General features: G+C 72.0%; 43 protein-coding genes and 1 riboswitch. Of the genes, 8 read left to right on the top strand and 35 right to left on the bottom strand.

Going from position 1 to position 51,615, the window contains the following annotated elements; translation table 11 throughout:
• Positions 1–184: 184 nt before the first annotated feature.
• From AB0G15_RS35835 to mraZ, 18 genes are all read right to left on the bottom strand, one after another.
• A complete protein-coding gene (locus AB0G15_RS35835; protein WP_362848766.1) occupies positions 185–2,089 on the bottom strand; it encodes a hypothetical protein in 1,905 nt (634 codons plus the stop codon).
• Positions 2,090–2,131: 42 nt separating this feature from the next.
• Positions 2,132–2,989, bottom strand: a complete 858-nt coding sequence (locus AB0G15_RS35830; RefSeq protein WP_350973933.1) for a DivIVA domain-containing protein — start codon at positions 2,987–2,989, stop codon at positions 2,132–2,134.
• 49 nt (positions 2,990–3,038) lie between these two features.
• Positions 3,039–3,305, bottom strand: a complete 267-nt coding sequence (locus tag AB0G15_RS35825) for a YggT family protein (protein ID WP_362848763.1) — start codon at positions 3,303–3,305, stop codon at positions 3,039–3,041.
• Positions 3,306–3,408: 103 nt separating this feature from the next.
• Positions 3,409–3,912 carry a cell division protein SepF gene (gene sepF / locus AB0G15_RS35820; protein ID WP_329093101.1) on the bottom strand — a complete coding sequence of 168 codons (504 nt, stop codon included), beginning with the start codon at positions 3,910–3,912 and terminating at the stop codon, positions 3,409–3,411.
• A gap of 120 nt (positions 3,913–4,032) precedes the next feature.
• Complete coding sequence (locus AB0G15_RS35815; RefSeq protein WP_362848761.1) at positions 4,033–4,737, bottom strand: YggS family pyridoxal phosphate-dependent enzyme; 705 nt, start codon at positions 4,735–4,737, stop codon at positions 4,033–4,035.
• A gap of 90 nt (positions 4,738–4,827) precedes the next feature.
• Positions 4,828–6,234 (bottom strand): cell division protein FtsZ, encoded by a 1,407-nt coding sequence (gene ftsZ, locus AB0G15_RS35810; protein ID WP_362676378.1) that lies wholly within the window; start codon positions 6,232–6,234, stop codon positions 4,828–4,830.
• A 235-nt stretch (positions 6,235–6,469) separates the two neighbouring features.
• On the bottom strand, positions 6,470–7,138 hold the full coding sequence (locus AB0G15_RS35805) for an FtsQ-type POTRA domain-containing protein (RefSeq protein WP_362848757.1): 669 nt from the start codon (positions 7,136–7,138) through the stop codon (positions 6,470–6,472).
• A gap of 40 nt (positions 7,139–7,178) precedes the next feature.
• Positions 7,179–8,585, bottom strand: a complete 1,407-nt coding sequence (gene murC / locus AB0G15_RS35800; protein WP_362848755.1) for a UDP-N-acetylmuramate--L-alanine ligase — start codon at positions 8,583–8,585, stop codon at positions 7,179–7,181.
• Between the two features lie 121 nt (positions 8,586–8,706).
• Positions 8,707–9,795, bottom strand: a complete 1,089-nt coding sequence (gene murG / locus AB0G15_RS35795; RefSeq protein WP_362848752.1) for an undecaprenyldiphospho-muramoylpentapeptide beta-N-acetylglucosaminyltransferase — start codon at positions 9,793–9,795, stop codon at positions 8,707–8,709.
• Between the two features lie 14 nt (positions 9,796–9,809).
• A complete protein-coding gene (ftsW, locus tag AB0G15_RS35790; protein ID WP_362848749.1) occupies positions 9,810–11,126 on the bottom strand; it encodes a putative lipid II flippase FtsW in 1,317 nt (438 codons plus the stop codon).
• A complete protein-coding gene (murD, locus tag AB0G15_RS35785) occupies positions 11,123–12,514 on the bottom strand; it encodes a UDP-N-acetylmuramoyl-L-alanine--D-glutamate ligase (protein ID WP_362848746.1) in 1,392 nt (463 codons plus the stop codon). Before murD ends, ftsW begins: the two co-directional genes overlap by 4 nt.
• Before the next feature lie 40 nt (positions 12,515–12,554).
• On the bottom strand, positions 12,555–13,613 hold the full coding sequence (gene mraY / locus AB0G15_RS35780; protein WP_362676390.1) for a phospho-N-acetylmuramoyl-pentapeptide-transferase: 1,059 nt from the start codon (positions 13,611–13,613) through the stop codon (positions 12,555–12,557).
• Entirely contained in the window at positions 13,610–15,253 is a 1,644-nt protein-coding gene (gene murF / locus AB0G15_RS35775) for a UDP-N-acetylmuramoyl-tripeptide--D-alanyl-D-alanine ligase (protein ID WP_362848742.1), read from the bottom strand. The genes mraY and murF overlap by 4 nt, the downstream gene beginning before the upstream one ends.
• Positions 15,254–15,265: 12 nt before the next feature.
• The gene (locus tag AB0G15_RS35770) at positions 15,266–16,810 is read right to left on the bottom strand and encodes a UDP-N-acetylmuramoyl-L-alanyl-D-glutamate--2,6-diaminopimelate ligase (protein ID WP_362848739.1); all 1,545 of its coding nucleotides are present in this window, start codon (positions 16,808–16,810) and stop codon (positions 15,266–15,268) included.
• Positions 16,811–16,850: 40 nt separating this feature from the next.
• Positions 16,851–18,683 (bottom strand): penicillin-binding protein 2, encoded by a 1,833-nt coding sequence (locus tag AB0G15_RS35765; protein WP_362848736.1) that lies wholly within the window; start codon positions 18,681–18,683, stop codon positions 16,851–16,853.
• A gap of 1,004 nt (positions 18,684–19,687) precedes the next feature.
• On the bottom strand, positions 19,688–20,158 hold the full coding sequence (locus AB0G15_RS35760) for a hypothetical protein (protein ID WP_362848733.1): 471 nt from the start codon (positions 20,156–20,158) through the stop codon (positions 19,688–19,690).
• A 43-nt stretch (positions 20,159–20,201) separates the two neighbouring features.
• Positions 20,202–21,194: a 16S rRNA (cytosine(1402)-N(4))-methyltransferase RsmH gene (gene rsmH, locus AB0G15_RS35755; protein ID WP_362848776.1), complete on the bottom strand. Its 993-nt coding sequence runs from the start codon at positions 21,192–21,194 to the stop codon at positions 20,202–20,204.
• A gap of 226 nt (positions 21,195–21,420) precedes the next feature.
• The gene (mraZ, locus tag AB0G15_RS35750) at positions 21,421–21,852 is read right to left on the bottom strand and encodes a division/cell wall cluster transcriptional repressor MraZ (RefSeq protein WP_362848730.1); all 432 of its coding nucleotides are present in this window, start codon (positions 21,850–21,852) and stop codon (positions 21,421–21,423) included.
• Positions 21,853–22,342: 490 nt separating this feature from the next.
• Here mraZ and AB0G15_RS35745 point away from each other — a divergent pair, with 490 nt between their 5' ends.
• The 3 genes from AB0G15_RS35745 to AB0G15_RS35735 are packed head-to-tail and all read left to right on the top strand — an operon-like array spanning position 22,343 to position 27,011.
• Positions 22,343–23,320 carry a MoxR family ATPase gene (locus AB0G15_RS35745; RefSeq protein WP_362676400.1) on the top strand — a complete coding sequence of 326 codons (978 nt, stop codon included), beginning with the start codon at positions 22,343–22,345 and terminating at the stop codon, positions 23,318–23,320.
• Complete coding sequence (locus AB0G15_RS35740) at positions 23,317–24,573, top strand: DUF58 domain-containing protein (protein WP_362676402.1); 1,257 nt, start codon at positions 23,317–23,319, stop codon at positions 24,571–24,573. Before AB0G15_RS35745 ends, AB0G15_RS35740 begins: the two co-directional genes overlap by 4 nt.
• Positions 24,570–27,011, top strand: coding sequence for a DUF3488 and transglutaminase-like domain-containing protein (locus AB0G15_RS35735; protein ID WP_362848727.1), 2,442 nt, complete (start codon positions 24,570–24,572; stop codon positions 27,009–27,011). Before AB0G15_RS35740 ends, AB0G15_RS35735 begins: the two co-directional genes overlap by 4 nt.
• Positions 27,012–27,334: 323 nt before the next feature.
• Here AB0G15_RS35735 and AB0G15_RS35730 read toward each other — a convergent pair whose 3' ends face one another.
• The 7 genes from AB0G15_RS35730 to AB0G15_RS35700 form a co-directional block, all read right to left on the bottom strand.
• Positions 27,335–27,748: a DUF3040 domain-containing protein gene (locus AB0G15_RS35730; RefSeq protein WP_344747391.1), complete on the bottom strand. Its 414-nt coding sequence runs from the start codon at positions 27,746–27,748 to the stop codon at positions 27,335–27,337.
• Between the two features lie 147 nt (positions 27,749–27,895).
• Positions 27,896–29,134, bottom strand: coding sequence for a DNA polymerase IV (locus AB0G15_RS35725; RefSeq protein WP_362848724.1), 1,239 nt, complete (start codon positions 29,132–29,134; stop codon positions 27,896–27,898).
• Between the two features lie 37 nt (positions 29,135–29,171).
• Positions 29,172–29,930, bottom strand: a complete 759-nt coding sequence (locus AB0G15_RS35720) for a methyltransferase domain-containing protein (protein ID WP_362848721.1) — start codon at positions 29,928–29,930, stop codon at positions 29,172–29,174.
• 458 nt (positions 29,931–30,388) lie between these two features.
• Positions 30,389–30,799, bottom strand: a complete 411-nt coding sequence (gene nusB, locus AB0G15_RS35715) for a transcription antitermination factor NusB (RefSeq protein WP_362848718.1) — start codon at positions 30,797–30,799, stop codon at positions 30,389–30,391.
• Positions 30,799–31,359, bottom strand: a complete 561-nt coding sequence (efp, locus tag AB0G15_RS35710) for an elongation factor P (protein WP_362848715.1) — start codon at positions 31,357–31,359, stop codon at positions 30,799–30,801. The genes nusB and efp overlap by 1 nt, the downstream gene beginning before the upstream one ends.
• 25 nt (positions 31,360–31,384) lie before the next feature.
• Positions 31,385–32,533, bottom strand: a complete 1,149-nt coding sequence (locus AB0G15_RS35705) for an aminopeptidase P family protein (RefSeq protein WP_362848713.1) — start codon at positions 32,531–32,533, stop codon at positions 31,385–31,387.
• A gap of 219 nt (positions 32,534–32,752) precedes the next feature.
• The gene (locus tag AB0G15_RS35700) at positions 32,753–33,793 is read right to left on the bottom strand and encodes an LLM class F420-dependent oxidoreductase (RefSeq protein ID WP_362848710.1); all 1,041 of its coding nucleotides are present in this window, start codon (positions 33,791–33,793) and stop codon (positions 32,753–32,755) included.
• A gap of 202 nt (positions 33,794–33,995) precedes the next feature.
• On the opposite strand from AB0G15_RS35700, the gene AB0G15_RS35695 reads away from it, so the two are divergent.
• The gene (locus AB0G15_RS35695) at positions 33,996–34,889 is read left to right on the top strand and encodes an endonuclease/exonuclease/phosphatase family protein (RefSeq protein WP_362676419.1); all 894 of its coding nucleotides are present in this window, start codon (positions 33,996–33,998) and stop codon (positions 34,887–34,889) included.
• On the opposite strand, the gene AB0G15_RS35690 is transcribed toward AB0G15_RS35695, so the two are convergent.
• From AB0G15_RS35690 to AB0G15_RS35675, 4 genes are all read right to left on the bottom strand, one after another.
• Positions 34,869–35,519, bottom strand: coding sequence for a nucleotidyltransferase family protein (locus AB0G15_RS35690; protein ID WP_362848773.1), 651 nt, complete (start codon positions 35,517–35,519; stop codon positions 34,869–34,871). The two genes, AB0G15_RS35695 and AB0G15_RS35690, sit on opposite strands and share 21 nt — an antisense overlap.
• 62 nt (positions 35,520–35,581) lie before the next feature.
• The gene (locus AB0G15_RS35685) at positions 35,582–36,688 is read right to left on the bottom strand and encodes an XdhC family protein (protein WP_362848707.1); all 1,107 of its coding nucleotides are present in this window, start codon (positions 36,686–36,688) and stop codon (positions 35,582–35,584) included.
• Positions 36,681–37,751, bottom strand: a complete 1,071-nt coding sequence (locus tag AB0G15_RS35680; RefSeq protein ID WP_362848771.1) for a VWA domain-containing protein — start codon at positions 37,749–37,751, stop codon at positions 36,681–36,683. Before AB0G15_RS35680 ends, AB0G15_RS35685 begins: the two co-directional genes overlap by 8 nt.
• Positions 37,752–37,917: 166 nt before the next feature.
• The gene (locus tag AB0G15_RS35675) at positions 37,918–38,814 is read right to left on the bottom strand and encodes a MoxR family ATPase (protein WP_362848703.1); all 897 of its coding nucleotides are present in this window, start codon (positions 38,812–38,814) and stop codon (positions 37,918–37,920) included.
• A gap of 205 nt (positions 38,815–39,019) precedes the next feature.
• Between AB0G15_RS35675 and AB0G15_RS35670 the strand changes: the two genes are divergently transcribed.
• Both AB0G15_RS35670 and AB0G15_RS35665 read left to right on the top strand, forming a co-directional pair.
• Complete coding sequence (locus tag AB0G15_RS35670; protein WP_362848700.1) at positions 39,020–40,360, top strand: potassium transporter TrkG; 1,341 nt, start codon at positions 39,020–39,022, stop codon at positions 40,358–40,360.
• Entirely contained in the window at positions 40,353–41,021 is a 669-nt protein-coding gene (locus tag AB0G15_RS35665) for a TrkA family potassium uptake protein (RefSeq protein ID WP_362848697.1), read from the top strand. The genes AB0G15_RS35670 and AB0G15_RS35665 overlap by 8 nt, the downstream gene beginning before the upstream one ends.
• A gap of 102 nt (positions 41,022–41,123) precedes the next feature.
• Here the strand turns inward: AB0G15_RS35665 and AB0G15_RS35660 are convergent, their stop codons facing one another.
• The 6 genes from AB0G15_RS35660 to AB0G15_RS35635 form a co-directional block, all read right to left on the bottom strand.
• Positions 41,124–43,358: a glycoside hydrolase family 9 protein gene (locus AB0G15_RS35660; protein WP_362848694.1), complete on the bottom strand. Its 2,235-nt coding sequence runs from the start codon at positions 43,356–43,358 to the stop codon at positions 41,124–41,126.
• 316 nt (positions 43,359–43,674) lie between these two features.
• Complete coding sequence (locus tag AB0G15_RS35655) at positions 43,675–44,133, bottom strand: PH domain-containing protein (RefSeq protein WP_362848691.1); 459 nt, start codon at positions 44,131–44,133, stop codon at positions 43,675–43,677.
• 130 nt (positions 44,134–44,263) lie between these two features.
• Complete coding sequence (ribH, locus tag AB0G15_RS35650; protein WP_362676433.1) at positions 44,264–44,734, bottom strand: 6,7-dimethyl-8-ribityllumazine synthase; 471 nt, start codon at positions 44,732–44,734, stop codon at positions 44,264–44,266.
• A gap of 58 nt (positions 44,735–44,792) precedes the next feature.
• Positions 44,793–46,010 carry a bifunctional 3,4-dihydroxy-2-butanone-4-phosphate synthase/GTP cyclohydrolase II gene (locus AB0G15_RS35645; RefSeq protein WP_362848688.1) on the bottom strand — a complete coding sequence of 406 codons (1,218 nt, stop codon included), beginning with the start codon at positions 46,008–46,010 and terminating at the stop codon, positions 44,793–44,795.
• Positions 46,011–46,153: 143 nt separating this feature from the next.
• A complete protein-coding gene (locus AB0G15_RS35640; RefSeq protein WP_362848685.1) occupies positions 46,154–46,798 on the bottom strand; it encodes a riboflavin synthase in 645 nt (214 codons plus the stop codon).
• A gap of 466 nt (positions 46,799–47,264) precedes the next feature.
• Positions 47,265–47,395, bottom strand: a riboswitch (FMN riboswitch).
• 130 nt (positions 47,396–47,525) lie between these two features.
• Positions 47,526–48,341 carry an oxygenase MpaB family protein gene (locus AB0G15_RS35635; RefSeq protein ID WP_362848683.1) on the bottom strand — a complete coding sequence of 272 codons (816 nt, stop codon included), beginning with the start codon at positions 48,339–48,341 and terminating at the stop codon, positions 47,526–47,528.
• A 343-nt stretch (positions 48,342–48,684) separates the two neighbouring features.
• On the opposite strand from AB0G15_RS35635, the gene AB0G15_RS35630 reads away from it, so the two are divergent.
• A complete protein-coding gene (locus AB0G15_RS35630; protein ID WP_362848680.1) occupies positions 48,685–49,686 on the top strand; it encodes an ABC transporter permease in 1,002 nt (333 codons plus the stop codon).
• Positions 49,687–49,704: 18 nt separating this feature from the next.
• A complete protein-coding gene (locus AB0G15_RS35625) occupies positions 49,705–51,498 on the top strand; it encodes an ABC transporter substrate-binding protein (protein WP_362848677.1) in 1,794 nt (597 codons plus the stop codon).
• Positions 51,499–51,615 lie beyond the last annotated feature (117 nt).

Genomic DNA, 51,615 nt, shown 5'->3' with positions numbered 1-51,615 from the left:
TTTTCTTGGGGGGGGGGCGCCGGGCGGGGCGGCGCCGCGCGGCGCGGGGGGCACCGCGGTGGGGCCCCCACGCGGGCGGGGGGGGGGGCCAGCCCCCCCCCCCCCCCCGGCCGTCCTGGTTCATCACGACGACGGGCCCGGTGCCCGGGTGGCTCGGAGGTGAGCGGCCCGCGGCCCGGTCAGCTCACGTCCGGCGGTCCTGCCGGCAGATCGGGCAGTTGCTCAGGCCGGCCTTCTCGGCCTCGGCCCGGGACATGGTCTCGATGCCGCTGCCGCCGATGCTGGCGCCCTTGACGAGGGGGCAGTCGGAATCGTGGAAGCGGCGGGTGCCGACGATGACCGTGACCGTCTCGCCGTCCGCCTCCCGCTCCTGGGGCGCGGGACGCGGCCGGTCCTCGACGGCCGGGACACCTCCGGGGGAGGTGTCGTCGCCCCGGTCGTGGGAGGCGTCACGGTCGTGGGAGGCGTCACGGACGGGGACGTCACGGTCGTCGCGGGAGGAGCCGGTGGCGGGCACCTCGGCCGCGGTGGCCTCGGGCGTCGCGCCGGCCGGGGCCGACCCGGGGGCCGGAGCGTGTTCCGCGGAGGTGGAGTCGGCCGCTACCTGCCGCCCGGCGCGCCCGGGTGCGGTCTCGGCCGGCTCCACCGGTTCGGGGGCGCCGCCCTCGGCGGTCGTCTCTCTCCCGGAACCCGAGGGCTCCGGGGAGGCGTCCCGCCCGGCGGCGGTCGTGGTCTCCGATTCCGCCTCCGTGGAGACCTCACCGCCGGAGACGGCCCCGGCGCGGGCCTTCCCGCCGGCGGGCTCGGTCTTCGCGGAGTCGGTCTTCGCGGAGGTCTCCGTGCTCTCCTGCCCGGAGGCCTGCGCGACCACGTCGCGGCTGAACCAGCTGGTGGCCTCGGACGCGGCGTGCGGGATCTCGGGGACCCTCGGCAGCTGGATCGCCGGGCGGGCCGGCGGCTCCGCCGGGCGGGCCGGGGAGCTCGCGGCCTCCTGAGGCCGCTCCTGCGGCTCGGGCGACCGGACGTAGGGCCGGGCGACCGGGACGACGGGCTCCTGCGGGGAGCGCTGGGTCTCCTGGCGGGACGCGGTGCTCTCGTACCCGGTCGCGGAGGTTGCCGGCCCGGCGGGTGCGGCGTCGCGTCCGGCGGCCGGAGACGTCGAGGGCGCCGGGGAGATCCGGGACGCCGGAGCCACCGGAGCCGCAGGAGACTCGGCCCTGGTCTGCGAAGCCTCGAAGCGGGCCTGCGTGGCCTCGCCTCCGGGCCGCTGCGACTCGGACCGCTGGGATTCGGGCCGCTGGGACTCGGGCCGCGCTCCGGGGGCCTGCTGCCCGCCGGACGGGGCCGCGGACTGCACGGGGGGTTGCACGGGACGGTACGGGGAGGTGAAGCGGGCCGTGGCCTCCTGAGGGCCCGGCTCGCGAGCCTCGCCGAGGGAGCCGGACTCGTGGGAGACGCTCAGCGGCGCTTCGGGCTTGCTCGGCCCGGGCGAGGTCTCCCGCGACTGGGACCCGGAGCCGGCGTCGGCGGGCAGGCACGTGGTGCAGGGCGTGAAGCCCTCCTCCCGCGCCTCCTCGTGGGTGAGCTCCTCATGATCCCTGCCGGCCAGCTGGCGGCATCCCGCGACGTGGTAGCGCTTGCGGCCGGGGATGACCAGCACGATCGCCTCGGGGTCCAGGGCGCCCCGCCTCGCCGCGGCGGCGGTGGCCGGCCCGGCCACCGGACCGCGTCGCGGCTGGGTCGGGACGGCGGGCACCTGCGGCATCCCGTGCCGCACCATCATCTGCTGCGGCGCGGAGGGCTGGTTCGGCAGCTGGGCCTGCATGCCGTGCGGCTGGACCGGCATACCGTGCGGCGCGGGGAGTGGCCCGGCCGGCATCGGTCCCTTCGGAGGAAGGGGCTGGGAGGCCCCGGCGTCCCCGCCGGGGAACAACTCGTGGCGGCGCAACAACGCCCCGATCACCAGGAAGACTGCGGACAGCATGCTGACCGCGATCGACCAAATGACCAGGAACGGCTTGGCCAGCACGAACCCCGCGATGAGCAGGACGATGGCCGTGAGTACCAAACCGGCGCTGATGAGGATCACAGAGAGACTCCCGGATGCGGGCCAAAGGGATGACCCGACACCTTAGCGGCGGTCGTTGTGAGGACCGTCAACGCCCTGGAAGGCGCCAGAATGCTGCGAGGGGTCGCCGCCGAACGGGTTGGGCGCGCTCTGGAGGGTCGGCTGACCGCCCTGAGCCACCGCGTGGGACATGGCCGGAGGCCCGCTCACGATCGGGAACCCGCCGCTGCCCTCGGCAGCCACGTTCAGCTCGGCAAGCTGGTTCTCCAGGTACAGCTTCAGACGGCTGCGATACTCGCGCTCGAAGCTGCGAAGCTCCTCGACCTTGCGCTCGAGCTCGTCGCGGGTCTGCACCAGGGAGCCCATGGCCTGACGGTGCCGCTCCTGCGCGTCGCGCTCCAGCGTCTCCGCTCGGGCACGCGCGTCACCGATGACCTGCTCGGCCTGGCGACGTGCCTTGCCGAGGATGTCGTCGGCCTCGCGGCGCGCCCGGGTCACCGTCTCGTCCGCCTCCCGGCGGGCGTCGGCGATGGCCTGGTCGGCGGTCTGCTGCGCGAGGGCGAGCACCCGGGCCGCGGTGTCCATGTTGTCCTCGGCCGGAGGCATTCCCATTCCGACGGGAACGGGCTGCTGATGCTGCACCGGCTCGGGGGCGCGCATCGGCTCCGGCTGCTGCATCATCATCTCGGGCTTGGGCTCGGCGATGGGGGCGGGCGCCATGGCCATGCCCATACCGCCGGGGACCTTGCCCCGCAGGCACTCCGCCAGCTTGGCGCGGAGCTCCTCGTTCTCCTGAATGAGACGGTCCAACTCGGACTCGACCTCATCGAGGAAGGCGTCAACCTCTTCCTCGTCGTAACCCGGCCGAAGTCGGGTCGTACTGAATTGCTTGTTCCGCACGTCGGCGGGCGTCAGCGGCATTTCGGTCTCCTTGGCGCGCTTGGAGTCTGTCCGGGGGGACGGTACCCGATCAACGAAGCGCGGACACGAGTTGGATCAAGACCAAGACCACAATGAACAGCACTGTGAAGCTTAGGTCAAAGGCCACCGTACCCAACCGGAGTGGTGGAATGAAACGGCGGAGGAACTTGAGAGGTGGATCGGTCACCGTGTACACGGCTTCCGCCAGCACCAGGACGATGCCGGTGGGGCGCCACTGACGTGCGAACGCCTGCACCGTCTCGAAGATCATTCTGCCGATCAGCAGGATGAGATAGATGGACAGGATGAAGACCAAGGTCCCGCTAACGATCCCCACGGTCCGTACCCGCCTCCACTCCGCTCTGCCGTCCTCTGTCCCGTCGGGACCTGTCGGGCCGGTCACTGTTCATGGTGGAACTCTAGCTCTGGTTGAAGAATCCGCGTTCCGCGATTCGGGCCTTGTCCTCGGCGGTCACCTCGACATTGGCTGGGGACAACAGGAACACCTTGTTGGTAACACGTTCGATGCTGCCGTGTAGGCCAAAGACCAGACCTGCCGCGAAATCGACGAGCCGCTTGGCGTCGCTGTCAACCATCTCGGTCAGGTTCATGATGACGGGGGTGCCGTCACGGAAGTGCTCACCGATGGTCCGCGCCTCGTTGTACGTGCGAGGGTGAAGCGTGGTGATGCGCGCCAGATCGGTCGTACGGCGCTCCAGGAGGGCCGTCGCGGGCCTCGGAGCGGGCACGCCGGGATCGGTGTCGTCCTGGAGGTCGTGGACCGTGCCAGGGCGTTCGTCACCCTCGCGGCGCGCGTCGTCGAACTCCTCGTACTCGTCGTCGGGGTAGCTGTCGTATCTCTCGTAGCGGTCGTCCTCAACAAGACCGAGGTAGACCGCCATCTTGCGCATCGCGCCGGCCATCGCTACTTCTTCCTCCGTCTTACTTCAGATGTGCCCGAGGGGCCAGCCCGACCGCCTTGAGCTCACCACCGTTCGACCGCTGTCCGGATACGCGGACGCCAAGGCCCACTTGAAGGGACATTACCTGACGAAGGGCTTCCTGCGACCGAGCAACGCCGTACCAACACGCAGGTGTGTCGCGCCGTTGGCGATAGCCTGGGATATGTCCCCGCTCATTCCCGCCGAGATGACACCGGCGCCCGGGTGGGTCTTCTGGACCGACCGCGCGATCTCCCTCAGCCTCGCGAACGCCGCGCCCGCCTCCTCGCCCAGCGGCGCGACCGCCATCACCCCGCCCAGCTCCAGCCCCTCCGCCGCGGCGACGGCGTCGGCCAGTGCCTCCACCTCCCCGGGCCTCGCCCCGCCCCGGCCGGGATCGCCGTCGAGCGCGACCTGCACCAGGCAGGTGACCGGGCGTCCCGCCGCGAGCGCCTCCCTGCTCAGCGCGGCGACCAGGCGCGGGCGGTCGACCGAGTGGACGACGTCCGCGTAACCGACCACCGAGCGGACCTTGTTGGTCTGCAACTGGCCGACGAAGTGCCAGCGGAGACCGAGCCCGGCGCATTCGCGCGCCTTGGCGGAGGCCTCCTGGTCGCGGTTCTCCCCGACGTCGGTGATCCCGAGTTCGGCCAGGAACCGCACGTCGGAGGCGGGGTAGGTCTTGCTCACCGCGATGAGGGTCAGTTCCTCACGGCGACGGCCGGCGGCCCGGCAGGCTTCGGCGATCTCCGCCTCGACCCGGGCCAGCCCGGCCGCGATCTCGTCACGTCGTGTTGTTTCCGTCACATCTCCGCCGCTCGGACACTGGCAAACCGGCGGAGCCCATTCTTCCCGGCACGGCCGGGCGGTCCGGCACCGCCCCCACCGTGAGAGATGTCACTTCAGGAAGTCGGGGACGTCCAGCTCCTCTTCCTGCTCCTCGAAGATCACCGGCCGGCGCCGGGCGGGGTCGGCGGCCCTGGCGGAGATCGGCGTCGGCTGCGAGGGCTCGGGAGCCGGGCGCGGGATCGACAACGGCGGAGAGTGCGGCTCCTCCACGCGGTGCGGCTCGGCGTGCTCCGCCGAGGACTGCGCCTGCTGGACCGGGTAGATCTGCTGCGGCTGGGGCGCCGGCTCGGCCGGGGCGGGCTGCGGGCTGGAGACCGGCCGCATCGGCGGGGGCGGCGCGTGCTCCACCCTGGGCTCGGGGCGCGGTTCGGGGCGGGGCTCCGGACGGGGCTCGGCCTTGACCGTGGGCGCCAGCGGGCGGACCGGAGGGGTCGCCGAGGGCGGCTGGGCCGGGCGCGAGACGGACTGCGGGCGCGCGGCCGGCTGCGCGAGCGGCTTGGGCTCGGGAGCGGGCTCGTCGAACCCGGCCGCGATCACGGTGACGCGCACCTCGTCGCCGAGGGCGTCGTCGATGACCGTACCGAAGATGATGTTGGCATCCGGCGCCGCGGCGGTGGAGACGAGCTGGGCCGCCTCGTTGATCTCGAACAGGCCGAGGTCGGAGCCGCCGGCGATCGACAGCAGCACGCCGTGCGCGCCGTCGATGCTGGCCTCCAGCAGCGGGCTGGAGACGGCCATCTCGGCCGCCGCGACCGAGCGGTCGTCGCCGCGGGCGTGACCGATGCCCATCAGGGCGGAGCCGGCCCCGGACATGACCGACTTCACGTCGGCGAAGTCGAGGTTGATCAGGCCGGGCGTGGTGATCAGGTCGGTGATGCCCTGGACACCGGAGAGCAGCACCTGGTCGGCCGCCTTGAAGGCGTCCAGCACGCTCACCTGCCGGTCGGAGATCGACAGCAGCCGGTCGTTCGGGATCACGATGAGGGTGTCGACCTCCTCGCGGAGGGTCTCGATGCCGGCGTCGGCCTGCATCGCCCTGCGCCGCCCCTCGAAGCTGAAGGGCCGGGTCACCACGCCGATGGTCAGCGCGCCCAGCGTGCGGGCGATGTTGGCCACCACCGGGGCACCGCCGGTGCCCGTGCCGCCGCCCTCACCGGCCGTGACGAAAACCATGTCGGCCCCCTTGAGGACCTCCTCGATCTCCTCGCGGTGGTCCTCGGCCGCCTTGCGCCCGACTTCGGGGTTGGCCCCCGCGCCGAGGCCGCGGGTGAGTTCGCGCCCGACGTCGAGCTTGACGTCGGCGTCACTCATCAGCAGCGCCTGGGCGTCGGTATTGATGGCGATGAACTCGACGCCCTTGAGTCCCTCCTCGATCATCCGGTTGACGGCGTTGACTCCGCCTCCGCCGATTCCTACAACCTTGATGACCGCGAGGTAGTTCTGCGGTGCTGCCACGACGAGGGGCCTTTCCGCTCGTTGACTTGCAATTTCATGCGGCACGGGGCCCGTGCCGTCGTTTCCAAAACCCTCACCCTCAAGTTGAGATTTAGCTTTATGTCAACCTGAGGAGTGATACGGACAGTAGGAGTTGCGCTCCTGGCGGGTCAACTAACCGCGCCGCAGCGCGTTCAGCGTGTCGCGGGCCGCCCTTTTCCGGGAACGCTCCGGGAACGCCCGCCATCCGATGAGATCACCTGACCGTCACGACGTCAGGCGAACTGACGTCATAGGTGTCGGCCGGGCGCTTGAGCAGCGTAACAAGGATCCGCGCCTTGTCGGCGGGACGGTCACCGCCGCCCCACACGATCGCGCGGCCGTCCTTGAGGCGCAGCGAGACCGTCTCCGCCGACGGCGCGAGCACCTCCGCGACCTTGCGGGCGAGATTCTCCGGCAGCGCGGTGATGACGGTGAGCGCCGCCGCGGTCGCCGGATCCGCCGGGCCGGGGCGCGACACCCGCAGCACCGGCAGCGCCGGGGGCGCGACGTCCTTGACCTCGGTGACCATCCCGTGGCGGTCCATCAGCGCGGACCTCTCACCGACCGGCACCACCGCGACCGGCTCGCGCTCCACGACCTCGACGCGCAGGGTGCCCGGCCAGCCGCGGCTGACCGTCACCGACTCGACCTGCGGGATCCTGCCGACCCTGCCCTCGACCTCGGCCACGTCGACGGTGGCCAGGGGCGTGTCCGCGGCCACCTGCGCCGCCCGCCGGATCTGCTCGGCGGACAGGCCCGCGTTGCCGACCACCTGGATGTCCCGCACCCCGAGCACCGGGGAGAAGAACACCAGCCACGCGGCGATGCCCACCACCCCCACGGTGAGCAGGGCCAGGAAGGCCGACCTCCAGACCCCGTTCATCGCCACTCCCCCTCCGGCGACCCGCGCCCGCCGACGTGGGTCACCGCGCGGCCAGCTCCGCCACGATCCTGGGGCCCAGCTCCGTCACGTCGCCCGCGCCCATGGTCAGGACGATGTCGCCGGGCCTGGCCCGGCCCGCCACCAGGGCCGGCACGCCGTCACGGTGGGGGGCGTAGGTCACCCGCTCGGCGGGCAGCGGCACCTTGCCCGCCACCAGCGCGCCCGACACGCCGGGCTCGGGGTCCTCGCGGGCTCCGTAGACGTCCAGGACGATGGCCTCGTCGGCCAGCCCGAGCGCGGCGCCGAACTCGTCGGCGAAGAACCTCGTGCGCGAGTACAGGTGCGGCTGGAAGACCGCGATGACCCTGCCGTCGCCGGAGAAGGACGCCACCACGTCCCGTGCCGCGCGCAGGTCGGCGGCGAGTTCGGTCGGGTGGTGGGCGTAGCTGTCGAAGACCGCCACCCCGCCCGCCTCCCCCTTCGCCTCGAAGCGGCGCTTGGCACCGGTGAAGGCCGCCAGGCCGTCGCGGATCTCGTCGAAGGAGACGCCCAGCTCCCCGGCCACGGCGATGGCGGAGGCGGCGTTGAGCGCGTTGTGGCGGCCGGGCACCGCGAGCCTGACCTCCCCGCGTCCCACGATCGTGAAGGTGATGCCCAGCCCTTCGGGGACGATCCCGCTCACCCGCAGGTCGGCGTCCTCCGCCTCACCGTACGTGATCACCTTCAGGCCGCGGGCGCGGGCGATCGGGATCAGCGCGGCGGAGCCGGGGTCGTCCGCGCAGAGGACCATGGTGCCGGTGACGCGCTCGACGAACCTGGCGAAGCTGTCGTGGACCGCGCGCGGGTCTCCGTAGTTGTCCAGGTGGTCGGGTTCGACGTTGGTCACCACGGCGATGTCGGGGGCGAGCATCAGGAAGGAGCCGTCGCTCTCGTCGGCCTCGGCGACGAACACCTCGCCCGAGCCCTCGTCGGCGCCCAGGCCCGTCGTCACCAGCTGCCCGCCCACGCAGTACGAGGGGTCGGTGCCGCACTTCTGCAGCGCCACGGTGAGCATCGAGGTCGTGGTGGTCTTGCCGTGGGTGCCGGCCAGCGCGACGCCGGTCTTGCCCGCCATCACGGAGGCGAGCGCCGCGGCCCTGGGGATGACCCGCAGGCCCTGGCGGAGCGCCTCGCCCAGCTCGGGGTTGGAGTCGCGGATCGCGGTGGACACCACGACGGTGTCGACGTGCTTGATGTGCGAGGCGGCGTGGCCGATGTGGACCCTCGCCCCCAGGTCACGCAGCTCCGTCACCATGTCCGAGCCTCGCGCGTCGCTGCCGGAGACCGGCACGCCCCGCTTGAGCAGGATGCGCGCGATCCCGGACATCCCGGAACCGCCGATCCCGATGAAATGGACCCGTCCCAGGTCACCGGCCGCGACCGGATCCACCAGCTTGACCAGGCTCATCGGCCGCTCACTTCTCCTCGTTCGCCGTACGGGCGCGTCCGCGCCGCGTCCGGCCGTCTTCCGTCTTCCCCGGCCTCGCGCTCGGCGCGCCGGACCCGCTCCGTGATCCCTCCGCGCCCACTCAGCCCCTCCCCCGCGCCGCGATCTGCAGCACCCTGCGCGCCAGCGTCACGTCGGCGTCCTTCCTGCCCATCCGGGAGGCCGCCTCCGACATGGTGCCCACGCGATCGGGATCGGACAGGATGGGCAGCACGTTCCGGACGATCCACTCCGCCGACAGCTCCGCGTCGTCGATCATCAGGCCGCCGCCGCCCTGCACGATCGGGGTGGCGTTGAGCCGCTGCTCGCCGTTGCCGTGCGGCAGCGGGATGTACGCGGCCGGCAGGCCCACGGCCGTCATCTCGGCGCAGGTCATCGCGCCGCCGCGGCACAGGGCGAAGTCGGCCGCCGCGTAGGCCAGGTCCATCCGGTCGACGTACTGCAGCACGACGTACTGCGGGTCACCCGGCGGCGGCTCCTCCTCCAGGGTGTTCTTCGGGCCGATGACGTGCAGCACCTGCACCCCGGCCCTGCGCAGCGCGGGGGCGGCGGCCAGGGCCGCCCGGTTGAGCGAGCGGGCCCCCTGGGAGCCGCCGGTGACCAGCAGCGTGGGCAGGTCGGCCTCCAGGCCGAACCAGGACCGGGCCTTGTCGCCCATGGACAGCCGGTCCAGGTTGACGATCTCCCTGCGGAGCGGGATCCCGATGTGCTCGGCGCGGTTCAGCGGGGTGTCGGGGTGGCCGGTGAACACGTGCTCGGTGAGGCGCGCGCCCAGCCGGTTGGCCAGGCCCGGGCGCGGGTTGGCCTCGTGCACCACGATCGGCACGTTGCGCCGGCGCGCCGCGAGGTAGGCGGGGGTCGCCACGTAGCCGCCGAAGCCGACCAGGACGTCGGCCCGGACCTGGTCCATGATGCCGGCGGCCGCGTTGATGGCGCCGGCCAGGCGGCCGGGCACGCTCAGCAGCTGGGGCGTCAGGGCGCGGGGCAGCGGCACCGCGGGCACCAGCTGCAGGTCGTATCCCCGGGCGGGCACCAGCCTGGTCTCCAGACCGCGCTCGGTGCCGAGGCAGGTGATCCCGATGTTCGGGTCGAGTTGGCGCAACGCGTCGGCCAGAGCCAGCGCCGGTTCGATATGACCGGCCGTCCCGCCACCGGCGAGGACCACCCTCATGTCGGTCCTTTCGCTTATCGTCTTCCGCGGCCCGGCCGTCGTTTTCCGGCCGGACCACCCAGGCCAAGCCAGCTTAGGCCCCGCGCCACCGGTCCGGGGCCATGGGCCGCGAGAGCCTCGCGGGCGCCGGGCTCGTGCTTGGCGAACGACAGGAGCATGCCGAGGGCGGCGAGGGTGGGCAGCAGGGCCGATCCACCGTAGGAGACCAGCGGCAACGGGATGCCGGTGATGGGCAGCACGCCGATGACCGCGCCGATGTTGACGATCGCCTGGCCCGCGATCCAGGCGACCGCGGCGGCGGAGGCGAGCCTGACGAACGGGTCCTTGACCCTGGTCGCCACCCGCAGCCCCGCGTAGCCCAGCAGCCCGAACAGGGCCACCACGACGAGCGTGCCCATCAGGCCGAGCTCCTCGCCGAGGATGGAGAAGATGAAGTCGCTCTCGGCGTGCGGGATCCAGCTCCACTTCTGCCTGCTGGAGCCCAGGCCCAGCCCGAACCAGCCGCCGCTGCCGATGGCGATCTGTCCCTGCACGGCCTGGAAGCCCGAGCCCTGGGCGTTGCCCCACGGGTCGAGCCACCCGGTGATCCGCTCCGAGCGGTACCCCTCCGTACTGATCATGACGATGGTCGCGAGCACGGCCACCGCGAGGATCCCGCCGAACAGCTTCAGCGGCGCCCCCACCACCCACAGCAGCGACAGGAAGATCATCATCAGCACCAGCGTGGTGCCGAGGTCACTGCCCAGCATGACCATGACGGCCAGGATGGCGGTGCCCGGCATCAGCGGGATGAACAGGCTGCGCCACTCGATCATGCCGTTGCGCGCCTTGCGGGCCAGCAGGTCGGCGCCCCAGAGCATCAGCCCGAGCTTGGCGGGCTCGGACGGCTGCAGGTAGATGGGCCCGAGGTCGATCCACCGCTGGGCGCCGAGCTGGGAGGTGCCGACGAACAGCACCAGCACCAGCCCGAGGATCGCCAGCGCCATCAGCGGGTATCCGGCGAGCCTGAAGAACCTCGGCGGCAGCTGCGCGCAGATCCACATCAGCGGGAGGCCGAGCGCGGCCGAGATCGACTGCTTGAAGAACCAGTAGAAGGGGTCGCCCATCTCCTGGAGCGCCTCGATGCTGGAGGCCGACAGCACCATCATCAGGCCGAGGGTGAGCAGCAGGGCGCTGCACCCCAGGATCAGGTAGTACGAGGTCAGCGGCCGGTTGAGCAGCTCGCGGAAGGCGAGCAGGTGCTCGCGGAACCCGTCGGGGCGCGCGGGCGCGCCCTCCCGGGCGGGCGCCCCCTTGTGGGCGGGCGCTCCCTCGTGGGTGGTCGCGCTCACGCCGCTCCCCCGTCGTGCCCCTCGGCGAGACGGTGCACGGCCCGGGCGAACGCCTCCCCTCGGGCGGGGTAACCGGCGAACATGTCCAGAGAGGCGCCGGCCGGGGCCAGCAGCACGGTGTCTCCGGGGGCGGCGAGCCTGGCGGCTTCGGTGACGACACGGTCCATGACCCCAGTGTCTTGCCCCGCGACCTCCACCACCGGAACATTCCCGGCGTGTCGCGCCAGAGCCTCGCGAATTCGCTCGCGGTCGGCGCCCAGGAGCACCGCGCCGCGCAGGCGGGGCGCGGCGCGGCGCACCAGCTCGCCGACGTCGGCGCCCTTGAGCTGCCCTCCGGCGACCCAGACGATCGACGGGTAGGCGGCCAGCGAGGCGGCGGCGGCGTGCGGGTTGGTGGCCTTGGAGTCGTCCACGTAGTCGACCTCGGCGACCCTGGCCACGTGCGCGATCCGGTGGGGGTCGGGCACGAAGTCCAGCAGCCCCCGGCGCACGGCGGCGGCGGGCACCCCGTAGGCCCTGGCCAGGGCGGCGGCGGCGAGCGCGTTGGCCACGTTGTGCGGGGCGAACGGGCGGACGTCGGCGAGCGAGGCGAGCTCCTCGGCGTTGCGCTCCGGCTCGGCCACGAACGCCCGGTCCACCAGCAGGTCCTCGACCACGCCCAGCTGGCCGGGCCGGGGCACCCCGAGGGTGAAGCCCACGCTCCGCACCGCACCGGTGCTCCCGTACGGCGCGGCCAGGCGGGACGCCCACTCGTCGTCGGCGTTGTGCACGACCGTCCCGGCCCTGGCGAAGATGTCGCCCTTGACGCGGGCGTACTCCTCCATGGAGCCGTGCCAGTCGAGATGGTCGGGCGCCACGTTGAGCACCGCGGCCGCGTACGGGGCGATGCCGGGCGCGCGGTGCAGCTGGAAGCTGGACAGCTCCACCGCCAGCACGTCCGAGGGCCCGGTGACGGCCTCCACCACCGGGGTGCCGACGTTGCCGACGGCGAGCGCCCGGTGGCCCGCGGCCAGCAGCATCGAGGTGAGCATGCGCACCGCGGTGGTCTTGCCGTTGGTGCCGGTCAGCGCCAGCCAGGGGGCGGCGCCCTCGGGGCGGAGCCGCCAGGCCAGCTCGACCTCGCCGATCACCTCGATCCCGGCCGCCGCGGCGGCGGCGAGCAGCGGGTGGTGCGGCGGCCAGCCCGTGGTGACGATCAGGGAGGTGCCCGCGGGGGGTTCGGCGGGCTCGCCGAAGCGGACCTCGACGCCGAGCGCGGCCAGCTCGGCGGCGACCGCCCTGGCCCGCTCGCCGTCCCGGCCCTCCAGGACGACGACCTTCTCGCCGCGCCCGGCCATCGTGCGGGCGACGGCGACGCCCGAGACCCCCAGCCCCGCGACGCAGATCACGCGCCCTCCCCCGCCGGGCTCGTCCGCCCCGTCGACCCGTTCACAGCCTGGGCATCCATTCCACGTAGAAGATCCCCAGCCCGCCGGCGGCGCACAGGGCGGCGATCAGCCAGAAGCGGACCACGATGGTCGTCTCGGCCCAGCCCTTCAGCTCGAAGTGGTGCTGGAGCGGGGCCATCCTGAAGACCCGTTTACCGGTCAGCTTGAAGGACCCGACCTGGATGATCACCGACATGGTGATCAGCACGCACATCCCGGCGAGGATGATCAGCAGGAGCTGGGTCCTGGTGGTGATGGCCAGCCCGGCGAGCACGCCGCCCAGGGCCAGCGAGCCGGTGTCGCCCATGAAGATCTTCGCGGGCGGGGCGTTCCACCACAGGAACCCGACCAGCGCGCCGAGCACCGCCGCGGCGACCACGGCCAGGTCCAGCGGGTCGCGGACCCAGTAGCAGTTGGGGCCGAGCTGGGTGGTGCAGCTGTTGCGCAGCTGCCAGTTGCCGATCAGCACGTACGAGGTCAGCACCACGCCGGTGGCGCCGCTGGCCAGGCCGTCGAGGCCGTCGGTGAGGTTCACCGCGTTGGAGAAGCCGACGATCATGATCAGCACCCAGATGATGAACCCGATGAGGCCGATGGAGGGGCCGAAGTCTCTCAGGAACGACAGGCGCGTCTCGGCCGGGGTGATCAGGTAGGCGTTGGGGAAACGGGTCACCAGGACCGCGAAGACCGCGCCGACGATGAGCTGGCCCAGCGCCTTGGCACCGCTCCGCAGACCGAGGCTGCGCTGCTTGTAGATCTTGATGAAGTCGTCGAGGAAGCCGACCGCGCCCAGTCCCGTCATCAGGAACAGCACGAGGACGGCGGAGACCGTGGGGGGCGTGAAGCTGTACAGGTGGGCACAGGCGAAGCCGACCAGCGCGGCGATCACGATCACGGTGCCGCCCATGGTGGGGGTGCCGCGCTTGTCGTGGTGGCCGGAGGGTCCCTCCTCCCGGATGCTCTGCCCGTAGCCGCGCCGGGAGAACAGGCGGATCGCCAGCGGCGTGCCCAGCATGGACAGCAGCAGGCTGACCACGGCCGCGACGAGGATCTCCCTCATCGGCGGTCACCTCCGAGCAGCGCCGCGGCCACGCGTTCGAGGCCCGCGGCGCGCGGTCCCTTGACCAGTACGACGTCTCCCGGTGCCAGCATCGCCGACAGCTCCGCGCCCGCCTGGGCCGCGTCGGCGGCGTGCAGGACCCGGGTGGCGACCGGAACCCCGCCGCCGGCCACAGCGTCCTCGGCGTCCTCGGCGTCCGCAGCGTCTTCGGTGGCCTCGCCGAACGCGGCCACGGGCGAGAGACGGCCGGCCGCGCCGTTGCCGGGCGGCTCGCCCGCGCCGCCCGGCGGCTCCCCCGCCCCGTAGGAGGCCCCGTGCGGGGCGACCGCGTGCGAGACCGCTCCGGCGTGCGCGAGAGGCGCGGCGGGGACACCGGCCGGTACGGGTCCCGCGGCCTCCCGCGCGGCCCGTACGGCGGCCCTGGCCCCGGCCAGGACCGGGTCGGCGTCGGGACCGACGACGAACAGGCCCGCCAGGCCCGCACCCCCTGCCAGGCGCCCCAGGCCCTCGTTGAGCGCGACGCTCTCGTCACCCAGCTCGCGCAGGGCGGCGACGACCGCGAAGCGGCGGCGGTCGCCCGCGAGCGCGTCCAGGGCGCCGAAGGCGGCCCGCATGGAGTCGGGGTTGGCGTTGTAGGCGTCGTTGATCACGGTCACGCCGTCCGCGCGGTCGGTGACCTCCATCCGCCAGCGGCTGCGGGGCTCGGCCTCCGACAGCTCCTCGGCGATGGTGGCGACCGGCAGGCCGAGCTCGTAGGCGGCCGCGGCGGCGGCCAGCGCGTTCTCCACCGCGTGCTCGCCGTACAGGCGCAAGGCCACCGGGGCGGCGCCCGAGGGAGTGCGCAGCGTGAAGGAGGCGCGTCCGCGCTCGTCGACGGTCACGTTCTCGGCCCGCACGGTCGCGCCCTCGGCCCGGCCGTACCAGGTGACGCGGGCGCCGGTGCGGCCGGCCATCGCGGCCACCAGCGGGTCGTCGGCGTTGAGCACGGCCACGCCCTCGGCGGGCAGCGCCTCGACCAGCTCGCCCTTGGCCCTGGCGATCTCGTCCTTGCCGCCGAAGACGCCCAGGTGGGCGGTGCCGACGTTGAGGACCACGCCGATCCTCGGCGGGGCGACGCGGGTCAGGTGGGTGATGTGCCCCGCGCTCCTCGCGCCGAGTTCCAGCACCAGGTAGCGGGTGTCCTCGCCGGACTTCAGCACGGTCAGCGGGTGGCCGATCTCGTTGTTGAACGAGCCGGACGTGGCGACCGTCGGGCCGATCCTGGCGGTGAGCCTGGCCAGCAGGTCCTTGGTGGTGGTCTTGCCCGCGGAACCGGTGAGGCCGATGACCGTGGTCGCCGGCAGGGCCGCGCAGACCGCGGTGGCCAGGGCCGTCATGGCGGCCACGGTGTCGCCGACGATGACCGCGGGGGCGTCGACGGGCCGGGAGGCCAGCACGGCGACCGCCCCGGCCGCGACGGCCTGGGCGGCGAAGTCGTGCCCGTCGACCCGTTCGCCCTTGATCGCGACGAACAGCGACCCCGGTTCGACGGCGCGGGAGTCGGTGACGACCGGGCCGCGCACCACCGCGCGTGGGTCGGCCATGCCCGCGAGGGCCCCCGAGGTGATCTCGGCGATCCTGGCCAGCGGCAACGGGATCATGATGCGTCTTCCCTACTCTCCATACGTGCTTCGGCGCCCGGTGCGGTTCCTGCGCCTGACGATCGCGTCGGCCACGACCTGCCTGTCGTCGAAAGGAAGCACCTGGTCGCCGACGTACTGGCCCTGCTCGTGGCCCTTGCCGGCCACGACGACGACGTCACCGAGACCCGCCCGGCCGATGGCCAGGTCGATGGCCGCGGCGCGGTCCGGCTCAATGATCACATGTGCGCGCCCGTCCTGGGACACGCCGAGAACTCCGTCCATCATCTCCGCGAGGATCCGCAGGGGGTCCTCAGAGCGGGGGTTGTCGCTGGTGAGAATAGCCACATCTGCCAACCTTGCGGCGGCTTCTCCCATCATTGGGCGTTTACCACGGTCACGGTCACCTCCGCAGCCGAGCACGACGATGAGCCTGCCCTCGGTGACCTCGCGCAGCGAGCGCAGGACCGACTCGACCGCGCCGGGCTTGTGCGAGTAGTCGACGATGGCCTGGAAGTCCTCGCCGCCGGGGACCCGCTCCATCCGGCCGGGAACCCCCGCCAGCGTACCGACGCCCGCCACCGCGGCCCGCAGCGGCACACCCGCCTCCACCAGCGCGACGATCGCGCCCAGGGCGTTGGCCACGTTGAAGGGCCCGGGCAGCGCGACCGACGCGGCCTCCTCGACGCCTCCGGGGCCCACGACCGTGAAGGTGCTGCCCTCGGGGCCCAGGCGCACGTCCACCGCCCGCCAGTCGGCCTCGAGGGCGCCCTCGGCGGAGAAGGTGGTCATCGGGATCTTCGCGATGCCCAGGAGCTCCCGCCCGTGGGCGTCGTCGATGTTGACGACCCCCACGCGGCTCATCTCGGGGGTGAACAGCCTGGCCTTCGTCGCGAAGTAGTCGTCGAGGTCACGGTGGAAGTCGAGGTGGTCCTGGGACAGGTTCGTGAACAGCGCCACGTCGTAGGACACCGCGTCGACCCGGCCGAGCGCCAGCGCGTGGCTGGAGACCTCCATGGCCGCGGCGGTGACGCCCCGCTCGCGCATCAGGGCGAACAGGGCCTGCAGGTCGCTGGCCTCGGGCGTGGTGAGCTTCGGGGTGAAGCGCAGGTCACCGACGTGGATCTCCACGCCCCCGACGAGCCCGGGGGTGTGCCCCGCGGCCCGCAGGCCCGCCTCCAGCAGGAAGGTGACGGTGGACTTGCCGCTGGTCCCGGTGACCCCGATGACCATCACGTCCGCCACCGGGTTGCCGTACACCCAGGCGGAGACCTGCCCGAGCAGGCCGCGCGGATTCGGCACGACGAGGACCGGCAGGCCGGTCGCGACCGCGGCCCGCCTGCCCGCCTCGTCGGTCAGGATCGCGCTGGCACCCGCGGCGAGGGCCTGGGCGGAGAAGTCGGCCCCGTGGGCCGTGGCCCCCGGCAGCGCGACGTAGAGATCTCCCCGGCACACCTGGCGCGAGTCGATGGTGATCCCGGACACCGCGGCCAGCGGAGCGCGCGACGTGCCCGAGGGCGCGCCGATGAGGCTCGCCAGCCCCGAGAGCGGACGGGGTGAACTGGTTGATGGTCGCATTGACGACGGGGGATGCACGGCGAGAGCGTACCTTCACTCGTCACTCTCCGGCGCGTATCCGCACCGGGGACGGCCTGGTTCCGGTCGGCGGGATCTTCCCGCTCTTCAACGCGAACGTCATCACCTTCTTGAAGACCGGGGCCGCGATCTCCCCACCGTAGTGGCCCTCCTGGGGGTCCTGGAGGACCGCCAGGACGACCAGCCGGGGCTTGTCCGCGGGGGCGAAACCAACAAATGTCGCGGTGTATCCGCAATAGCCCTGACATCTGGTGTCGTAGCGCATCGCGGTACCCGTCTTGCCCGCCACCCGGTAGCCGTCGATCGCGGCGAGGTTCCCGGTGCCCTCCTCGCTGACTGCGGCCTCCAGCATGGTGGCGACCTCCCGCGCCGTACGCTCGCCGACCACCCGGGTCTGCCTGCCCGGCGGGGACGGCGTGAACACGCCGTTCTCACCCGTGGTGCCGGCCACGATCTGCGGGGTGACGCGCACCCCGCCGTTGGCGATGGTCTGGTAGACGCTGGCCGTCTGGAGCGCCGTCACCGAGACCCCCTGGCCGTACGCGATCGTGCAGCGCTGGCTGCCCGACCAGTTCTTCCAGTCGGGCAGGAGCCCGGCCTCCTCCCCCGGCAGCCCGGTGCCGGGCTTCGTGCCGAACCCGAAGCGCTGGAGCATCGAGTGGAGCTTCTCGTCGCCGATCTTCTGGGTGGCGAGGATCGTGCCCACGTTGCTGGAGGTCGCCACGATGCCGGAGAAGGTCAGGCGCTCGGTGGGGTGCGGGTGGGAGTCCTTCAGCACCCGGTCGGCGCACCTGATCTCGTCGTCGACCGTGAACAGGCTGTCCGGCCGCACGGCTCCCGACTCCAGGGCCGCCGCGGCGGTGATGACCTTGTTGGTGCTGCCCGGCTCGAACACGTCCGTGACGGACCGGTTGACCCGGTCGGCGCCGGGAGAGTTCATCCAGTTCCTCAGGTCGAGCTCGGGCGCGTTGGCCATGGCGATCACCCGGCCGGTCCGGGTGTCCATCACGATGGCGCTGCCGGTGCGCGCCCCGGTCGCCTTGACCTGCTCGCTGATCGCCTTCTGCGCGGCCCACTGGACGTCGCGGTCGATGGTGAGCCGCACGTCCCTGCCCTCGACGGGCGCCCGCACGGTGCTGCGGGTCATCGGGATGCGCTGCCCCCTGGCGCCCGTCTCGATGATCTGCTCGCCGTCGCGGCCCGCGAGCAGCTTGTCGTAGGTGCTCTCCAGCCCGGCCAGCCCGGTGCCGTCGGTGCCGACGAAACCCAGCAGGGTGCCCGCCAGGTCGCCGCCCGGGTAGTCGCGCCGGTAGCGGTGCTTGCTGCCGACCCCCTTGAGGTCGTACGCCATGATCCGCTGCGCGAGCGCCGGGTCGACGGCCGCGGCGAGCTGCTGGTAGTGGCTGGTGCTCTGGGCCAGCTTGGCGGCGATCGGCTCCTTGGGCGTGCCCAGCTCCTTGGCCAGGATCGTGGCCACCCGGTCGCGCTGCGCGGCGGAGACCTCGGACGGGTCCACGAAGATCTCGCGGGCCTCCAGGGTCAGCGCGAGCTCGTGGCCGTTGACGTCGGTGATCGAGCCTCGCCTGGCGGGCAGCTTCTCACCCTGCACGCGCTGCTTGGCCGCCTCCGCCGTGTAGACCTTCGAGTCGAGGCCCTGGAGCTGGATGAGCCGCCCGGCGAAGATGGACAGCACGAAGGTCATCGCCATCAGGCCGATGCCGATGCGCCTGCGGGGGTTGCCCAGGCGCAGCACCGCGGACGGGCGCGCCGGGGGCCGCGGCGGCCTGCCGCCGCCGCGCGTCGTCGTGCGGGTGTGCTCGTGACCCCCGGGCCGCCCGGCCCCGCGCCTCGGCACGGACCGCACCCAGCCCAGCGGGTCCGGCGGCTCCTCCGACCGCGATGACCGCACCGGCCCGCGCGGCGCCTCGGGACCCTGCGGGCCGCCCGGCCGGGAGGCGGAGGGCCTGCCCGGCGCCTCGGGGCGGGCGGGCCTGCCGGAAGCCCCGGAAGGCCCGGGAACGCCGCCCCTGCCGTCCTGCCGTCCCGCCCTGCCCGGCCCGTCGGGAGCGGGCGGTCGCGCGCCGGAACCGGACCTGCCGGTGGGACCCGGCCTGCCCGGGGAACCGGGCCTGCCGGACGGGCCCGCGGCCGACGGCCTCGCCGGGGAGCCAGGTCTGCCCGACCTGGGCGATTTGTCGTATTTGTCTGATCTGTTGGATCTGCTGGAGCCTTCCGAGGCCGGCGGCCTGCCGGACGAGCCCGTCCTGCCGGACCCGCCGGATGCGGACGCCCGGCCGGATCCACCCGGGGCGGAGGGCCTGCCGGTTCCCCGCCCCTTGCCGGGGCCGTCGGCCGGGGACGGCCGCCCCCTGGAGGAGCCCGGCCTGCCCGGCCCGTCGGCCCCCTGCCCCCGGGCGGGCGAGCCTCCCCTGCCGGAACCCGCGGACGGCCTGCCCGGGGAGCCCGCCCCGCCGGAGGAACCCGCACGGCCGCCACCGGGCCTGCCCGGCGAACCGGACCTGCCCGGCCCCTCGGCCTCCCGCGCCCCGCCGGAGGAACCCGCGCGGCCGGAACCTCCGGCGGCTCCCGGACCGGGCGGCCTGCCGGGCGAACCGGGGGCGCCCGAGGCCGGAGACCTGCGCGGGGCGGGTCCCTGGGGGCCGCCGGGCACGCCGGGAGCCCCGGCGTCGCCGGAACCGGGCCTGCCGGGCTTACCGGGAACGTCGGGGGAACCGCCGGGCCTGGCCGTACGGCCGGGACCGCCGGGAGAACGGCGGCCCGAGCCCCCGGCCGGCCCTCCGGTGGAACCGCCGCGGCCCTGTCCGGGACCCGGGCCGCCGCTCTGGCCGCCGTTCTCCATCACCGGCCCGTGCCCGGCACTCGCTCCTGCCCCGCGGGCGTCTGGACGTCGCCGGCGACCCCGACGGCGGGCTTGTCGGGGTCGATGACGCGCGCGGTGTCCCAGTCGGGCCCCAGCCCCTGGAGCTCGTTGCTCCTCGCCACCGCGTCCGGCATCTCCCGCCGCATGTTGGCGCTCTTCTTGGTCTCCTTCTGGATGCGCAGGTCGCTGATCTCCTTGCGCAGCCCGTTGGCCCTGAAGGAGTCCTGGGCGAGCACGGCGTTCAGCAGCAGCAGGCTCACCAGGCCGCCGCAGAGCAGGCCGACCACGAGCAGCAGGAAAGGAGCCCTCGGCGGCCGGGCGCGACGGGCCGCGGGAGGCCCTGCGACCCCGGGTGCCGCGGCCCTGACCTGCGCGGCCGAAGCGGCGGCGGGCGCCGGCCTGGCCGGCCTGGTCCCGTATCCCTGCGGCACCGCGCGGGGGACGCGCACAGGGCGCGCGCCGCGGCTGGGCGCGGCGCGACGGACGTCTGTCTCACTCCTCGTCAACTGCCTCACGGATCCTCTCTGCCGCCCGACACCGGGCGGAGGCCGCCCGCGGGTTGCGGGCCACCTCCTCTTCGCTCGGAAGCTCGGCTCCCCTTGTCAGGAGCGCGAACCGCGGCTGGTGAGCCGGCAGCGGGACCGGCAGGCCGGGAGGGCCGGTGTCCCTGGTCCGCGCGGTGATGACCTGCTTCGTCAGCCGGTCCTCAAGGGAGTGGTAGGCGAGCACGACGACGCGCCCGCCCAGCGTCAATGCGTCGAGCGCGGCTGGGAGCGCGCGTTCCAGTGCCGTCAACTCCGCGTTCACCTCGATCCGCAACGCCTGAAAAGTCCTTTTGGCGGGGTTTCCCCCGGTTCTGCGGGTAGCGGCCGGGATCGCCGTCCTGACGATCTCCGCAAGCCGCTTGGTAGACGTTATGGCCTCTCTGGCCCTTTCCTTGATGATTAAGTGCGCGACACGCGGGGCGAATCGTTCTTCTCCGTAATCCCGCAGGATCCGGATCAGCTCGGCGGCCGGGTAGGTGTTGACCACGACCTCGGCCGTCAGCTCCTCGTCGCGGTCCATCCGCATGTCCAGCGGCGCGTCGTAGGAGTAGGCGAAACCCCGCTCGGCCTCGTCCAGCTGCGGGGAGGAGACGCCCAGGTCGAACAGCGCCGCGTCGACGCGGGGGTGACCCACCTCGGCCAGCACCTCGGGAAGCTCGTCGGAGACCGCGCGGACCAGCGTGATCCGGTCGGCGTACGGGGCGAGCCTGGCGGTGGAACGCTCGATGGCGGTGGGATCGCGGTCGATCCCGATCAGGTGGAGCGAGGGGTGCGCGGCGAGCAGCGCCTCGGCGTGACCGCCGAGGCCCAGGTTGGCGTCGACGAGGACGGGCGCGGGGCGGGCCAGCGCCGGAGCGAGCAACTCCAGCACCCGGTCGAGCATGACGGGGACGTGACCCCCAGGCGTTTGGAGATCATGGTTGTGGTTCTCGGCGCGCATGAAGCGCAACCCCCCTCTTTCCCGCCCCGTCCCGTGGACGCGCGGCGGACGCTCACCGGTGTCTTGAAAACTGGCCCCCACCCCCGGGGCCGTCCGGCCAGGTCCCCATCCGCACCCGCGTGTCCGCCCGTCACCTGACACCGGGGAAGGTGCATCAGCTGACGGGCAGGTGGTTGCGGGTGGAGACCTCGCCGAACGACGTTTTACCGATGAGTCGACCGTGGAGTCACAGAATCCCTGGCAGCACCTCCTCCGACAGATCGGCAAAAGCCTGCTCTTGGTCGGCCAGATAGGCGCTCCAGGCGTGCGCGTCCCAGATCTCCAGCCGGGTGTTGGCCCCGATGACGACGCAGTCGCGGCGCAGGCTGGCGTATTCGCGCAGAGCCTGTGGAACGGTGATCCGGCCCTGCTTGTCGGCGACCTCGTCGGACGCGCTGGCGAAGAGGACACGGCTGTAGTCACGGACCGCCTTGGCGGTGACCGGCGCGGTGCGCAGAGCCTCGGTTATGCGCTGGAACTCCTCTACGGGAAAGACGTAGAGGCAGCGCTCCTGGCCTTTGGTGATCACCAGACCCTCCGCCAGCTCCTCGCGGTACTTCGCCGGCAGGAACAGCCGTCCCTTGTCATCGAGACGCGGGTGGTGGGTGCCGAGGAACACCGGCCTCACCTCCCGTGCCCAGCGGAGCGCCAGGCGTCACAGCCCTGCCCTCCACTGCGCACCACCATACTCCACTTCTCTCCACCGTCAACTGATTCCACGCCTCTTCACGACGGGTTTCGCCGCCATTTCCCCAGTTCAAATGGGGTGGTGCGGAGTGGAGGGGGTAAGCGGCCCCTCGTACGCCCTGGGCGTGTCGGCTAAGGCCGCCGAATAGACTAAAGATCATGAAATAAACCGGAGCGCGGTGAAGAATGATGGAAGGCGGATCCCCGTCCCGTCACCGGATCGGCACGCCTTCCGTACAGGACCGCGACGGTGGTGGCACACACTATGGACGTTTACCCGGAATCAGCCCTGATGACCGCATAAAGTCGCCGAGGGAACGCACGGCGCCGTAGTGTCGGTAAGCAGAATGAGTTACGGGATCGCAAAGATTCCGCAACGGCAACCCCCCGGCGCGCAACCGCCGCACCCTCATGGAGGCCTGGTGGCAGTAACCCATGACGTCTCACCACAGCTCGATGATCTTGTTGTCACCGCGCACCGGATCCGCCAGTCGATCGAATCGGTGATCGAGGGCAAGAGCGACGTCGTCCGCCTGACCTTGACCGTACTGCTCGCCGAGGGACACCTCCTCATCGAGGACGTGCCCGGAGTCGGCAAGACCATGCTCGCCAAGGCGCTGGCGCGATCCATCGACTGCCCGGTGCGCCGCGTGCAGTTCACCCCCGACCTGCTGCCGAGCGACATCACCGGAGTGAGCGCCTACAACCAGCAGACCAGGGAGTTCGAGTTCAAGCCCGGCCCGGTCTTCGCCAACATCGTGGTGGGTGACGAGATCAACCGCGCGTCGCCGAAGACCCAGTCGGCGTTGCTGGAGTGCATGGAGGAGCATCAGGTCACCGTCGACGGCGCGACCTACCGGCTGGACTCCCCCTTCATGGTGATCGCGACGCAGAACCCGATCGAGATGGAGGGCACCTACCCCCTTCCCGAGGCACAGCGCGACCGGTTCACCGCACGGATCGCGATGGGCTACCCCGCGCCCTCCGCGGAGCTGGAGATGCTCGACGTGCACGGCGCCGCCTCCCCGCTGGACAAGCTGGAGCCGGTGGCCACCACCGAGCAGGTGAAGGCGCTGATCGAGGCGGTGCGCGGGGTCTACGTCTCCCAGCCGATCAAGAAGTACGCGATCGACCTGGTGACCGCCACCCGCCAGTCCCCCGACCTGCGGCTGGGCGCCTCCCCCCGTTCGACCCTGCAGCTGGTCAGGGCCGCGCGGGCGCACGCCGCGCTCGCGGGCCGCGACTACGTCATCCCCGACGACCTGCAGGAACTGTGCGTCCCCGTCCTGGCGCACCGGCTGCTGCCCAGCATCGAGGCCCAAGGGCAGCGCCGCCCGCCCGAGCAGGTGATCGCCGACCTGGTCCGCCGGGTGCCCGTGCCCGAGGCCCAGACCCGGTGACCTCCGGCCTCAAGGCGCTCACCGCCCGCGGCCGGTCCTTCCTCGCGTCCGGCGTCGCGGCGCTGCTGTGCGCCTTCATCCTCGGCGAGCACGACCTGCTCAGGATCGGCGTGCTGGTCATCTCGCTGCCGCTGCTGGCGGCCATGGTCGTCGCCCGCACCCGTTACCGGCTGAGCTGCGCCCGGCGCCTGGACCCGCCCAGGGCCGAGGTGGGCAGCGAGGCCACCGTGACGCTGCGGCTGGAGAACGTCACCCGGCTGCCGACCGGCCTGCTGATGATCGAGGACACCGTTCCCTACGCCCTCGGCGCCCGCCCCAGGTTCGTCCTGGACCGGGTGGAGGCGCAGGGCATCCGGGAGATCGACTACCGGGTCCGTTCCGACCTGCGCGGGCGTTTCGGCATCGGACCGCTCTCCATCCGGATCAGCGACCCCTTCGGCCTGGTCGAGCTGACCAGGTCGTTCACCATCAGCGACACGCTGATGGTGACGCCCCAGGTGGTGGCCCTGCCCCACGTCCGCCTGGCCGGCGAGTGGACGGGCGGCGGCGACAGCCGTACGAGAAGCGTGGCGGCGGCCGGGGACGACGACGTCGCGCCGCGCGAGTACCGCCAGGGCGACGACCTGCGGCGGGTGCACTGGCGCTCGACCGCCAGGCACGGCGAGCTGATGGTGCGGCGCGAGGAACAGCAGTGGCAGAGCAGGGGGGCGCTGCTGCTGGACACCCGGCGCTACGCCCACCGGGGCGAGGGCCCGCGCTCGTCCTTCGAGGCGGCGGTCTCGGCCGCGGCCTCCATCGGCGTGCACCTCGCCCACGAGGGTCTCGGCCTGCGCCTGGTCACCGACCAGGGAGCCGAGCACCTCACCGACAGCGGGCTGAGCCTGTCGCTGCTGGACACCCTGGCCGTCGTACGGGCCAGTACGGCGCGGTCGCTGGAGTACGGCGTCGGCGCGCTGCGGCAGGGCGGCGGCGACGGCCTGATCGTGGCCGTGCTCGGCAAGATGGACCTCGACCAGGCTCAGGAGCTGTCCAGGGCCAGGCACGGCAACGTGACCGGCGTGGCCGTGATGCTGGACGTGGAGGCATGGGAGCATCCCGAGCTGGGCGAGGACGAGGAGTTCCAGGCGGCGCGGTCGGTGCTCACCGGAACGGGCTGGCGCGTCGTGCGACTGCCCGCCGGAGCCTCCGTCGCGAGCGTGTGGCAGGACGTCGCGCAGCGCGGCCGATTCGCGGCGAGCAGGGGTGGCTCATGAGACTTTCCATCGCGTCGGGCGTGGCCACCGGAGCGGTCGCGATCGCGCTCTACCCGCTCTTCCAGGGCGGCGCCTGGTTCTGGTCGAGCCTGGGCGTCATCCTGGTCGTGGCCGGGATCGGCGTGCTGGCCGGCCACTACACGCTGCCCGGCTGGCTGGCGCCGCCCGCGCAGGTGCTGGGCGTGTGGATCTACCTGACGGCGGTGTTCGCCGGGGACGAGGCGTGGGCGAGGGTGGTCCCCACCTGGGACTCGGTCGCCAGGCTGGACAGGCTGCTGACGACGGGCTTCGCCGACATCCAGCGTTTCGCCGCCCCGGTGCCGGACAGCACCGGCATCGTCCTGCTCACCTGCGGCGGCGTCGGCCTGATCGCCGTCCTGGTGGACCTGCTGGCCGCGCGGCTGCGCAAGGCGGCCCTCACCGGGCTGCCGCTGCTGGCGCTGTTCGTGGTCCCGGCGGCGGTGATCGCCGAGCCGATCAGCTGGCCGGCGTTCATCATCGGGGCCCTGGGCTACCTGGGAATCCTCGTCGCCGACGGGCGGGAGCGGGTCAGCCACTGGGGCCGCGCGGTGCTGGTGCGCCGTACGTCGTCCTTCACCGTCACCCGGCCCGCGCCCTCCGACAGCGGGGCCCTGCGGCTCTCCGGCAAGCGCATCGGCTTCACCGCGATCGTGCTGGCCGTCCTGCTGCCCGCGCTGCTGCCCACCATGGAGCCCAACCCGCTGTTCGGCTTCGGCGTGGGCAACGGCAAGGGCGGCGGCAACTCGATCAGCATCCCGAACCCCATGGTCAACCTGCGCGGCCAGCTGTCGCTGCCGGCGAACTCCACCGTCCTGACCTACAAGGCCAGCGACAGCACGCCCCGCTACCTGAGGATGTACTCGCTCGACATCTTCGACGGCGAGCAGTGGACGATGTCGGAGCCCAGGGGCCGCCCCGAGGACCGGACGTCCGACGCGCCGATGCCGATGCCCCCCGGCCAGGGCGCGGGCGTGCCCGTCACCCCGGCGAACCTCACCGTCACGGTCAGCGACCAGGTCAGGAGGCTGAGCTTCCTCCCCCTGCCCTACCCGGTGTCCAAGGTCACGGTGGCGGGCGACTGGCGGCCCGACCGCGACACGCTCATGGTCTTCTCCACGCGGAACACCGCCGGGGGCCTGACGTACCAGGCCGTCACCGCCGAGCCCGAGCCCACGGCCGACCGGCTCAAGGCGGCGGCCCCGCCCGCGACGGCGATCAGGGAACGGTACCTGACGCTGCCGGAGGACCTGCCGAACGAGATCAGGCGGCTCGCCCTCCAGGAGACCGAGCGGGGGTCCAGCCCGTACGAGCAGGCGATCCAGCTGCAGGAGTTCTTCACCGAGAGCGGCGGGTTCACCTACAGCCTGGCCACCCAGGGGCACGACGACACGGCGCTGATGGACTTCCTGATCCGCAACAGGACCGGCTACTGCGAGCAGTTCGCCGCCTCCATGGCGGTGCTGGCGCGCGTCCTGGGCATCCCCTCCCGGGTCGCCATCGGCTACACCGGCGGCAGCGTCACCTCCGGAGGGTGGCAGGTTCGCACCCACGACTCGCACGCCTGGCCCGAGCTGTACTTCGAGGGGACCGGGTGGCTCCGCTTCGAGCCCACCCCTGCGGGCGGAGCGGGCCAGGGCAGCGCGACGGTGCCGTCCTACACCCGCCCCGAGGTGGCGCCGGACACCCCCGACGAGCCGAGCGCGGCACCGTCGTCGGATCCCACCGGCTCCGACTCGCCGGCCGGACCGGCGAACGACCGCCGCGACGAGATGCTCGACAGGGAGTTCGGCGGAGCGCTGACCCCGGTGGACGAGGGAATGCCGCCGGCCGGCCGGATCGGCATCGGGGTCGCGATCGCGCTGCTGGTCGCGCTGGTCCCCGCGCTGATCCGCTGGCAGCTGCGGGTTCGCCGCAGCAGGTCCTACTCACGGCGGGCCGGGAACCCGGCCGGCGGGGATCCGGCCGCTCAGGATCCCGGCGGCACCGTCTCCCCCACGGGGGTCAGGGCGGGGAGCCGGGAGCCGGCGGTGACGGTCGCGTGGACCGAGCTCGACGACGCCCTGTGCGACTACGGGATGTCCCGGCAGGCGAGCGAGAGCCCGCGCGCGCTGGCCGGGCGGCTGGCGGAGCAGTACGTGTTCGAGCCGGAGGCCGCCGCCGCGCTGGCGAGAATCGCCGCGGCGGTGGAGCGGACGCTCTACGCCAGGACCCCGGGCGAGATCGGTACCCTGCGCGAGGACATGCGGAGCGTGCGGCGGGCGCTGGCGGCGACCGCGACCCGCGGCAGGCGGATCAGAGCGGTGCTGCTGCCGCCCTCCACGCTCCTGCGGATGCGGGCGTTGGGCGGGCGGGTGCTGGACGGTTTCGACCGTCTGGAGAACATCCGGCTCCGCAGGCCCGCCAGGAAGGGCGCCTAGCGCTCTCGGTGATCGGGACGCACGACCGCGTCCCGATCACCGGGGGCGGCGGCCGGGGAACCGATCACCACGGGGAACCGATCACCGGGGACGACGATCGGGGCTCCGGGCCGGGATCCTCGACCGCCGGGAGGGTACGGAACAGTAACCCTCAGGACGGGGTGGCGAGCGGCGAATCCGGGTCACCGGGACACGCGGGGGTGGACCCGGTGAACGAGGGGCAGGTGGACGGCACGGGCCCCTCACACGCTGCGAGCGAACCTCGCGGGCACGGGGGGATCCGTCGGGGAGGGAGCCCGCCGCGGACGGCGGGCCCTGCCGGGCTAGCGCTCGTCGTGCCGACGGCGCCAGCGCTCCTCCATTCGCTCCATGAAGCTCTGGCGGGAGCCCGCACGGCGCCCTCCCTTGCCTCGCGGCTGATCGGCGGGCGTGGCCGCGTTGGCCTCGCCGAAACCGTTCATCCGCTTCCAGCTGGACAGGCCCCACAGACATGCGGCGAGCATGACCACGAAACCGCCGACGCCGAGCGGGATGCCGAGCGGGACGTTGTTGATCACGACGCCGACCATCAGCAGGACGACGCCCAGGATGAAGCCGATGAAGGCCTTTACCAGGCGGCGCCTGTAGTGGCTGCGAGGATCACTGATCCTGACGGTATTGGCCCACTTCGGGTCCTCGGCGTAGAGGGCCTGCTCGATCTGGTCGAGCAAGCGCTGCTCGTGCTCAGAGAGCGGCACGGCGCCTCCCAAGGACAGCCCCAGGACGGGGAAGACGGTGACGGACGACACGGGGTGTCCGAACCTCGCGGTCGGTTATCCCCAGAATACGAGGCTGTAGACGTAGACGAAAGAAAACGTCCAACGTAGTCCAAACCGGAGGCGGAATCATGGATCTATTCCATCAAACGGAGGGCGAACAAGGGAGGCCGGGAGGACGGCATCATGGCCGAATCTCCGGACCGCCCTGTCCATCGCCTGCTCGGCCTCCCGCCAGCCCGTCTCGCGCTCTCCGAGACCGAGTTGCCGGGTCGCCCCGGCGGCCGGGCTGAGGTTCTCCACCCGTACGCCGACCAGCCTCAGGCGGACGTTTTCCAGGCCGGAGGCGGCGTAGAGGGCGCAGGAGACGTCGTACAGGATCTTGGCGACGTCGGTGGGCTCGCGCAGGCTCCGCGACCGGGAGAGGGTGGTGAAGTCGGCGCGGCGGAGCTTGACGCTCACCGTGCGGCCGACGCTGCCGCCCTTCCTGAGCCGGGCGGCGACCCGCTCCGAGAGCCGGAGCAGCTCCCTGCGGATCTCCGCGGGGTCGGCGATGTCTGTGGCGAAAGTCTCTTCCGCGCCGATGCTCTTGTCGGGGACGTCGGGGGTCACCGGGCGCTCGTCGCGCCCCCAGGCGAGCGCCGACAGGTGCGCGCCCGCCGCCTGGCCCAGCTCCCGCTGGAGCGTGTCCACCGGGACCCGGGCGAGGTCGCCGACGGTCTTGATGCCGAGGCGGGCCAGTGACTGCTCGGTGCGCTCCCCGACGCCCCACAGCGCCGCCACGGGGAGCGGGTGCAGGAAGTCGACCACCCTGTCGGCGGGCACCACGAGCAGGCCGTCGGGCTTGCAGTGCTGGGAGGCGAGCTTCGCCACGAACTTGCTGTTGGCGACCCCGACGGAGCAGGTGATGCCCTGCTCGCGCTCGACCTGCTCACGGATCATCCGGGCGATCGCCGCCGGCGGCCCGAGACGCTTGCGGGCCCCGCCGACGTCGAGGAACGCCTCGTCGGAGGCGATCGGCTCGACCTCGGGGGTGAAGGTCTGGAAGATCTCCATGACGCGCCGGGAGACCTCCGCGTACTTGCCCCGGCTGGGCGGGATGATCACCGCCTGGGGGCAGAGCCGTCGGGCCCGGGTCATGGGCATGGCCGAGTGCACCCCGAACCTCCGGGCCTCGTAGGTGGCGCTGAGCACCACCCCGCGCGCCCCGGGCGCGCCGATGATGACGGGGGTGCCCCGGAGCTCGGGACGGTCGCGCAGCTCGACGCCCGCGTAGAAGGCGTCCATGTCGACGTGGAGGATCGGACAGCCGGTGTCGTCCGCCCCCAGGTCGGAACCCGGGCGCGGTATCTGCTGCTTTCTCGACACGGCGTCATCCTACGGGAACAGGCGTTCGACGCGGCGTTCACCGGTGGCCAAGCACGTGCAGTTGGGTCGCGATGTCGCGGAGCACCGGGTGCGCCGCCGCCGCCTGCTCCAGGGCGACCAGGGCGCGGGCGGCTCCGGGCTCGCCGTCGAGCAGCCTGCTGGGCACCAGATCGGCGAAGACCCGCACACCGTGGACCTCGCCGGGCGCGAAGCCCGTCACGGCGAGGAGCCTCTCCAGGGCCTCGCGGGTGAAACGCCTGGGCGTGGGGTCGCGGTCGCCCCACCGGCCCTCGGGGTCGTCCAGCACCTGGCGGGCCTCGTCGAACCTGCCGGCGATGGAGCGGTGGAGCGCGGCGGCCAGCGGGTTGGCGGCGAGGACGCTGATCACGCCGCCCTCGCGCAGCAGGCCGGCCATGGCCTTCACCGCGCCGGCCGGGTCCTCCACGTACTCCAGCACGCTGTGGCAGAGCACCAGGTCGGTGCCGCCGGTCGGGAGCAGCTCCTCCAGGTCCGCGGCGTCGCCCTGCAGGGCGCGGACCTCCACCCCCGCCTCGGCCGCGCGGCGCTCCAGCGCGGCGAGCGAGTCGGGACTGGGGTCGACGACCGTCACGGCGTGCCCGAGGTCGGCCAGGGGAACGGCGAAACCCCCCGTGCCACCTCCGGCGTCGACGATGTCGAGCCGCTCACGGCCTGTCGCGGCCACCCGCTCGGCCAGCACGGCACTCAGGACGTCCCACACGACCGCTGTGCGGACCGCGGGAGTGCCCGGCTGCCGTGAGATGCCTACGGCGTGCAACTTCAGATCGCCTCCTCGTACATTGACGCCCTCCACGGCCCGAGAGCCCCGGATTCCAGCACCCGACCGCCGGTCGGGTCTGTCGGTTCGCGGTTCGCCGGCCCGGGCAACCCCGAAGCCTCCCCGCGCAGACACGGCACGCCCTGCCGCGTTTGAGACCACAAGTCCCACCTGGCTGCCGCGGGACACCCCAACCCTAACGGGTTGAACCGACAGGGCGAGAAGGGTTTCCTTCTTGCCCGAAGGACAGGGCGTTCACCCCGAATGTCCAACGACAAGCCCAGCCTACGTCGCGCGCCCCCCGGCGCGGCCCAAGGACTTATCCATACTCGCGCTTGATCGAGTCTTTTTCCGGGCGCGGACCGCTCCCGCGGGCAAGCACGGAGGAAAGGGGACACCTCCGGCGGAGGTGGCGCCGGCGCGGGGAGACCGGGGCTCCGGGCTCCCCGTGGCGGCGGCTAGAGCGCCAGGGACGGCTTGAGCTGCTTGAAACGGGCCATCAGGCCGTTGACGAACTGCGGCGACTCGTCGGTCGACAGCTCGGAGGCCAGGCTGACCCACTCGCTGATGACGACGCCCTCGGGGACGTCGGGCATCCACAGCAGCTCGTAGGTGCCGCCGCGCAGGAGGTTGCGGTCGACCGCAGGCATGCGGTCGAGCGTCCAGCCCTCGGAGTAGGTGGTGATCAGTTCGTCGATGCGTGCCCGGTGCCGGCACACGCCCTCGACGATCGTCGTGGTGTACTCGTTCACGGGCGGCTCGGCCCGTTCGAGGCGCTCGGCGAGAACACCGAGCGGGTCCTCTCCGCGCGCCTCGGCCTCGAAGAGGATGTCCAGCGCGCGCCTGCGCGCCTTACCCCGTGCCGACATCAGGCGCGGCCGAGATAATCGCCGGTGCGGGTGTCGACCTTGACCTTCTCGCCGGTGGTGATGAAGAGCGGCACCTTGATCTCGGCGCCGGTCTCCAGCGTGGCGGGCTTGGTGCCGCCGGTGGAGCGGTCGCCCTGGAGGCCGGGCTCGGTCTCGGCGACGATCAGCTCGACGGCCGCGGGCAGGTCGACGTAGAGGACGTTGCCCTCGTTGATCGCCACGGTGGCCAGCATGTTCTCCAGCAGGTAGTTGGCCGCGTCGCCGACCGCCACCCTGGTGACGTGGAGCATGTCGTAGTTCTCGGTGTCCATGAAGACGTAGTCGTCGCCGTCCATGTAGGAGAACTGCATCTCGCGCTTGTCGACGTTGGCCACCTCGACCTTGACGCCCGCGTTGAAGGTCTTGTCGACGACCTTGCCCGATAGCACGTTCTTGAGCTTGGTGCGGACGAACGCGCCGCCCTTGCCGGGCTTGACGTGCTGGAACTCCACGACGGCCCAGAGCTCACCGCCGTCGAGCTTGAGCACCAGGCCGTTCTTGAGGTCGTTCGTCGTCGCCACTAGTCTCTCCTGCGTACGGCCGCTCTTAAAGGACGAGCAGCTCTTTGGTCGTCCGTGTGAGAAGTTCCGGCCCGCCGTCGCGCACCACGAGCGTGTCCTCGATGCGGACACCGCCCCTGCCGGGAAGGTAAACCCCGGGTTCAACGGTTACCGGAACTCGATCCTCAAGTCTAGCGTGCCCATGGTCGCGCTCCGGCTCCCGCGAAGATCGTTCCGGCTGCGGGGAGTCCGCCGGCTCCCCGGGGCGGTCCTCCGGCCTTCCCCGGCGGTCCTCCGGCTTTCTCGGGGACAGGAACGGCGCCTCGTGGATCTGCAGCCCGACGCCGTGGCCGAGGCCGTGCCTGAAGAACTCCCCGTACCCCGCCTCCCCGATCAGGTCCCGGGCGGCGGCGTCCACCTCGTGGAGCGCCGCGCCGGCCTTCGCGGCCAGGCGGCCGGCCCGCTGGGAGGCCTGGACCAGGTCGTACAGCTCGCGCTGCCACCCCGCGGGCTCGCCGATCGCCACGGTCCTGGTCATGTCGGCGTGGTAGCCCCGGTACAGCGCCCCGAAGTCCATGGTGACCAGGTCCCCGCGCTCCAGCGGCCGGTCCGCGGGCGAGTGGTGCGGGATCGCGCCGTTGGGCCCGCTCGCGACGATCGAGTCGAAGGCGAGCCCGTCCGCGCCCAGCTCGATCATGTGGCGCTCCAGCGCCCTGGCGACCTCCTTCTCGGTCAGCCCCGGGCGCAGCCCGGGCAGGACCTCGGCGAAGGCGCGGTCGGTGATCTCGCACGCGGTGCGGATCAGGTCGAGCTCGGCGTCGTCCTTGACCATGCGCACCGACTCCACCACCCCGGACAGGCGCGGGGACTCCCCGCCCAGCCGGAAGTAGCCGGCGACGGACATGTGGTCGGACTCGATGCCCGTACGGCCGCTCGCCGGCAGCAGGGCCCCGGCGACGTCGGACTCCTCGACCACCTCGATGTCGTCGCAGACGCGCCGGGCGGCCCCGATGTAGCGGGAGTCGGTGGCCAGCGTGGCGGTGGCGTCCGCCCGCACCAGGACGGCCGCGTTGGAGCTGGCCAGGCCGGTCAGGTAACGCACGTTCACGCCGCCGGTGACCAGGATCGCGTCCGCCTCGTGAGCGGGCAGCAGGGCCGCGAGGTTCGCGCGGCGACGGGCATGGGTGGCGGTCATGACACGCATGCTATTAACCGCTTTGACCGGATGTCGCCACCGTGGTCGCACCCGGTCCCGCCGCCCCCGCCTGGCGGCGCACCGGTTCTGGCCGCGCGCTCGCCCTGGCCCCGCGCCCAGGCCGGCCGCGCGCCCGCCTTGACCTCGCGCCCAGGCCGGCAGCGCCCACGTTGGCCGCGCGCCCGCCCTGGCCGCGTACCCGTCCGCCGGCGAGGCGGGTCAGGAGGCGAGTTCCCTGACCTTCTCGATGAGCCGGACGCGCTCCTCGTGCGTGCCGGCCAGCGGGGCGACGTTCACGGTCGTGACGCCCGACTCGCGCATGGCCTGCAGGCGCTCGCGGACGTGCCCCTCGGGTCCGATCAGGGACATCTTCTCCAGCAGCTCGTACGGCACGAGCGCGGCGGCCTCGTCCTTCTTGCCCTCCAGGTAGAGGTTCTGGATCTGCTCGGCCTCCTTCTCGTAGCCGTACCTGCGGGCGAGGTCGTTGTAGAAGTTCTTGCCCTTGGCGCCCATCCCGCCGATGTAGAGGGCCGCCATCGGGCGGCCCAGCTCCAGCCAGCCCGAGACGTCGTCGCCGATGGCCAGCGAGGCCTGCGCGACCACGTCCAGCTCGCCCAGCGCCGGGTCCCGCTTCGCCTTGCCCGCCGCCAGGGAGGCGCCCCACACGTCGGCGGCCTTCTCCGGCACGTAGAAGATCGGCTCCCAGCCCTCGGCCAGCTCGGCGGACAGCTCGACGTTCTTGGGCCCGATGGCGGCGATCACGACGGGGATGCGGTCGCGGACCGGGTGGTTGATGAGCTTCAGCGGCTTGCCCAGGCCGGTCCCCTGGCCGGCGGGGAGCGGGACGGTGTAGTGCCTGCCCTCGTAGGTCAGGCGCTCGCGCCGCCAGACCTGGCGGCAGATCTCGATGACCTCGCGGGTGCGGCCGAGCGGCGCGGTGTACGGGACGCCGTGGAAGCCCTCGATGACCTGCGGGCCCGAGGCGCCCAGGCCGAGGGTGAAGCGGCCGTCGGAGACGTAGTCCAGGCCCGCGGCGGTCATGGCCAGCAGGGCGGGGGTGCGGGAGTAGATCGGCAGGATGCCGGAGGCGATCTGCAGTCTCTCGGTCCTGGCGGCGATGTAGCCCAGCTGGCTGACCGCGTCGAAGCTGTATGCCTCGGCGACGAAGACGATGTCGAGACCGGCCTTCTCGTAGTCGGCCAGCTCGGCCACCGTCTCCTTGAAGCCCCCCGAGTAGTTCAGGGCCATACCGATGCGCATCGTGAGATCGTCCTTCCGCGGTGCCGACGAAACCGAATGTTGTTCCGTTGTCTCGGCAACAAAGGTTATCGACTCACCGCCGAAGCACCAAGCCCCGCGCCGCCGCCGCCGGGCCGGTAGCCTACGCATTCCGGGGTAGGGGACCCCGGAATGGCTGGCGTTCCGGGGGCAGGTGACCGCCGGAGGGTGGACGAGGAGCGATGTGCTGAGGCGGTCGATCATCGTGACGGCGGGAGCGCTCGCCCTGATCCTCGGGGGGCATCGGCTCCTGCCGGAGCTGGGCGGTTTCACACCCGTGCTGGAGAGCCTCCTGCCCTGGCTCGGGGTCGCCGTACCGGTCCTGCTGGTCTGCGCGCTGGCCACCCGCTCGTGGCAGGTGATCCTCGCCGCGATGGTCCCGGCGACCGTGTGGGGCCTGATGTTCGGCCCGACGCTGCTGCGCAGCCCGCCGGGCGGGCCCAGCGACCTGTCGGTCGCCACGCTCAACGTCGGCGCGACCAACGCCGACTCCGCCGACGCCATACGGTCCGTCTCCAGGGACCGCGACCTGGTCGCGGTGCAGGAGCTGACCGCCGGCGGCCCCGCGGCGAAGGTCCTCAACGATCGCTTCCCCCACCGCTACCGGATCGCCACGGTGGGCCTGTGGAGCCGGTTCCCGATCGCCGAGGCCCGCAAGGCCGACATCGGCCTCGACTGGGCGCGGGCGCTGCGCGCGGTGGTCGTCACCCCCAAGGGCAGGCTGACCGTGTACGTCATGCACCTCGCCTCCGCCCGGCCCGGCCAGACCGCCCAGCGCGACGAGACCCTCTCCTACGCCCGCAGGATGATCGACAGGGACGACAGCGAGCACCTGCTGCTGCTCGGCGACCTCAACACCGCCACCACCGACCGCAAGCGCTCCGGCCTGGTGCCGCCGCTGTCGGACGCCCAGCAGGAGGCCGGTACGGGATTCGGCTTCACCTGGCCCGCGTCCTTCCCCGTCACCCGGCCCGACCACATCCTCTACCGCGGCATGGTCGCCACCAGGGCGGGCGTCGAGCGGGCCGCGGGCAGCGACCACCGCGCGGCCGTCGCCTCACTGCGCCTGGCCGCCTAGCCTCCCGGCCGCCGGGCCGTCCGGAAACCCGGGAGCCCGGGCGGCCAGGAGCGCGGACAGGTCGGCCGGGGTGTCGATGTCGGCGGGGTCGGCGACGTCGTCGCAGGGGACCGCGACCACCAGTTCGGGATGGGCCCTCAGGAACGGGCGGGCGCCGGCGTCGCCGGTCGCGAGCCGGGCGACCTCCCCGAAGTGCTCCCTGGCGATCAGCACCGGATTGCGCCGCGCGCCGCCGTAGGTGGCGACGGCGACCGAGGCGCCCCCCGCCGCCGCGTCGATGAGCCGCCGCACCGCCCGCGGGCCGACGAACGGCTGGTCCACCAGGGCGATCACCACGTGCTCGGCGGTCTCGGGGATCGCGTCCAGGCCGGCTCTGAGCGAGGAGCCCATGCCCGAGTCCCACCTCGGGTTGTGGACGCTCACCGCTCCCCGCACCCGTACGGCGGCCGCGCCGAGCACCACGACCACGGGACGGCAGCCGCCGTCGTGGAGCGTCCTGATCCCCCGGTCCACCAGCCGCTCCCCGCGGAACTCCACCAGCGCCTTGGGAGTGCCGAGCCGCGAGCCCGACCCGGCGGCCAGCAGCAGCCCGGCGCTCGGCGGGCGCCCGCCCGCCGGTCCCGCGGGGATCTCCTCCGCGGGGCTCCCGGCGCCCTCTCCCCCGTCCCCGGCCGGTGTCTCCGCCTCCTCGCTCACGCGCCCGGCCCCTCGCCGTGGATCCTGCCGGAACCGTCGGTCAGCGGCCGGCCGGAGCCGCCCCAGCGCAGCTGGATCAGTTCGGCGGCGATGGAGATCGCCGTCTCCTCGGGCGTACGCGCGCCCAGGTCCAGCCCGATCGGCGAGCGGAGCCTCTTCAGCTCGGCCTCCCCCAGGCCCGCCTGGGCGAGCCTGGCCAGCCGGTCCTCGTGCGTGCGGCGCGAGCCCATCGCGCCGACGTAGCCCGCCGGGGTGCGCAGGGCGACCTCGAGCAGGGGGACGTCGAACTTGGGGTCGTGGGTGAGCACGCAGATCGCGGTCCGCTCGTCCACGACGGTCGAGGTGAGATAGTCGTGCGGCCACTTGACGATCACCTCGTCGGCCTCGGGGAAGCGCTTGGCCGTGGTGAAGACCGGCCGGGCGTCGCACACGACCACGTGGTAGCCGAGGAACTTGCCGACCCTGGCGACCGCGGCGGCGAAGTCGATCGCGCCGAAGACCAGCATCCGGGGCGGCGGCGCGAAGGACTGCACGAAGACCGGCAGCTCGTCGAGCCGCCGCTGTCCCCGCGCCCCGTACCTGCGCACGCCCGTCAGCCCCTGCGCCAGCATGCCCCGGACGTCGTCGTCCACCGCGTCGTCCAGCCGGGTCACGCCCAGCGAGCCGGAGGAGCGGTCCGGCCAGATGACCCGGCGGGTGCCGATCACGCCCGGCCCCGACAGGACGGTCGCCACCGCCACCGGCTCGCGCCGCAGCACCGAGGCGGCGACCGCCCCCAGTTCGGGGAAGGTCTCCTTCGAGACGGGCTCGACGAAGATGTCCAGGATGCCGCCGCAGGTCAGCCCGACGGAGTAGGCCTCGTCGTCGCTCACGCCGTACCGCTGCAGGACGGGCACTCCCGAGGAGACCACCTCCCGGGCCAGCTCGTAGACGGCGCCCTCGACGCAGCCTCCCGAGACGCTGCCCTCGGCCTCCTCGCCGAGCACCGCCATGGACGCCCCCGGCGGGCGGGGCGCGCTGCGGAAGGTGTCGACCACGGTGGCCAGGCCGAACGTCTCTCCCGCCTCCCACCACCTCAGGATCTGTGACAACACGTCACGCATGCGCGCCTCCCAGCAGCTTCGCCAGTTCCTCGAACGCGGCCAGGCTGTGGCCGGCCACGAAGTCGTCGATGTGGGGAAGGGCGGCCCGCATCCCGGCGGTGAGCGGCTCGTAGCCCTCCCGGCCCTTGTGCGGGTTCACCCAGATCACCCGGTGGGCCGTCCTGGACAGCCGGGCCATCTCCGCCCCCAGCAGCGAGACGTCGTCGCGCTCCCACCCGTCGGAGGCGATCACCACCACCGCTCCCGCCGCGTCGTTCAGCGCCAGGAACCGCCGGAGCTCCTCACCCAGGCGGGTGCCGCCGCTCCAGTCGGGGACGGCCCGGGAGACGGCGGCCATCGCGGCCGCCGGGTCGCGGTGGCGCAGCTCGGAGGTGAGCCGGGTGAGCCGGGTGCCCGCGCTGAACACCTCGGTGGCCCTCGGCTCCGACCTGACCAGCGCGTGGGCGAGCCGGAGCAGCGTGTCCGCGTACGGGGTCATGGAACCGCTGACGTCGATCAGCAGCACGACCCTGCGGGGCCTGGTCCGGTGCGCGCGGTGGCGCAGCCCGGCCGTCTCCCCGCCCCTGCGCAGGGTCTCGCGGATGGTCGCCCTGCCGTCCAGCCGCCCCCTGCGGGCGGGCCGGAAGCGCCGCGACGCGCGCCGTTCCCTGCCCGTCCGCAGCAGGGCGAGCAGCCGGTGCGCCTCGGCGAGCTCCGCCGCCGTCATCACGGCCACGTCCCTGGTGCGCAGCACCTCCGTCGCGCTCGCGGCCGCCGCGAGGGCCGGGGGCCCGCCGCTCTCCCCCCGGTCGGGGCGTACCTCCGGCGGCGCCGCGGTGTGCCGGGTGACGGTGACCGCCGCCGCTCTCGCGCGGCCCGCGCGCAGCCCCCCGAAGTAGGCCCGGAAGACCCGGTCGTAGCGGGGCAGGTCGTCGGCCGAGGCGCACAGCGTGACGCGGCCCGCCCAGTAGACGTCGTCGGGTCTGGAGGCGTCCAGGTGGGACAGCGCGCGCAGCAGGTTCTGGGTCCGCTCGTGGTCGGCGGGCACCCCCGCGGCCCGCAGGGTCCTGGCGAAACCGGTCATGACCGCCACCAGGTCCTCCCCTGCCCCGGCCCGGGCTTCCCGGGCCGGGGCAGGGGAGGTCGGGGAAGCCTGGGAGGCCGGGGCGGGAACCCCCGTGGCGGAGGGGACCCCCGTCGCGGGGGAACCCTCCGCGGCGGCGGAGGGCACTCCGGCGGGGGGAGGGCCGTCAGCGCCGGGACGCACCGAAGAATCCGTTCCCGAGCACCGTCTCGTGGTCCTCCCTGTGCTTGAGCAGGGCGCCCAGCGAGGCGGCCGCCACGTCGGGGTCGAGCTCGCGGGCGCCGAGGGCCAGGAGCGCCTCGGTCCAGTCGAGGGTCTCGGCGATCCCCGGCGGCTTGATCAGATCGGCCTCGCGGAGCCGTCCCGTCGCCGTGGCCACCTGCTCGGCCAGGCTGCCCGAGCACTCGGGGAGCCGCCTGCGCAGGATCGCCACCTCCCGCTCGAAGGTGGGGTGCTCCAGCCAGTGGTAGAGGCAGCGCCGCTTCAGCGCGTCGTGCACCTCGCGGGTGCGGTTGGAGGTCAGCACGACCACCGGCGGCCGCGCGGCGCGGATCGTGCCGAGTTCGGGGACGGAGATCGCGAAGTCCGAGAGCACCTCCAGCAGGATCGCCTCGAACTCCACGTCGGCCCGGTCGACCTCGTCGATGAGCAGCACCGCGGGCTGGGTCTCGATCGCCCTCAGCAGCGGCCTTGCGATCAGGAACCGCCGGTCGTAGACCTCGCCCTCCAGCCGGGCGGCGTCGGTGACACCGCCCGCCTCCGCCGCCTTCAGGTGCAGGAGCTGGCGGGCGAAGTCCCAGTCGTAGAGCGCCTGGGAGGCGTCGAGCCCCTCGTAGCACTGCAGGCGGATCAGCGGCGCCCCGAGCACCTCGGCCAGGGTCCTGGCCAGCTCGGTCTTGCCGACTCCGGCCTCGCCCTCGAGCAGCAGCGGGCGGCCCATCCGCAGCGCGAGGAAGGCCGCCGTGGCGAGCCCAGCACCGGCCAGGTACGACCGCTCGTCGAGCAGTTCCGCCAGCCGCGCGGGCGACTCCACATCGGATGCCTCGATTGTCCGCCTCACCACCACCTCAGGCTACGCCCGGCGGCCGGGTCCTCGCGTGATCACACCGTCCCCGGATCCGGCGTTCTCGGGAAACCCCGCGGCACGCCGGTGCCGGGTTCGCGGCGGGTGGCCCACGAGGTCCCGGAAACCGGTGGGCCGGCGGGAGCCGGGCGGGAATCCGGCGGGAACGCCACCTCTCTCCCGCGAAGAAGTATTGTCACCCCCTGTGAAGAACCTGCTCGACCAGATCAACACCCCGTCCAGAGTCGTCGTGCTGGCGTTCCTGGCCGTGGTCCTCACCGGTACGGGGCTGCTGTCGCTGCCGGTCGCGGTCGAGGGGGGCCAGAGCGCCTCGTGGACGTCGGCCCTGTTCACCGCCACCTCCGCGGTGTGCGTGACCGGGCTCGCCGTGCACGACACGGCGACGCACTGGTCGCTCTTCGGTGAGATCGTGCTCCTGGTGCTGATGCAGATCGGCGGCTTCGGGATCATGACGCTCTCCTCGATCCTCGCGGTGATCGTCTCAGGGAAGCTCGGCCTGCGCGCCCGCCTCAACACCCAGGCCGAGACCAAGACCCTCGGTCCCGGCGACGTACGACGGGTGATCGTGGGGGTCGCCAAGGTCACGCTGGTCGCCGAGGCGCTGACCGCCGCGGTGCTCGCCACCCGCTTCGTGATCGGGTACGGGGAACCGGTCGGCCGGGCCGTCTATTACGGGATTTTTCATGCGATCTCGGCATTCACCAATGCCGGGTTCGCGCTCTGGCCGGACAGCATGATGAGGTTCGTCGCCGACCCGTGGGTCTGCCTCCCGCTCATCACGGCGGTGGTCGCCGGAGGTCTCGGCTTCCCCGTCTACGCCGTGCTGCGGCAGAACTGGCGCCGCCCGGCGCGCTGGACGCTGCACGCCAAGATCACGCTGGGGATGACCACCGTCCTGCTATTCGGCGGGGCGGTGGCCATCACCGCCACCGAGTGGAACAACCCCGGCACGATGGGCGGCCTCTCCCCCGGCCTGCGGATCATGGCCGGGTTGTTCCACAGCGCGATGACCCGAAGCGGCGGCCTGAACTCCGTGGACACCTCCCAGATGAGCGAGAACTCCTGGCTGATCAGCGACGTGCTGATGTTCATCGGAGCGGGCAGCGCGAGCACCGGGGGCGGCATCAAGGTGACGACGTTCGCGCTCCTCGGGTTCGTGATCCTGGCCGAGCTGCGCGGCGAGCCCGACGTCTCGGCGGGCCGCCGCCGCATCCCCGAGCAGCTGCAGCGGCAGGCGCTGACGATCGCCCTGCTGAGTGTGGCGTCGGTCGCCGTGGGCACGTTCGCGATGATGACGGTGACCCCGTTCAAGCTGGACCGCGTACTGTTCGAGGTGATTTCGGCCTTCGGCACGGTCGGGCTGTCGACCGGGATCACCGCCGACGTCGGCACCTTGGGACACCTGATCCTGACCCTTCTGATGTTCGTCGGGCGGCTCGGCCCGGTGACCCTGGGCGCCGCGCTGGCGCTGCACGTACAGACCCGTCGGTTCCGATATCCGGAGGAGCGTCCCCTCGTTGGTTGACAAGAGGAACCGCGGCGACGCGGTCGTGGTGATCGGTCTCGGCCGGTTCGGCGGCGCGCTGGCGGTGGAGCTGGTGGGCCGCGACGTCGAGGTGCTCGGCGTCGACAGCGACCCCAAGAACGTGCAGCAGTTCTCCGGGCGGCTCACCCACGTGGTGTGCGCCGACTCCACCGATCCCGACGCGCTCGAACAGCTGGGCATCGGGGAGTTCGGGCGGGCCGTCGTCGGCATCGGCACCGACATCGAGGCGAGCATCCTGACCACCTCGATCCTGGCCGACCTGGAGGTGACCGACATCTGGGCCAAGTCGATCAGCCTGCAGCACAGCCGGATCCTGCAGCGGGTCGGCGCGCACCACGTGGTGCAGCCCGAGCACGACATGGGCGAGCGGGTCGCGCACCTCGTCACCGGGCGGATGCTCGACTACGTGGAGGTCGACGAGGACTACGCCATGATCAAGACCATGGCGCCCCGCTGGGCGGACGGCAAGAGCCTGGGCAGCCTGGGCATCCGCAGCGAGTACGGGGTCACCGTGGTCGGGATCAAGAAACCCGGCGGCAGGTTCACGTACGCCACCTCCGACACGGTGATCCACGGCGGCGACACCCTGCTCGTGGCGGGCGAGACCGACAAGGCCGAGCGGTTCGCCGAGGAGACCTGAGCCAAGGCCGAGCTGTTCGCCGAGGAGACCTGAGCGCGGGACCGCGCCGGTGCGGACCGGAACTCGGTTCCGTCGCGCACCGGCGGGTTCCCGCCGCGCCGCCTACCGGGCGGTGCAGGTCACCCCGGCGGGGGCGGTGTTGGCCCCGGACCAGGCGCCGTTGAAGCCGAAGGAGGTGGTGCCTCCCGAAGACAGCGCGCCGTTCCAGGACAGGTTGGCCACGGTGACGGCCGAGCCGCTCGCGGTGTGCGAGCCGCTCCACAGCTGGGTGATGGTCTGGCCGCTGGGGAAGGTCCACGCGACGGTCCAGCCGGTGAGCGCGGCGGTGCCGGTGTTCTTCACCTCGACGTTGGCTCCGAAGCCGTCGGACCACTGGTTGGTGACGGTGTAGGTCGCGGCGCAGGCCTTTCCGCCCGGAGTCGGGGTCGGCGTCGGGGTCGGGGTGGGCGTCGGGGTCGGGGTCGGGGTCGGCGTCGGCGTGGGAGTCGGGGTGGGGGTGGGGCCGTCGGTGCCGGACTTTTCGGCCGTCCAGGCGGCGACCCAGGCCAGGACCGCGTTCCAGTTGACGGCGACCTCGTTCACCGACCAGGCGTCGATGTCGTCCAGGTAGCACTTCTGCGGCCGGCAGCCGCTGAGGCGCTGCTGGGCGACCGGGTCCTCCAGGCCGCTGTTGGGGCCGCCGGCCAGGGCGCCGGGCGGCGCGATGGGCAGGGCGGAGTTGAGCTGGTTGGCCCAGAACCGGTGGTGGACGTTGCGGGAGGGCTTGTCGCCGTAGCCGGTGACGTAGGAGTAGCCCGTCGGGTTGCGGCCGAGCTCGTACGCCATCGTCTCGAACACCCCGGCGCGGAACCGCTCGGCGCCGGAGAAGTCGTGGGCCAGGGCCAGCACGACGGCGTTGTTGAGGATCAGGTTGTTGGACCCCCAGATGTAGCCGCCGCCGGACGACCGGAAGGGCACCGGGTACCCCTGGCCGCGCATCACGTTCAGCAGGCCGTCGGCGGCCGAGACGAAGGAGGCCCGTAGCTGCTGGCCGATGGAAGCGGTCAGGCCGTTGGGCACCAGCGCCAGGGTGATGTCGCCCAGGCTGCCGACCTCCGCCCACATGGCGCCCTCGTTGGTGAAACTGCGCCCGTAGTACAGCGAGGAGGAGGTCAGGTCGGTGCGGTAGGCCTGCTTGCCGGTGGTGGCGTACAGCTCGGCGGCGGCCCAGTAGAACTCGTCGGTCACCTTGCCGTCGGCGTAGGAGCCGCCGCCGGTGCCGTCTGAGGCCGGGGCGAACCGCGAGGGGTTGGCCTTGGCCGCGGTGTAGGCCTTCTCGGCCGCGGTCAGGCAGCGGGCGGAGAACGCGGAGTCGATGGAGGCCCACACCCGGGCACACTGGGCGGCCGCGGCGGCCAGGTTCAGGGTGGCGGCGGTGCTGGGCGGCGACAGCACCCGGGCCTGGGGGTCCTGGGCGGGCAGCAGCGGCAGCCCGGTCCACTCGGTGTCGTGGATCTTGTGGTGGGCCATGCCGGCCAGCGGGCGGCCGTCCGGGACCTGCATCTTCAGCAGGAAGTCGATCTCCCAGCGGGCCTCGTCCAGGATGTCGGGCACGCCGTTGCCGCGCTCGGGGATGGACATGGTGCCGTCGGCGAAGGCTCCGGTGTCGGCGCCGGGGACGTTCCTGGCCCGCTCGTAGGTGTTGACCAGCTGCCAGGCGGACATGCCGCCGTTGATCACGTACTTGCCGTGGTCGCCGGCGTCGTACCAGCCGCCGCGCACGTCCAGCCGGTAGCCGCAGTCGCTGCGGCACGGCACGTTGTTGTCACCCTGGTTGGGGGAGACGTTCAGGTGGCCGGCGGCGCGGGCGTACTGGTTGCCGCCGGCGTACTGGGAGGTGATCGCGATGCCGCTGCGCTGGTGGTAGAAGAACGCCAGCGCGTCGTAGGGCAGCTTCTTCCAGGCCGTGGTGCCGATGTCGAAGGGGTGGCTTGCCTCGTTGTTCACGGTGAGCACGTAGTTGGTGCCGGTCCCGGTGTAGGACGAGAAGTCGATCTTGTGGACGGAGTCGCCGGAGGCGGAGTCGGCGCCGAAGACGGTCGTGGTGCCGCCGGCCACCACCTGGTCGGAACCGTCCAGCAGGCTCCAGGCCAGCGGCGAGTTCGAGTTGCTGATCACGGTCGCCTGCTTGGCCGCGCCGGGCGCGTAGGCGACCTGGTTGACCTTGATGTTCTGGCCGAGCGCCGGTCGGACGAGGGCGTTGGCGGTTCCTGTGGTGACGACCGCGGTGATCGATGCCGCGGCCAGGGCCGCGGCCAGCGCCGCCGCCGACAGCCGAATCCGGCCTGACGTGTTCACGTGGAGTCCTCTCGGCCTGTACTGCGTGGGCTTCGCATCTTGGAACCCTCAGGCCGGAAAAAGACAGCCGCCGTCATCGAGGAAGGCGTTTCGTGCAGCTCGAAGCGATGCTTCCGGCGAACGACCGTGTAACTTTCACGGGTTTCGGCGATTCGCAGGATCTCGGCGTGACCGCTTTTCCCACGATCCGCACGCATCCCCGCGTCCTCGCCAGGAGGTCACGCTCGCGCCCGTCGCCAAGCCGGCCGGCGCCGGGACTCCCGAGAAGGCCCGGCGGGCCCGGCGGTTCAAGGGCACTGAGCCCCTGTACGGCGGCTCAGCGGGTCTCCGACGCCTCGCCACGCTCCCTGATGAGGGCGGCGAGCTCGCGGACCTGACGGACCGTGCGCTCCTTCTCCGACCCCTGCAGGCCCATCGCGCCGACCGTGGCCCCGTCGGCGAAGTCGATCTTCGCCCAGGGCTCGTGGTCGATCAGGGAGACCCCGAGCACCTCGGGCCACTCGTAGCGATGCACCCGCAGCGGGTTGACGACGGTGACCCCCTCCTCGTCTGCCTCCACCCGGACCCGCCCCAGCAGGTGCAGGACCCAGGCGACCACCCCGCCCAGCCCGACCATCGCGAGCCTGTCGGCCAGGGTGAACGGCTCGGACAGGAAGGCCGCCATCAGCACCGCGCCGAGCATGATCAGGCCCGCGAAGCCGTATGCCGCGATCCGGCCCTTCCTGGGCCGCCACACGACGGGCAACGGGGGCGGGGAGACGCTCTCCGGGCTCACTCTCAGATCACGATCCTTCGGGAAACCACCGGTCGGAACGGCTGCGACGGCTGGTCACGGTGCCGAGGGAAACCTACCGCACGGCCCCGCCGGGCCGATCACAAGGCACGGCGGGGCCCGTACGGCGGCGCTAGGCGCGGAGCTCCCGCAGCAGCAGCGCCGTCCCGAGGGCGGCGACGGTGGCCTCGTAGCCCTTGTCCTCGTGGCTGCCGGGCAGCCCCGCCCTGTCGAGGGCCTGGTCGAGGGACTCGCAGGTCAGCACGCCGTTGCCGACCGGGACCTCCTCGTCGAGGGAGATCCGGGTCAGGCCCGAGGTGACGGAGTCGCACACGTAGTCGAAGTGGGGGGTCTCGCCGCGGATCACGACCCCGAGGGCGACGACCGCGTCGTACTTCCTGGCCAGGACCTGCGCCACGACCGGGATCTCCAGCGATCCGGCCACCCGCACCACGGTCACCTCCGCGCCGCTGTCCCGCCCGGCCTGCTCGGCCCGCGCCACGAGCTGATCGGTGATCTTCTCGTGCCAGCGGGCGGCGACGACGCCGACGGTCAGCCCCCCGGCCTCGACGGCCTCGGCCACCGGCCTCCCGTCCCCGCTCACGCGATCACCCCGTACCCGCTCGTGCGGCCGTCCCGCTCCGGCCGACCCGCTCGCTCACTCATGCTTCTTCTTCCCTGGGAATCTCGTGGCCGAGGCGGTCGCGCTTGGCCGACAGGTATTTCTCGTTGTACGGGTTCATCGCCACCGGCATGGGCTCGCGGCCGAGCACCTTGATGCCGTAGCCGTCCATGCCGCGCAGCTTGGCCGGGTTGTTGGTAAGCAGCCGCACCGACTTCACGCCCAGGTCGGCGAGGATCTGCCCGGCGTTGGAGAACTCCCGGGCGTCCACCGGCAGCCCGAGCTCCAGGTTGGCGTCGACGGTGTCGCTGCCGTTGTCCTGGAGGCTGTACGCCCTGAGCTTGGCCAGCAGGCCGATCCCGCGCCCCTCGTGCCCGCGCAGGTAGACGACCACGCCCCGTCCCTCTTCCGCGATCCGCGACATGGCGTGGTCGAGCTGCACCCCGCAGTCGCACCGCAGCGACCCGAGCACGTCGCCGGTCAGGCACTCGGAGTGCGCCCGGACCATGATGTTCTCGCCGTCCTCGATGTCGCCGAGGACCAGGGCCAGGTGCTCGCCGCCGTCCAGCGAGCTCGCGAAGCCGTAGGCCCGCCACTCGCCGTACCTGTTCGGCAGCCGCGTCTCGGCGACCCTGGTCACCATCCGCTCGCTCCGGCGCCTGAACTCCACCAGCTGCTCGATCGAGACGAGCGCCAGGTCGTGCTCGTCGCAGAAGTCGCGCAGTTCCGGCAGCCGCATCATGGTGCCGTCGTCGTTGACGACCTCGGCGAGCACGCCCGCCTCGCTCAGCCCGGCGAGCCTGGCCAGGTCCACGGACGCCTCGGTGTGGCCGCGCCGGGCCAGCACGCCGCCCTCCCGGTAGCGGAGCGGGAAGACGTGCCCCGGCCGTACCAGCTCGGACGGCTCGGTCGCCGAGTCGGCCAGGGTACGGATCGTGCGGGCCCTGTCCGCGGCGGAGATGCCGGTGCTCACCCCGTCCCTGGCGTCCACGCTGATCGTGTACGCGGTGCGCAGGCGCTCCTTGTTGTCGTACACCATCAGCGGCAGGCCGAGCCTGTCGAGGTCCTCGCCGCGCATCGGCACGCAGACCACGCCGCTGCTGTGCCGGATGGTGAAGGCCAGCAGTTCGGGGGTGGCCTTGGAGGCGGCGAAGATGATGTCGCCCTCGTTCTCGCGGTTCTCGTCGTCGACGACCACGATGGCCCTGCCCTCGCGGATGTCGGCGATCGCCCGCTCGATCGGGTCCAGCTTGATCACAAGGTCTCCTCGATGACGAGCACGGCCCTCGGCCGGCACTCCTCGGGCCGGCTGACGCGCCCGGCCGGCGCTTCCGGTGCTCACGGTGCTGTCTCTCCGAAGGCTCCCGGCCTCGGCGGCCTCGGACTCCGTTGCGAGGTGGTTCACAGCCTTTCCCCCTGATCCGTCGCGGCGTCCCGGGCGGGCCCACCGGCCGGGGCGTACGCGCCGACGAGTTTCTCCACGTGCTTGGCGATCACGTCGACCTCGAGGTTCACCGGGTCGCCCGGCCGCTTCGCGCCGAGGGTGGTCAGGCTCAGGGTGGTGGGGATCAGGCTGACCTCGAAACCGCCGGAGCCCACGCTCATGACGGTCAGGCTGATGCCGTCGACCGCGATCGAGCCCTTCTCGACCACGTAGCGGTCGAGGTCCGGCGGAAGGGAGATCCGGACGACCTCCCAGTGCTCGGCGGGCTCCCGCGACAGCAGGACGCCCGTCCCGTCCACGTGGCCCTGCACGATGTGGCCGCCCAGCCGCTGGTCGGCGCGGACCGCGCGCTCCAGGTTGACCGGGGAGCCGGGGCTCAGCGCGCCGAGGGAGCTGCGGTCGAGGGTCTCCTTCATCACGTCGGCGGTGAACACCTCACCCGCGACGTCCACCACGGTCAGGCAGACGCCGTTGACGGCGATCGAGTCACCGTGCCCGGCGTCCGCGGTGACCGTCCTGCCGCGGATCGACAGCCGGGCCGCGTCGCTCAGCGGCTCGATCCCGGCGATCTCTCCCAGTTCTTCGACGATTCCGGTGAACATTCACAGCTCCTTCTGGGGGATCGCCCGGACGGCCGGGCACGGGGAGGTTGTCCGGGACCTGGGAACGCGGGACCCGGGAACGCGGGACCCGGAAGTACGCGGCCCGGAAGGGGGGACCACCCGGACGGCCGGGCGGGGAAAGGACGCCCAGGGTCCGGGAACACGAGGTCCGGGAACACGGGGCCCGGAAGGGCGTGCGCCGGGAAGGCGGGGCACGCCGGAAAAGAGGGATGTGCCGCTGCGCCCGGACCGGGTGCGGCCGGACGGGGAATGCGGGGAATGTGGGGATTGGTGGGGGCCGACGGCGCCGCGCCCGTGAGGGGCGCGCCCGACCGCTTGGCGCGTCCGCGCCGGATCAGTCACCCGAGGTCTCCTACTCGCCAGTAGCTTTTTGCCACGGCGGGCCCCGGGGGATCAACGGGTGCATACACCCGATCAGCGGAGGGTGCCCGAAGACACTCTCCGCTCGCGCGCTTCCTCCCATCCGGACTTTAACCGTCGGTCCTGGAGTTTCACCAGGTCAACCGGTCGATGGCTTCGACCGGGTCGCGGACTGTAACCGCCGGCTCGGAATTTCACCGACCCCGGAGCACGCTGCTCTGTCTCTTGTTCTCGCGGAGGGCGCACCGAGGACGGTTCACCCTCCACTACCACTACCAGTGTGCCATGTCCGGAAAACCGGACGGCACACCTTCCACGATGTGGAACGAGCGGGCACTTGGTGTGATCACGCCGCGTGCTCGGCGACCGCCTTCCGCGCCCTTCGCGCGTCCGGGGAGTAGCGCACCGGCGCGGGCACCAGGCCGATCCCGGTCTGCAGGGCCCGCAGGGAGGCCGTCGCGCACAGGTCGCCCAGCGGGGTCGCGGGCAGGCCGTACAACCTGCGGGCCCAGCGCGGCAGGGTCGCGAAGGCGAGCACGGTGAGCATGGGGAACATCGGCTTGAGCGGGGTCAGGCGGACCGGCAGCGGCGCGTTGAGCGACCGCCGGAGCGGGTGGGGCACCTCGGGGGCGAAGTAGAGGCCGGGCCGGCAGGCCCGGATGTAGTCGTCCATCTCGCCGACCGAGCCGGGCACGTCCTCGGGGCACAGGCCGACCACCTCGGCGGCGCGGCGCCACTCGGCGACGAACCTGTCGGCCTCCTCGTCCGTCAGGCGCACTCCCGCGCGCCGGGCCACCGACAGGTAGGAGTCGACCTCGCCGACGTGGACCCAGAGCAGCGCGTCGGGGTCGTCGAGGCGGAACCGCTCGCCGGTGTCGAGGTCGAGGGCGGTGAGACTCGCGTGGATCTTCCTGACCCTGGCCCCGGCGCGGGCGACCTCCTCGGTCGTGCCGTAGGTGCGCACCCGGACGAACTCGGTGGTGCGCACGAAGCGGGACCACGCCTCGGCCGGATCCATGAGCGAGGAGTTCTGGGCGACCCCGCGCATCGCCCGGGGGTGCAGGCCCTGCATGAGCAGCGCGCGGAAGCCCCCGACGAGCAGGATCGGCTCGCCCATCACCTTCCAGGTCACCGAATCGGGTCCGAACAGGCCGTGATCCATGCTCCACCTCCCGGCAAGTGGAGGGTTACCCCGCGAGGCGGCCGGACACACCCCGTGTATTAAGCCTGTAACACTGTATCGGGCTTGTGACATAAGCAGGGCCATACCCGGACAAAGCCGTCACGGGCACGTCATGGATGTGTCACAAATCCGTGAATACCGGCCTTCGGGAGCCCTATCATCCCACGTCACCCCCTGTCCACGTCAACGGAATTGCAGCCACAAACAGGTGGACGTTATACAACAAAAAAATGAGTAATGACCAGGCCATTGATTGTCATGGACTGTTTTGCAATGGTTCCAGGGATCCCGCTCAGTCATGCTCGTTGGGAGCCTCCGCACGATGACCATCCCTGCACCAGCCACGACCACGACCGGGGAGGTATTGGCGGCGAAGACACCGGAGACGGTGGGCCGCTCCCCCGGGCAGCTGATGTGGCTGCGCTTCCGACGCGACCGGACCGGCATCGTCTCGGCCGCGGTGGTGATCTTCTTCTTCCTGGTCGCGCTCCTCGCGCCGGTCATCGCCTGGCTGTACGGCAAGGACCCCTACGTCCTGTACGGCCAGGACATGCCGGGCCTGCTGAACGACTACGGCTACCCGGTCCTGCCCAACGGCGGCATCAGCTCGGAGTTCTGGTTCGGCATCGAACCCGGCCTGGGCCGCGACGTGTTCACCCAGCTCGTCTACGGGATCAGGACCTCCCTGTCGATCGCGGTGACCGCGACCATCATCGCGACGGCGATCGGCATCGTGATGGGCATCGTCGCCGGGTACGCCGGAGGCAAGACCGACTACTTCATCGGCCGCCTGATCGACATCGTCCTGTCGTTCCCCTCGGTGCTCTTCATCATCGCGTTCATGCCGGTCGTGGAGAACCTGTTCGTCAGGCCGGACGAGGAGACGCCGATCTGGCTGCGGGCGGTCACCCTGGTGATCGCGCTGACCGTGTTCCAGTGGGCCGGCCTCGCGCGCCTGCTGCGCGGCCAGGTGCTCTCCCTGCGCGAGCGGGAGTTCGTCGAGGCCGCGAAGGTCACCGGGGCCTCCCCCGCCAGGATCGTCTTCAAGGAGCTGCTGCCGAACCTCTGGACCCCGATCCTGATCCAGTCGACGCTGCTGCTGCCCGCGCTGGTGACGGCCGAGGCGGCGCTCTCCTTCCTGGGCGTCGGCATGATCGAGCCCATCCCCGACTGGGGCCGCATGTTCCGCCGCGGCACCGAGATCTATCAGAACGACATCACCTATCTGATTTTCCCCGGTGTCGCCCTCCTGATCTTCGTGATCGCGTTCAACCTCCTGGGTGACTCGGTCCGCGATGCCTTCGACCCCAAGCTCAAGCGCTAGATCGGAAATAGGAGAAAGATGAAAGTCCGTACGCGGTCAGCGATGGCCGTCCTCGCCATAGGCGCGCTCGCACTCACCGGTGCCTGCGCCCAGGGCAACCAGGGCGCGCCCGCGGCCCCCAGCGGCGCGGCGTCCGGCGAGTCCGGCGCGCCGGCCCCCGCGGCGTCCTACAAGCCGCCGACGATCACCGTCGGCACGGCCGACGACTCCAAGGGCCCGGCCATCGAGCCCGAGGGCGTCGTCAAGGGCGGCACCGTCACGATGATCGACCGTGACGACATCGGCCACCTCGACCCCGCCCAGGTCTACGTCAACACCATGTCGAACTTCGGCCTGCTCATCGGCCGTACCCTGACCGGCTACAAGCGCGTCGGCCCCGGCGACTACAAGCTGGTCGGCGACCTGGCCACCGACTCCGGCACCTCGTCCGAGGGTGGCAAGACCTGGACCTTCACCCTCAAGGACGGCGTGAAGTGGGAGGACGGCACCCCGATCACGTCCGAGGACGTGAAGTGGAGCATGGAGCGGACGTTCGCCCCGTTCGTCACCCAGGGCCCGACCTACATCCAGCAGTGGCTGACCGAGGTCGACCACAAGAAGGCCTACCAGGGCCCGTACGACGGCAAGCGTCTTGACAGCATCGAGACGCCGGACGACAAGACGATCGTCTACAAGTTCAAGTCGCCGCACGCCGACGCCAACTACGCCTTCGCCATGGGCGGCTACGGCATCGTGCCCAAGGAGAAGGACACCAAGGAGGCGTACGACAAGAAGCCCGTCTCCAGCGGCCCGTACATCATCAAGAGCCACGTCGTCGACAAGTCGATGGAGCTGGAGCGCAACCCGAACTGGGACCCGGCCACCGACCCGATCCGCGGCGCCTACCCCGACAAGTGGCGCCTGGAGTTCGGCCAGGAGAACCTGCAGATCACCGACCGCCTGATCGCCGACACCGGCCCGGACCAGACCGCGTTCACCTTCTACGCGATTGTCCCGCCGGAGCGTCTGCAGCAGGTTCTCGGCGACGCCAGCCTGGCCCCCCGACTGATGAAGAGCCCCTCGCCGTACGGCAACTACTACTACTTCAACCTTGACCGGGTGAAGGACATCAAGATCCGCCAGGCCATCAACCACGTGTGGCCGTCCAAGCAGATCCAGCAGGTCATGGGCGGCCCGGCCGCGGCGGCGCTGCCCACCACGATCCTGAACGAGAACACCACGGTCGGCTACGAGTCCTACGACCTGTTCGGCAAGGCGGCCAAGCCCGAGGGTGACGTCGAGAAGGCCAAGCAGCTGCTCGCCGAGTCGACCAACCCGACGCCGACCATCGTCTACGCCTACAACCAGACGCCCGTCCAGGAGCAGGTCACCGTCGTGATCAAGAACGCCCTGGAGAAGGCCGGCATCAAGGTCGTGGTCAAGCCCCTGGACCGTAAGACCTACTACGACTCCATCGGCAAGGTGAAGAACGAGTTCGACCTCTACTGGGGTGGCTGGGGCGCCGACTGGCCGTCCGGCACGACGGTCCTGCCCGTCATCTTCGGCCCGATCGCCGACGGTGCGCCGAACTACTCGCACCTGAAGGACGAGGCCATCACCAAGGAGATGGAGGAGATCACCGCGATGACCGACATCGACGCCCAGAACAAGGCGTGGATGGCGCTGGACAAGAAGATCCAGGAGACGATCACCCCGCTGGTCGTCGCCGAGAACAAGATCGCCAACACCCTTCACGGCTCCAAGGTCGGGGGCGCCGAGATCGACCCGCAGTCGTGGGTCGTCTCGCCCAACAGCATCTTCGTGAAGCCGTAGCGGCTCGCGAAACCGTAGGAGAACCGGCGGCCGGGGGGGGGCGGGGGGGGGGGGAGCCCCCCCCCCCCCCCCGCCCCCGGCCGCCCCCCCCCCCCCCGGCCCCCCCCCCCCCCCCAA

It is taken from the genome of Streptosporangium sp. NPDC023825 (genome assembly GCF_040639575.1).
Taxonomy (GTDB): domain Bacteria; phylum Actinomycetota; class Actinomycetes; order Streptosporangiales; family Streptosporangiaceae; genus Streptosporangium.
The sequence above is the reverse complement of the archived record's forward strand: the minus strand, read 5'-3'. Positions and strand labels throughout refer to the sequence as shown.

Excerpts from the sequence above, each read along its gene's own strand:
- AB0G15_RS35635 (WP_362848683.1), bottom strand. The coding sequence starts at position 48,341 with ATGGATCACGGCCTGTTCGGACCCGATTCGGTGACCTGGAAGGTGATG.
- AB0G15_RS35735 (WP_362848727.1), top strand. The coding sequence starts at position 24,570 with ATGAGACTTTCCATCGCGTCGGGCGTGGCCACCGGAGCGGTCGCGATC.
- AB0G15_RS35680 (WP_362848771.1), bottom strand. The coding sequence starts at position 37,751 with ATGACCGGTTTCGCCAGGACCCTGCGGGCCGCGGGGGTGCCCGCCGAC.
- AB0G15_RS35805 (WP_362848757.1), bottom strand. The coding sequence starts at position 7,138 with ATGAACGGGGTCTGGAGGTCGGCCTTCCTGGCCCTGCTCACCGTGGGG.
- AB0G15_RS35705 (WP_362848713.1), bottom strand. The coding sequence starts at position 32,533 with ATGACCGCCACCCATGCCCGTCGCCGCGCGAACCTCGCGGCCCTGCTG.
- murC (WP_362848755.1), bottom strand. The coding sequence starts at position 8,585 with ATGAGCCTGGTCAAGCTGGTGGATCCGGTCGCGGCCGGTGACCTGGGA.
- AB0G15_RS35700 (WP_362848710.1), bottom strand. The coding sequence starts at position 33,793 with ATGCGCATCGGTATGGCCCTGAACTACTCGGGGGGCTTCAAGGAGACG.
- AB0G15_RS35770 (WP_362848739.1), bottom strand. The coding sequence starts at position 16,810 with ATGCGACCATCAACCAGTTCACCCCGTCCGCTCTCGGGGCTGGCGAGC.
- AB0G15_RS35685 (WP_362848707.1), bottom strand. The coding sequence starts at position 36,688 with ATGCGTGACGTGTTGTCACAGATCCTGAGGTGGTGGGAGGCGGGAGAG.
- murG (WP_362848752.1), bottom strand. The coding sequence starts at position 9,795 with ATGAGGGTGGTCCTCGCCGGTGGCGGGACGGCCGGTCATATCGAACCG.
- murF (WP_362848742.1), bottom strand. The coding sequence starts at position 15,253 with ATGATCCCGTTGCCGCTGGCCAGGATCGCCGAGATCACCTCGGGGGCC.
- rsmH (WP_362848776.1), bottom strand. The coding sequence starts at position 21,194 with ATGCGCGCCGAGAACCACAACCATGATCTCCAAACGCCTGGGGGTCAC.
- AB0G15_RS35625 (WP_362848677.1), top strand. The coding sequence starts at position 49,705 with ATGAAAGTCCGTACGCGGTCAGCGATGGCCGTCCTCGCCATAGGCGCG.
- nusB (WP_362848718.1), bottom strand. The coding sequence starts at position 30,799 with ATGTCGGCACGGGGTAAGGCGCGCAGGCGCGCGCTGGACATCCTCTTC.
- AB0G15_RS35640 (WP_362848685.1), bottom strand. The coding sequence starts at position 46,798 with ATGTTCACCGGAATCGTCGAAGAACTGGGAGAGATCGCCGGGATCGAG.
- mraY (WP_362676390.1), bottom strand. The coding sequence starts at position 13,613 with ATGAGGGAGATCCTCGTCGCGGCCGTGGTCAGCCTGCTGCTGTCCATG.
- AB0G15_RS35830 (WP_350973933.1), bottom strand. The coding sequence starts at position 2,989 with ATGCCGCTGACGCCCGCCGACGTGCGGAACAAGCAATTCAGTACGACC.
- sepF (WP_329093101.1), bottom strand. The coding sequence starts at position 3,912 with ATGGCCGGCGCGATGCGCAAGATGGCGGTCTACCTCGGTCTTGTTGAG.
- AB0G15_RS35630 (WP_362848680.1), top strand. The coding sequence starts at position 48,685 with ATGACCATCCCTGCACCAGCCACGACCACGACCGGGGAGGTATTGGCG.